Genomic DNA, 57,671 nt, shown 5'->3' on the forward strand with positions numbered 1-57,671 from the left:
CTGCGGCGACAAGGACATACAGCCCCACCACAGACAACGTCAGGTCAGACCCGAAAGGGGATGACAATGTTCCGGCAGCACATGACCTCCAGACAGCATATGCCAAAAGACTTCCCCCCAGCATACGGGGGGAAACCGGCAATGTAAAGCCCCCTGCGTCAGAAAGGCGGCTGCTCAGAGATGGCCGGAGAAATGACGGCGGGACCTACTCCTGCACGGCAGGTTCGCCGCTGTCCGGCAGACTGCCACTGCGGATGAAGCTGTCCACCAGACCGAAGACCAGATCATTGCCACAGAAGCGGCCGCCGGCAATGGCGGCCCGGAATCCGGGCAGGCCGGCCTCGAAACGGTGCAGCAGGTCCGGCGTCAGGGTACGCATGTCGGCCTGCATGCCGTAACCCAGGCGCTCGATGTACAGGGCATTGAAACGCTGTTCCACCATGGCCCTGAGCGGCAGGGTCAGAATGGGCTTGCCCAGATACAGGGCCTCGGTCATGAGGGTATGGCCGCCACCCTGGATGACATAGGCGCAGCCTTCCAGCAGGGCAAGGAATTCCTCCTCGCTCTTTTTCTTGAAAATGACATTGCCCTCGCGGCCCTCGGTGCGGTCATAGCCATAGACATAGCAGGTGCGCCCTGTGGACTGGAGCAGAAAGTCGATGAGACGGCGATGGGTGGAATTGCTCTGATACACCAGCACATGCCCGTCATCGCGCGGTTGCAGGTCCAGGACCCGCTGGCGCAGAATGGGCGGCACCACCCGGGCATGATAGCGCGGCAGCACGGGCGGCTGATAGAAGGACACCACAAGATTGTGCGCCGTGGGACGGAAGAGATAGCGCGGTGTCAGCCCCTGCAGAAAGGTGTCCCACCACATGTCCGGGGGCAGGTGGTGGCGGCAGCAGGTGATGACATGCTGATGATCCAGGGTAAGGCAGGGCAGGCCGGCCCGTTCTGCGGCGCGCGGCACAAAATATTCCAGGTCCGTCATGCAGACGTCGGGCTTGAACTGGTCAATGATGCGCAGCACTTCCCGTATATAGCGCTCCCGGTGCCAGAGCAGCGGCACAGCCCGCCGCACGGTGGCCCCCAGGTCCACCTGATAGTTGCGAAAGACCGTGCCCAGATTGGGAATGCGCCGGACAGGAAATTCCGGCTCCAGCACACGCGGGGCATCATCATTGGCCACAAAGAGAAATTCATGTCTGCCGAGGCGGCGGGCAATGGTCAGCCCGCGCATGGCGTGGCCGTGCCCCGTACCGTGAATGCCATAAAGAATCCGGGCCATAGTTCCTCCTGCATTGCCGCGGCCAGTCCCGCCCCGCAGGCAAACGGCGCCGGCAGACCAGCGGCAGAGCGCCGCTCCGGGCACCGTTCCGGCATGCGGGCAGGCCGCCGCCCGCGCCGGCACAGGGCATGCGCGCTGACCCTAGCAGCGGCATCAGGCGTCGTCAACAGCGGGCGCCACCGTGGCAGACCGTCTGCGCTTCGCCGGGAGGCTTCTTGTCATGCCGGCGGAAAAAGCCTAGAGTTCTTCCTCTTTTCACTCCATCCAGCGAGGCATGCATGGATATTGTGCGGTATGTACATGCGGCAGACCTGCACCTGGATACCCCCTTTCAGGGACTGTCCCGCGAGCTGGTCCGGGAGGGGCAGCTCTCCCGCCTCATGCAGGACGCCACCTTCACCGCTCTGGATCGCCTTTTCCGCCTCTGCGAGGAAGAACGGCCGGACTTTCTGGTGCTGGCAGGCGACATCTACAATCAGGAACAGTACAGCGTCAGGGCGCAGCTTGCCCTGCGCGACGGCTGCGCCCGCCTCCAGGCCTCCGGCATCCGGGTTTTTGTGGCCCACGGCAATCACGACCCCCTGTCCTCGCGCCTGTCCGCCGTGGACTGGCCTGCCAATGTGACCATTTTCGGCCCGGAGCCGGAACATCACCTGCTGGAAAAAAACGGCCTGCCCCTGGCGGTGGTGCATGGCATCAGCCATGCCCGCGACAAGGAAAGCCGCAATCTCGCCCGCCTTTTCCGGCGGGATGCCGGACAGGACTGCTTCCAGCTGGGCGTCCTGCACTGCACACTGGACAATCTGGCCAAGAGCGACCGGTACGCCCCCTGCTCGCTGGAGGATCTGCGCCAGAGCGGCCTGGATGCCTGGGCGCTGGGGCACATCCACCAGCGCACCCTGTGGGAGGAAATGCCCTTTCTGGCCTATGCCGGCAATACGCAGGGCCTGCACATCAGAGAAACCGGACCGCGCGGCTGCCTTCTGGTCACGGCCCGCGCCCAGGACGACGGCTGGCGCTGCTCGGCGCAATTCCATGCCCTGGCCCCGGTACAGTGGGAACAGCTCACCCTGGATGTGGACGGCACCCAACGCCTGGACGAGGTGGACAAACGCCTGGGCAGCCTGCTGGAAACCACGGCCGGCGGGCTGGACCCCGCCTGCGAGGCCCTGCTGGTGCGCGTTGTCCTGACCGGACGAACCCCGCTGGACAGCGAGCTGCGGGACCCCGCCACCCTGACGGACCTGCAGGAACGCATGGGCTATCTGGCCTCTGCCTCGCCGCGGGTCTGGGTCAAGGACCTGCTGCCGGAAACCCGCCCCCTGGCCGATCATGACGAATACCTGCGGCGCGAAGACCTGCTGGGCGAAACCCTGCGCCTGGCCCAGCGTCTGCGGCAGGAGCCGCAGCGACTGCGCGAGGTGGGGCATGCCGCCCTGACGCCCCTTTTCGGACACAACCGCCTGCGCCATGTGCTCAGCCAGCCGGACGAGGCCGAAACCCTCCGGCTGCTGGAGGAAGCCGAGCGCCTGTGCATGGATCTGCTGGAGGAACGCTGATGTTCATACGCGCCTTTCATATGGACGGCTTCGGCATCTTTTCCCATGTGCAGGTCGATGACCTGCCGCCCGGACTGAGCATCTTTCTGGGCGAAAACGAGGCCGGCAAGTCCACCTGCCTGGAATTTCTGCGCACCACCCTGGCGGGCTATCCCGATCCCCGCAGCCGCGAGGCCCGGCGCATTCCGCCTGTCCTGCACGGCGGACGCCCCGGCGGAACCCTTTGCCTGGAGGACCCTGCCCTGGGCACCATCCACCTCACCCGGCGCCCCGGACAGGGGGGCGGCCTGCTGACCCTGGCTGACAACGCGGGCAATCCCCTGGACAGCAGCGTGCTGCAACAGCTGCTGTTCGGCATCAATCGCGATGTCTACCGTAATGTCTTCGGCTTCAGCCTGTATGAACTCCAGACCTTTGACAGCCTTACCGGAGACGGCGTGCGCAATGCCCTTTACGGCGCCAGCTTCGGCACGGGGCTGCGCTCGCCCGTGGAAGCCCTCAAGACGCTGGAAAGCCGCCGGGATGCCCTGTTCAAGCCCAGCGCCAGTAAGCCCCCCCTCAACAGCGAACTGTCCAGCCTGGAAAAGCTGCGCGCCACCCTGCGGGCCGCCCGGGACGAGGCTGCCACCTATGACGAGCTGGCCAGCCGCTGCCGCCAGTGCCGGGCAAACCTGGATGCCCTGCGCCAGCGGCGTACCGCCCTGGAGGACCAGCGCCGGCAGACCCAGCGCCGCCTTGACGTCTGGCAGCAGTGGGACGAATGGCGCAAGACCGGCCAGCGCCTGCGCAGCTTTCCCGTGATCAGCCCCACCTTTCCCGAAGACGGACCGGCGCGTCTGGCCCGTGCGCAGGAGGCGCGGCAGGCCTGTGAACGCAGCCTGGCGGCCCATGAGGAAAAGCGGAACAGCCTCCGCCAGCGCCGCCAGGCCCTTGTGCCCCATGCGGCGCTGCTGGAAGCGCTGCCCGCCCTGCGCTCCCTGGCCGAACGCAAGAGCAGCTACCGGCAGGCGCTGTCCTCCCTGCCCCGCCTGCGGGACGAGCGGACGCGCCTGGCCGCCGATCTTGCCCGCGAGCTGGAACGCCTTGGCCCGCACTGGGACTGTGAGCGCATCCGCCGCACGGACAGGGGCGTCTTTGCCGACAAGAATCTGGAACGCCTGGCCGACGAGCTGCACACAGCCCGCACGGCCCATACCACCGCCCTGGATGCCCTGGACAAGGCCCATGCCGATGTGGACCTCTGGCAGCGCGAGGTGGCCACCGCCGCCGCCACGCTGGAGCAGCTGCCGCAGGACGAGGCCGAACTGGACGAGGCGGAGCGCGACCGTCTGCGCCAGACGCTGGCCCTGCTGGAAGAAGGCCGCCAGCGCCTCCCGGGACGGGAACGGGCCGTGCAGCAGGCCCGCCAGACCTTCACCCGGGCCGAAGAGCGGCTGGGCATGGGCAGCGGCAATGCCCCGCAACGCCTGGACCGCCTGCTGGACCAGCGCGACGAGGCCCTGAAGCTGGCCCGCCACGTGCGGGAGACCCAGCACGCGGCACAGGAAGCCCGGCAGGAAACGGATCAGGTTCTGCACAGCATGCAGACCCTGCAAGGCCGCCTGGACCGGCTGCGCGAGGAAGAACGGGCCATTGCCGGACCCTCCCGCGAAGCCCTGGATGCCCGCGCCGCTGCCCTGCGCTCCCTGCGCTCCCTGACCGCCTCCCTGACCACAGAGCAGGAGCGCCTCCGGGAACTGCGGGACCGCCTGGAGGCGGAAAAGGACCCCGCCCCGGTGAAGAACATGGCCCTCATGATGCTGGGCATCCTGTTCATCCTGCTGGGACTGGGCATGCTGGGCGGGCGCTGGTACTGGGGCCTGGAAAGTCTCCCGCTGCCTCATGGCCTGTCCCTGCCCATGACCCTGTGGTCCGGCTATCTGGTGCTGTTCTGCGGCGTCATGGCCCTGGGCGGGGGTCTGCCCCGCCGCAACGGGCCGGAAGCCCGCCGTCTGCGGCAGGAGCGCCGTCAGCTGGAAAGCCGCTGTCAGGACTGCGACCGGCACGTGGCCGACCTGGAAAAACGCGCCGGACAGCTTTGCCGTGATGCCGGGGTGGACAGCATGGACCCCGATACCCTGGAAACCGTGGAAGTGCTGCTGGAACGCAAGCGCGAACTGTGCTTCACGCGGGAACGCAGCCGCCGGGATGCCGACAGCCTGCGACAGGAGCTGGACCAGCTGCGCAGCCGTTACGAGGCCCTGCACCAGAAGGCGCAGGAACAGGAGCGGGAAGCCCGGCGCGCGCCGCTGCGCTGGCAGGAATGCCTGACCATGCTGGGGGTGCGCCAGGTGCCCACACCGGACAATGCGGAAAACTTCTTTACCCGGGTGGAGGCCGCCCGCACCACCTGGGACATGGTGGAAAATGCCGAGGCGGAACTGGCTGCCCTCAAGGCGGAACTGGCCCATCATGAAGCCCGGCTGCGCGCCATCCCCGCCGTGGCCCGGCGCGCCGGCGACTCGGCCGGTGCCGATGCCCTGCTGGACGCGGGGCGCCAGGCCCTGGATGCCTGCCGGGATGCCGACGCCCTGCGCGAACAGCGCATACGTGCCGCAACCGCCCTGCGCCAGCAGGAAAGCGGGCGGGATCGCGCCCGTCAGCAGCAGGCGCAGGCCGCCTCCCAGCTGGATGCTGCCCGGGAACGACTGGAAAGCGCACAGGCCGGCTGGGCCGCCTGTCTGGAAGGCCTGGGACTGGGCACTGATCTTGATCCGGAAACCGTGCGCAAGGCCCTGCACTGCATGGAGACCTGCCTGTCGCTGGAAAGCCGGCTGGACCGTGCCGACGCCACCCTGCGCCAGACCGGGCAGGATGTGGACGCCCTGCGCCTTCCCCTGCGGGACCTGCTGATCAGCCTGGGACGCCCCCTGCCCGACCAGGACGGCAACGCAGAAGCGGACTGGACGGAAGCCCTGGATGACGCCCTGACGGCGGCAGAAGAGGCTGCTGCCCTGCAGGCGGACTGCCGCCGGCTGGACAGCCTGCTGGCCGAAGAGGACGACGAATGCAGGGCCGCACGGGCGGCGCTGGACGAAGCCCGCCACGACGAACAGGCCCTGCTGGATATGGCCGGAACCCGTGATGCGGACGACTTCCTCCGGATGGCTGCCGTTCTGGAAGAGCGGCGGGCCACCGAGCGCCTGCACCAGAGCTACGGGGAAAATCTGCGCCTGGCCGCCGGGCAGACGCCGCTGGACGACTTTCTGGCCTCCTTTGCACGCGATGACCACGACGAGCAGGCCCGGCACTGCGATGTCCTGTCTGCCGAGCTGGAACGGCTGCAGGAGGAAGAGCAGCAGCTGTCCGCCCAGGTGGCCGATCTTTCCGTGCGCGTGCGGCATCTGGCCTCGGCGGATGACCTGGCCCGCCTGCGCCAGCAGGAAGCCACACAACGGGAAAGCATGCGCCAGCTGGCCATGCAGTGGTCGCGCCTGGCGCTGGCCCGGGAACTGCTGCTGACGGCCAAGCAGACCTTTGAACGGGAACGCCAGCCGCAGGTCATTCGCCTGGCGTCGGAGATTTTCGCTGCCATTACCGGCGGAACCTGGCGCGGCATCACGGCCTCGCTGGACGATACCAGCCTGCGCATCCTGCCCCTGAACGGCGAAGCGCTGCCCCCCGAGGCCCTGAGCCGCGGCACACAGGAACAGGCCTATCTGTCCCTGCGACTGGCCTATATTCTCAATCACGCCGAACGGGCCACGCCCCTGCCCGTCATCATGGATGACGTACTGGTAAACTTTGACCCCCAGCGGGCCAGCCGCACGGCCCAGACCTTTGTGAACCTGACCACCGGACGCCATGGCCGGGCGCATCAGCTGCTCTATTTTACCTGCCACCCGCACATGGCGGACCTGCTGCGCCAGCAGCAGCCCGACTGTGCGCTGTTCCGCGTGGCCGGCGGCAGCATCAGCCGGCAATAAATGCAGACCTCCCTCTAAAAATCCAAAAACTATAGTGATGAAGAGATGGCAAGGCTGAGCATGCCCTCAGCCTTGTTGCTCTGCATTTACCTCACAGCAGCACAAAGCTTTTGCCGTCGATAACTCCGCCATCAATCGCGGCAACGGTCTTCATCGGTTTCCAGAGTAATGGCAATAGCCTTGAGCCAATCTTCTCCCGCAACTTTCTCACGCGTCAATGCCGACGTGATCGTGTTCCGAGTACTGATGTCCCGTGGCGAGGGGAACCGCACGTACAGCGATATCTCCTGAAGATCAGCAGGACACGCGCGATCCATCAGATTATACGTTGCAAGGTCGAGGGATACCCCTCTCACATCAAGTAAACGTCGTACTTCGGCAAGATGCCGACACATTTCCCGGCCGCCCACATCATGAGGCGGGGGAGCTGGCAGATGATGGGCCACACGCCACCTCTGCTGCCGCCAGTGTGGCATATCGCCCGACAACGAAATATCCACGAGGCTGCGCTCCCGGATGGCAAAACGGGCATCCAGAGCCTCAAGACAGGCCAGCACTTCGTCAGCGGCGGATCCCTCAACGCCCTTCATGACAAGCCATAGTCTGACATCCTCCCTGCCCCACGTACGCAGCGTCTCCAAAAACGTCGCCAGAGGCAGCGCATCCGCTGTTTCCGGCCAGTTTACGCGCAGCTGCTTTCGCGATGGATCATATCCAACGGATATTTTTACACCGTCAAAACCAGATCGTACGCCAATACGGAGTTTTTCCAGGGAATTTGCCCCCTCCAGGAAAATGTTCTTGCCTGTCATGGCTGAAAGCCGCCGTATGCGCTCCGCTGTCTGAAATCTGTCCAGCTGCGCCACCGAGGCCTCACCATAACGGATTAACGCCTCTCTGGGATCACGCTGTACGAGCGATTCGGGGCTGCCGCAGCCAGATTCCAGAAAGGCAAGGATGTCGGCTACACGATCATTAGTAATATATTCCCTGGAAATGGACCTCAGACGACTGACCGTTTCCGGTTCTTCACGACGAAATACGTCAGAAAACCAAATCACCATGGGAATGGAAAAGATATCATGGCGTAACTCCTTGCTAGAATCATGGAATGACTCCCAGGTCGGACTTTCACCATGATCACTGACATACACCAAGGCTATCTTTTCATCTTTCGGCAGGCGGGAGACAAGTGTACGCAAAAAACTATCCGTAAAGGCAATACTTTTATCGTAGGCATTGATCTTTGCCTGTTTTTCCCGGCCGACATCTCCCCACAAACTGCCAGAAAGGCCTCCCAAATCCGGCTCAAAGCCGTCAGGATAACGCTTGCTGTAGTCCGTATGACTACCCATTAAATGGCAGATAATGAATCTTCCTGGAGCATTACGGCTATTCACCGCCTGCACAACATGGGACAACAGCGCATCATCCAGTCCCAGATCAGATTCCTTCTCCCCCATGAAGAAGCAATGCTCTGCCTCCTCCGCCAGCGTTGAAATGGTGCTAACATGCAGGCCCCGCCGCTCCTGATTGGATATCCACCACGTATCATAGCCCTTTGCCTGCATACGGTTAATAATAGTGGGGGCATTGCGCATATCTCCTGCGCGATACTGATGCAGCTCGCTCAGCATGAGAGGAACGGTCTGTGCTGTATAGCTGTGCGCAGAAAAAGCTCTCTGGAACAGGATAGCCTCTCCACGATCCACACACTCCTCAAGCCACGGCGTTGTCTGGCGGTAATACCCGTAGGCACTCATGTGTGCCGTTGTCGCCGATTCACCAATTACCAACAGGATGGTCATGTTTCGGGATTCAACTCCTGACTTTCGCTGCAGAACGGGGCGACTTTTAATATATTTTCCCTGAGAAAGACAACTGCGGGCCATTTCCACAATGGCATAAGGTCGGCCATTACCTGACACAAAGACAAACACCGCCATAGAAAGCAGTATAACAGAAAGAAAAGGCGTAAGATAACGAAAACGAGGGAGAATTTGTCCATACTTTTTCCATAACCGTGCCGGGATAAAAAACGGCAAGAGAACAATGAGCAAAAACAGCAACGTATATAATATGCCACGCGTTCCAATATATATATAAAAATTCTCTCGCGCTTCTCTCATATTTGTATAAAATATCCCAGCAAACTGATCTATACCAAACTTTCCATGGAGAGATACATACCCACACAGAAAGCCTGAGCAAACACATACAACAGTAAACAGCGCAACAATTACTACATATACATACAATATATATTTCTTGCTAAAAAATATAGAACAAAACAGAACAATAGATAAGAGTAAAGACTGCACAAGAAGAACAAGTTCAACTGGCGGAGCAACAATACAAATTGTTTCAACAGCATACCATATAATAAACATACTTATAGCAGATGCAAACAACGGTGAAAAACCAGCAACAAAAAATATTATTATCCATACAAGCGTACTTACTAAAACAATCATATATATCTCCATCACAAATTACGCACGCAGAGCCAGCACCATAGGTTGCCGCCTAACGCACGACGTGGGGCACGCCAGCTGAGGGTATTACCGTCGCCCCTCCACGGTAATCAGCTCTTAGCATAAGAATCTACCCCAAAATATTCTGGCAGACAACGGAAAAGCAGCTCTAAAATAATTTTGAAATTCACTTTCATTTTCATTGACACCCGCCTGCATTTTGTCTAGGCTCTGAACCGTCAATTCACCGCAACCACGGAGCATCGCATGTATCCCAGCTCTTCCCACAACGCGCTTGCCATTCGTGAAAGCGCCAACAATCTGCACATCGCCGTTGCCGAAACCTTTGCCATGCCGCAGGCCCGTGCCATTGTGGATCTGCTGCGCAGCCGTCATGCCCGCTGCAACCGTTTCTTCATTGATGTCCGCCAGGTCACCCGCCTGGAAGATGATGCCGTCAGCGCCCTGCGCGACGCACTGCCTGCCAGCCCGGTGGGCATGCAGCGCATTGCCTTCAAGGGCAGCCAGGGATTCCACCTTGCCGTCAACGGCAACAGGGTGCTCATCGTTCCCGAACATGCCAAGCATACATGCACGGGCAATTGCCCCAACTGCACCTGCGGACACAAAAAAGCCCGTGCCCGCTCCCGTAATATGGCCCGGGCAGCCGCCGTGGAGAACCGGGGGGATATCTCCACGACGACTGCCCGCTGATCCGGCATTTTCCCCAGGAAACTGCCTCACCTCTACGTCAGGAACGAAAGGAGAATGGTATGAAACGCATCATGACGCTGGTTCTGGCGGCGGGACTGTTTGTTGCCGCCAACACCGGTGCACAGGCCATTGACTTCAAGGCCTCCGGCGAATGGCTGATGGGCTTCGGCGCCGGCGACGGCAGCCTTATCAAGGATGTGGACAATACGAAAAGCCATACGAATGACACCTTCAGCGCCGCACAGCGTATCCGCCTGCAACTGGATGCCGTGGCCTCTGAAGCCCTGTCCGGCACGGTCTTCTTTGAAATCGGGGACCAGATATGGGGCCAGCAGGAAAGCGGCGGCGCCCTGGGGGCCGATTCCACCAGCACCATCAAGGTCAAGAATGCCTATCTTGACTGGATGGTGCCCCAAACGGACCTGCGCTTCCGCATGGGCCTCCAGGCCATTGCCCTGCCCAACGTGGCCGGCGGTTCCGCCATCATGGATGGCGACGCCGCCGCCGTGGTGGCCAATTACCGGTTCAATGACAATGTGGGCCTGACTGCCCTGTGGATGCGCCCGCTCAACGACAATTACGCCGGCAGACAGCACGGCAGCACGGAAAACTACCGGCAGAACTATCTGGACAATATGGACCTCTTTGCCCTCATGCTGCCCCTGACATTCGACGGCGTGGAGCTGACCCCCTGGGTCATGTACGGCATGCAGGGCAAGAACGCGCGCTTCAACGAACACGGCGTGGAAACGGCCGACGGCGCCCTGAATGTCACCCTGCCCGGCTATTACCCCGCTTTCAGCGATCTCAGCCTGGGCCGTACCGGCAAGGCCTACGGCTCCCTGTTCTGGGCGGGCCTGCCCGTGGCCATCACGGCCTTTGATCCCCTGAATATCGAGCTGGACATCAACTACGGCTATGTGGAAGCCATGGGCCGCTTTGACGTGCTCAAGCGCGGCGTGGACCCGGTGCGGGGCAGCTCCCAACGGCAGGGCTGGCTTGTCAAGGCCCTGGTGGAATACAAGATGGACTGGGGTACGCCCGGCATTTTCGGCTGGTACGCCTCTGGCGATGACGGCAATGTCAAGAACGGCTCCGAACGTCTGCCCTCCGTTGCTGGTTCCGGCAACTTCACCTCCTTCATGGGAGACGGCAACCTGGGCTGGGGCACGGGCTACAATTTCTATGACAACAATCTGACCTATGCCGGCACCTGGGGCATCGGCCTGCAACTTGCCGACATGAGCTTTGTGGAAAATCTCAAGCACACCTTCCGCGTGGCCTACTGGGGCGGCACCAACAGCCCGTCCATGGTCAAGTACATGGATTCCGCCGTGGCCTGGAATGACACCACGGCCGCACAGGACGGTCCCTACCTGACCACCAATGACGGCCTGCTGGAATTCAACCTCGTCAACAGCTACCAGATTTACGAAAATCTGGAAGCCAATCTGGAACTGGGCTATATCGTCAACATGATGGACAAGGATACCTGGGACAAGAGCTATTACAACAGCAACTGGTCCAAGCAGGATGCCTGGAAAGCCCAGCTCATCCTGGCCTATACCTTCTGATACTGCCGCATGCTCCTCTGCGGAGCACCGTCCGGGCGGCGCATGGCCCCATGCCACCGCCCGCCACGCCGGCACCCGGACGGCCGGCGCCGGAACAGCCCCTCTCCTCTCACGGCCGGCATCGCCGTTTCTCCTTCTGCGGCGACAACGGCCAAACAAAGAAACGGGACCCCCGGCGGGGGTCCCGTTTCGTCACGCTGCGCAACGGGCAGACATCAGGCGTCTTCCGTATCGCGCACCACTTCCAGAATATGGGGCAGCTTGCGGATATCCTCGATGAGCTTGTACAGCTGGCTGGCGTCCTTGACTTCCACGGTGACACGCACCTCGGAGCGGCCGTCCACCAGGCTCACGGCATTGAGGGTTCTGATATTGATGTCCTCACCGGCCAGGGTGCGGGTGACATCGGCCAGCACCCCCCGCTCGTTCTGGGCCAGAATGAAGATGCCCGCCTCATAGGGCTTCTGCTGCTCTTCCGCGCCGTCCCAGTGAACGGAAATGAGGCGTTCCGGCTCCATGTTGGCCACGTTGGGGCAGTCGGCGCGATGCACGGTCACGCCCATGCCGCGGCTGATGTAGCCGATGATGGGATCGCCCGGCACGGGATTGCAGCACTTGGCAAAGCGCATGAGCACGCCGTCCACGCCGGAAATGCCCACGCCCTCGCTCTTGCGCTTGGCGGTTTCCTTGCTTTCCTTGATGCTGGGCGTGGCCGGCTGCTCGGACGTGGCGGCATCGGGATGCATGACCGCATAGAGCCTGTTGAGCACCCGGCGCGGCGTGATGTGGGCATAGCCCACGGCAGCGGTCAGCTCATCGGCATTTTCAAAATTCATGTCCTGCGCCACAATGGCCAGGTGCCCGTCCTTGGTGGCCCGGCTGACATTGAGGTTCATCTTGCGGCCTTCCTTTTCCAGCATGTCGCGGCCCAGGGTAATGGCGTGGGCGCGCTCTTCCGTGCGCAGGTAACGCTGGATGCGGGTACGGGCGCGGGCCGTCTTGACCATCTTGAGCCAGTCCCGATTGGGATTGCGCGCCGGATCGGTGATGATTTCCACCGTATCCCCGTTCTTGAGCGGCGTTCCCAGCGGCATAAGACGGCCGTTGATCTTGGCCCCGGCGCAGTGCTGTCCCACCTTGGTGTGAATGAGGAAGGCAAAGTCCAGCGGCGTGGCCCCTTCCGGCAGTTCCTTGACCTGCCCGGCGGGCGTGTAGACATAGACCTCGTCCTTGAACAGGTCCAGCTTGAGGGAGTGCATGAATTCCCGCGAGTCCGCCTCGTCCCCCTGGCGCTCGAAGATTTCCCGCAGCCAGGAGAACTGCTCCAGATCGCGCGGATTGACCCGCCCCTTTTCCTTGTACAGCCAGTGGGCCGCCACGCCGTGCTCGGCCTGCCGGTGCATTTCCTCGGTGCGTATCTGGATTTCGATGCGTTCGCCGTCCGGCCCGATGACCGTGGTGTGCAGGCTCTGGTAGCCGTTGGACTTGGGCATGGAAATATAGTCCTTGAAGCGCCCGTGCACCGGCTTCCACTGCGAATGCACCAGCCCCAGCACGCCGTAGCAGTCCCGGATGTCCTTGACCAGCACGCGGAAGGCCATGATATCGTGCATTTCATCCAGGGTAAGATTCTGGGACTGCATCTTTTTCCAGATGCTATACTTGTGCTTGATGCGGCCGTAGACCTGGCCCTTCACGCCATTGGAGGCCAGGAGGTCCTGGATCAGCCCCACCACCTTTTCGATGATCCGCTTTTCCACCACCTGATGCTTTTCCAGCCAGTGGTCTATCTGATTGTAGATATCCGGCTGAAGGTACTTGAAGCTCAGGTCTTCCAGGTCCCGCTTGAGCAGATACAGGCCCAGACGGTTGGCCAGCGGCGCGTAGATGTCCATGGTTTCCTGAGCGATGCGCCGCTGCTTGTAGGACTTCTGAAAGTCCAGCGTGCGCATATTGTGCAGGCGGTCGGCCAGCTTGACCATGAGCACCCGGATGTCATGGCTCATGGCCAGAATCATCTTGCGGATGTTTTCGGCCTGCGCCTCTTCCTTGTTCTCAAAGCGGATAAGGCTGATCTTGGTCACGCCGTCCACAATGTCGGCCACTTCTTCGCCGAAATTGTCGTCGATTTCCTCGATGGTGGCCTTGGTGTCCTCCACCGTGTCATGCAGCAGGCCCGCGGCCACCGTCGGCTCGTCAAAGCCCATGTCGGCCAGGGTATAGGCCACCGCCAGCGGATGGGAAAGATAGGGTTCTCCCGACAGGCGCGTCTGCCCGGCATGGGCCGTGGCCGCATAGACGTAGGCCCGCTGAATCAGTTCCAGATTGGCGTCGCTGTTGTTGGCCGCAACCTTGTCGAGAATTTCCTGAATACGGATCATGACCGCCTCATGAAGGGTAGGACGTTGTGGCGCCGCAAGGCCGGCAGGCACGGCATGCGCCCGGGGACATTGTTTGACTGTCCGTCAAGAAGCGGTGCTTGTCAACGGCAGGAGCGCGTCACCCCGCGGGGCAAGCCCCCTTCCGTGCCCGCCTGCCGCCCGTAATGCCGTGCCGCCGGGCAAAACCATCGGGGAAGGCACAGAGAACGCCGAAAGAACACGGCCCCGGCCTGCACCGGCAGCGAAACCATGAGACGGCTTTCCGCACGGCTCCCCCCGAAACCGGGGGGATCTGTTCTTGCACGGGAATGTCCGCTGCCTGAGCAGGGCTAGGGCACAAGATGGTAGCGCTGCAGGGCGCGCGGCACCCACCAGTCCTCGAAATTGTACAGAATGCCAGCCAGCGCGGGCCGTATGCCCCGGAAGCGCTTCTGCACCACAGGCAGGGAATAGGGCACATAGAGGAAGCAATAGGGCTGATCGTCGGCAAGCACTTCCTGCACGCGCCAGTAGAGGCGCTTGCGCACCTCCTGATCCGGGGTGGAGCGCGCCTCTTCCAGCAGGCGGTCCAGCTCGGGATTCTTGTAGCGGGTGAAGTTCAGGCCGCCTTCCACGGCCTGCGAGCTGTGCCAGACCTGGTAGATATCCGGGTCCGACGTGATGGTCCAGCCCAGCATGACGGCATCAAAGCGTCCCTTGTTCACGAATTCGCGGATAAAGGCGGCCCACTCCACTGTGCGTATTTCCACCCGTATGCCCACGTCACGCAGCTGACTCTGGATGACCGTGGCCGCAAGGATGCGCTCCTCATTGCCCTGATTGGTCAGGATGGTAAAGGCAAGGGGCCTGCCGTCCCTGTCCACAATGCCGTCGCCGTCCGTATCCGCAAAGCCGGCATCACGCAGCAGCTGCCGTGCCTGGTCCACATGGCGTTCCGGCGCCCTGAGCGTGGGATGATAGGCCCAGGTCCCGGGCTTGTACGGTCCGAAGGCCGGCTCGCCCTCGCCCAGCAGCACGCCCTTCACGATATCGCGCCGGCTGATGGCCAGGGAAATGGCCTGCCGCACCCGCCGGTCGGCAAAGAAGGGATGCTCCATATTGAAGCCCAGAAAGACATAGACTCCGCCCAGGTAGCGGTATTTGTTGAACTGCTCCGTCCATTCCGGGCCGGAAGTCTGGCGCAGATACTGCTGCGGGGAAAGATTCATGACATCCAGCCGGCCGGCGCGCGTTTCCAGAAACATGGTGGCCATGTCCGGGATGATGCGGTAGACCACCTCGTCAATGTGCGGACGCCCCAGAAAATAGGTGGGCGACGCCTCCAGCGTGATGCGGGAACCGGACTCCCAGCTTTTGAGCCGGTACGGGCCGGCACCCACGGGCCGGCGGGCAAAGGACGTGTTGCGGATATTCTGCCCCTCCAGAATGTGCCGGGGCAGAATGGGATTCATCCAGCTGAAGATGCCGCGGGCAAAGAACTGATCGTACTGCACCTCAAAGGTATAGCGGTCAATGACCCGGAAGGAACTGACGCGCAGGAAATCGTCGGCATAGGGGCTGGCCGTGGCCGGATCGCAGACGAGCTTCCAGGTAAAGGCCACGTCCTCGGCCGTCAGTTCCTCGCCGTCCTCCCAGCGAATGCCCTTGCGCAGGGTAAAGCGATAGCGCCGTCCGTCATCCGCCACGCTGTAGCTCTCCGCCGCCCAGGGTTCCGGCTCCAGATTCTTGTTCAGACGCAGGGGCGCCACATAGAGCAGATCCGCCACCTCGTGCGAGGCCGAGTCTGACGTGAGATAAGGAATAAGGTTGGATGCCTCGCCGATGCTGCCGAAAAAGATGCGGTCCCCATCCACGGGCGTTTCCACCGTCTTTCCCGCAGGCTGGTCAGACGCACCGGCTCCCGCCGGCCCACACAGCCCTGCACCGCACAGCAGCAGCACCAGCAGTCCCCGGCAGAGCCACCAGCGCAGGCTCAGGCGGGCGCGTGCCAGCCGTTTTTGATAACCATTGTACATAGCTTCCAATCTTCTGTTGCCTTTATGGTTTGTTTTGGGCTATTGTTGCCAAATGTTGCCCGCTTTTCCCCGATTACACACGGGCTGGAGAATCCATGAGCCGATCCGAACAAGCTGTCATCACGGAGATGTGTGAAACCTTCCTGCATGACGTCGTTCCCGAATACATCCGTGACACCGCCTACCCTATCGTGTCCGAGGGCGGTGTGCAAAAAATAAATATTCAGGAAGGCGAAACCTGGGAAGTGCAGGGCATCATTCAGGGAGAGGACCTGCAGGTCTACACGCCCAGCCTCACCTTTACCATCACCGACCGCAGCACGCGCCATCAGTGCAACTGCTCCGACGCCTTTTCCGGCGTGTGCCGCCACGTGGCGGCCCTGACCATGCGCCTGCTGGAAGAGCTGCGCAAGGAACAGGGGGGATCCTCTCCCCTGCCCGTGCCCGCCTCGGACTGGAAGGAGAGCTTCCGCTCCTTCTTCTCGGCCGATATGGAGCCGGAACCGGGCAAGCACTATCTCATCTTCCGCTTTGAACCGGAACCGGGCCGTCTGCTGGTTTCCTTCTTCCGGGGGCGGCAGAACAAGTCCGGCCTGTCCAGTGTGCACAACGAAGTCACCCTGGAACAGATCATCAACAATCCCAGCTGGTGCGAATTTTCGCCGCAGCTGCCGCTGGTGGCCAAGCAGATCGGCCAGCATCTGGATTACTACGGGCACCGGGTGGAAATCCCCAACGGGCTGACCTCGTGGTTCTTCTGGGCGGTGCGCCGGGAATACTACCTGCTCTGGAAGGATACGGACAAGCCCTGCCGCATCGAAAGCACACCCTTTGCCCTCAAGCTCAAGCCCAATCTGGACGATGCGGGCTTCTGCTTTGACGTGCTGCTCAAGCGCGAGGGCCGCCCCCCCCTGCCCATCGTGAACCGCGATGGCGAGGTGCCGGACGAAACCAGCCCCGAAGCCGCGCCCATCACCTTTCACGGGCAGATGCCGCTCTGGGTCTGCTACCAGCACAATTTCTACCCCGTGCAGACCGGGCTGGCCCCGGCGCTGGTGCGCCGCCTCATCTACGAGCGCCCCGTGGTGCCGCACGAGGAAATTTCCGAATTCCTGGACCGGGTGTGGACGCGCCTGCCGGCCTCGGAACTCTACGAGCCGCAGCAGTTCCTGCGCCAGATGGAGCCGGTCTTCCAGCCTGCCAGCTACAATCCCAAGCTCTTCCTTGACGAGGAAGGCAGCCTGCTCACCCTGGAAATCGACAATATCTACGAAACCAAGCACGGCGAATTTACCCTGAGTGGTCCCAACCCCGACTTCCAGACCGGCAGCTATACCTACGAGGGGCATACCTATCTGGTGCGCCGCCATCAGGAAGAGGAAGCCCAGCTCATGAGCGATCTGGCGGCCATGGACTTTCAGGCCCGCTCCAACCGCCTCTGGTTCCTGGAGCCGGAAGAGGCCATTTCCTTCCTGCTGGACTCCTACCCCAAGCTGGTGGACTATTACCGCGTCTATGGCGAAAAGGCCCTTTCCCGCTACAAGGTGCGCACGGCCAAGAGCACCATCACCGCCGAGGTGGTGAGCAACGAAAAGGAAAAGTGGTTTTCGCTGGACATTTCCGTGGACTACGAGGGCCAGTCCCTGCCCCTGGAAAAGATATGGAAGGCCTGGACGCGCGGCAAGCGCTATGTGCAGCTCAAGGACGGGTCCTATACCAGCCTGCCGCAGGAATGGCTGGAAAAGATTGCCCACAAGCTCACGGCGCTGGGTCTTGACCCCAGCAAACCGCCGCAGACCCGCTTCAAGCAGTTTGAGGCCCCGGTGCTGGACAGCCTGCTGGAAGACCTGCCCGGCGCGCATACGGACTCCTTCTGGAACAGCCTGCGCGAAAAGATACGCTCCTTCCGCGAGGTAAAGGCCGTGCCGGCTCCAGAAAAGTTGCAGGCCACCCTGCGTTCCTACCAGCTGCAAGGTCTGGCCTATCTCAATTTCCTGTCAGAATACGGCTTTGGCGGCATTCTGGCTGACGAAATGGGCCTGGGCAAAACCGTGCAGACCCTGGCCTTCATCGAACACATGGTGGAGCATCACTATCATGGTCCCAACCTCATCGTGGTGCCCACCTCCGTGCTGCCCAACTGGGAACGCGAAGCGGAAAAATTCGTGCCGCACCTGCGGCGTCTGACCATCTACGGCACACGCCGCGAGGGCATGTTCAAGCATATCGCAAACTCGGACCTCATCATCACCACCTATGCCCTGCTGCGCCGGGACCTGGAGGAGATGGAAAAGCACGAATTCAATACCGTCATTCTTGACGAGGCCCAGAACATCAAGAATCCCAATACCATCACGGCCCGCGCCGTGCGGCGCATCAATGCGCGCATGCGGCTCTGCCTGTCCGGCACGCCCATTGAAAACAATCTCTTTGAACTCTGGAGCCTGTTCGAATTCCTCATGCCGGGCTTTCTGGGATCGCAGCACGCCTTCCAGCGCGGCATCGTCAAGCCCATCAAGGACGGCGATGCGGAAACCCTGGAATATCTGCGCACCCGCGTGCGTCCCTTCATTCTGCGCCGCACCAAGGCCGAAGTGGCCAAGGACCTGCCCCCCAAGGTGGAAAGCGTCACCTGCTGCGCCCTGGAAGAGGCCCAGGCCGAACTCTACGCCGCGCTGGCCCGCAAGCTGCGTGCCCAGGTGCTGGCCGACGTGGACGAAAAGGGCCTGGCCAAGAGCCAGATGTCCATTCTGGATGCCCTGCTCAAGCTGCGGCAGATCTGCTGCCACCCGCGCCTGCTCAAGCTGGATATGCCGGGCTTTTCCAACAATCTGCCCTCCGGCAAGTTCGATGCCTTCAAGGACATGATCCAGGAAATCGTGGAAGGCGGGCACAAGGTGCTGGTCTTCTCGCAGTTCGTGCAGATGCTGCACATCATCCGTCAGTGGCTGGAATTCACGCAGCTGCCCTTCTGCTATCTGGACGGCGCCAGCAAGGACCGCTTCGAGCAGGTGGACAGATTCAACAACAGTCCGGACATTCCCATCTTCCTCATCTCCCTCAAGGCCGGCGGCACGGGTCTCAACCTCACCAGCGCCGACTATGTCATCCACTATGACCCGTGGTGGAACCCGGCGGTGGAAAGCCAGGCCACGGACCGTACCCACCGCATCGGCCAGACCCGTCAGGTCTTCTCCTACAAGCTCATCTGCCAGAATACGGTGGAAGAAAAAATCCTCAAATTGCAGGAGGCCAAACGCGGCGTGGCCGAGGCCATCATCCCCGGTCAGGATACCTGGAAATCCCTTACCCGCGAAGACCTGGAAATGCTGTTCGAGGTCTAGGCATTCTGCATTTACTTACCAATAACAATGCGGTAGATAAGGGCAATCCTTATCTACCGCATTGTTATTTTTGGTAGGCAGAAAGTTCTACACCTCTCTTTTCTATCAAGGAATAATATATGGAAATCAATGAATTACATATTGGAACAAAAATATCTGGCGATACTCTTGCCGATATTTTTAAATGTAGTAAACAAGGTGGTATGCGTCGCTCCCTCACAACAAATACTCTTGTTCTTATTTCGAGCAGAATAAAATCACTTTATAAAGATGAATGGCAGGGCGATATACTGCATTATACAGGCATGGGGCAGAAAGGAAATCAAGATATTTCCCGCCAAAATAAAACTCTTGCCGAATCAAATTCTAACGGTGTCACTATTCACCTTTTTGAAATGTTTACGCAGGGCGTTTATACCTATGCTGGTATCATGAAACTTGCTGGCGAGCCATACCGTAGCATACAAAAAGATGTCAGTGGCGCAGATAGGCAAGTCTATATATTTCCTCTAAAACGCCTTTCAACATAGCCTTTCAAAGAAGAAAAATAATAATGTGGCCTGCTTTTCCCCTACCAGGGAATGATGTATTATCGCCTCACCACTTCCCGTATAACGCAGGTTCTTATTTTGTTGCCTTCCTTTTAGGGGGCGACTCCGGTTATATTTCGTCATAATATTAACGGTAACACCATGAAATCCTTTCTCAAACTGCAATCTGTGGAAGAGGTGCTGGCCCATATCCAGCGCTTTTCCCCGCTGTCTGCGGAAACCATTGCCCTTGACCAGGCCCTGGGACGGCACCTTGCCGTCCCCTTCACGGCCCCGCACGACCTGCCCGGCTTTGACCGCTCCACGGTGGACGGTTATGCCGTCAGGGCGCGGGATGTCTTTGGTGCGGGGGAATCCTCTCCGGCTCTGCTGGAATACGCGGGCGACTGCCGCATGGGCGAAGCCTGCTCCCTGGTGCTGGGCGAAGGGCAGGCGGCCCGCATCCTCACGGGCGGCATGCTGCCCGCCGGAGCGGACGCGGTGGTCATGGTGGAATATTCCCGTCAGGCCGGCGGCACCCTGCTGGAACTGACCCGCAGCGTGGCCCCCGGCGAAAATATGCTGCACCATGACGAGGATGCCGCAGCCGGCCAGGTCTGCCTGCCGCAGGGACGCCGGCTGACCCCGCAGGACCTGGGCCTGCTGGCTGCCTTCGGACAGACGCAGGTCACGGTGCATGTGCAGCCCCGCATAGCCATTCTCTCCACGGGGGATGAAATCGTTCCCTTTGACACGACGCCGGCCCCGGGCCAGATACGCGATGTCAATGCCCACAGCATCGCGGCCCTGTGCCGCGCCTGCGGCGCCTGCGTCACGCTGGCCGGTCTGGTGGGCGATGATGCCCCCGCCCTGCGCTGCACCGTGGGGACGCTCATGGCCAGCCATCATGCGGTGGTCATTTCCGGCGGTTCCTCGGCCGGCATGCGGGATCATACGGTGGAGGTCTTCACCAGCCAGCCCGACAGCGAACTGCTCTGCCACGGGGTGGCACTCAGCCCCGGCAAGCCCTTCATTCTGGCCCGATCCGGCAACGTGGCACTCATGGGTCTGCCCGGACATACCGGCAGCGCGCTTATTTGCGCCCGCGTCTTCCTGCGGCCCCTGCTGGCCCGCCTGCAGGGCCGGACGGCACCGGCGCAGGCCGCTCCCGGCGTGCTGGCCCGCCTGGGGCGCCCCCTGGCCTCGGCCCAGGGCAGGCGCGACTACATTCGCGTGCGGCTGGAGGCCCTGCCGGAGGAAGAGCAGTCCCCCGTACCGGGCCTGCCACCCCTGCGCTGGCGGGCCATGCCCCTTGCTGTCCCGTCGGGCTGCATCTCCGGCCTGACCCGGGCACAGGGCCTGGTGGTCTGCCCGGAAAACCGCGAAGGTCTGTATGCGGATGAAATTGTTTCCGTGGAGCTGCTGGACGACAGCCTGTAGTCCCGCCGGCCACGCCCTTTTTCCCTTGTTTCAGCCCAACTGCCATTATGGAAAAAAAACGTACCGCCTATCTTACCCTCATGGATCCCGATGACGCGCTCCGGCGCTGGTTTGCTGCCATGGACGCCTGCGCCGCTCCCCGGAGCGAGGAAGAGGTTGCCCTGACGGCGGCCCTGCACCGCGTCACTTCCCGTCCTGTGGCTGCCCGGCGCTCCTCGCCAGCCTTTCACGGAGCCGCCATGGACGGCATTGCCGTTCGGGCGGAAGACACCTTCAGCGCCTGCCCCCAGCGTCCCCTCACGCTGGAACTGGGAAGCACGGCCCACTGGATCAATACCGGCCATCCCCTGCCGCCGCACTGCAATGCGGTCATCATGGTGGAGCACGTGGTAACGGAAGCCGACGGCCGGCACGTGACCATCGAAAAGGCGGCCTTTCCCTGGCAGCATGTGCGCAAGCTGGGGGAAGACATGGTAGCCACGGAAATCATCCTGCCGCCGGGAACGCGCATCGGCGCCTATGAACTGGGCGCGCTGGCCGCAGGCGGCGTGCTGCGCGTGCCGGTGTTCACCCGCCCCCGGGTGGCCATCATTCCCAGCGGCTCGGAAATCGTGCCCCTTGCCCAGGCCAGGGACGAGGACCTCCAGGCCGGCCGCTGCCTGCCGGAATTCAATTCCCTCATCTTTTCCGCCATGATTGCCGAAGCGGGAGGAACGGCCGACGTGCGGCCCATTGTGCCCGACGATCCGCAGGCCATTGCGGCCGCCATTCACGCAGCCCTGGACGACGGGGCTGACCTGGTGCTGCTCAATGCCGGCTCGTCCGCCGGCAGCCGGGACTTCACGGCGCAGGTCATCCAGCAGGAAGGCACCCTGCTGGTGCACGGCATTTCCGTCATGCCGGGCAAGCCCACGGTGCTGGGCATGGTGCGCAGCCGGCCTGTCATCGGCGCTCCCGGTTATCCTGTTTCGGCCACCATTGCCGTGGAAAGCTTCGTGCTGCCTCTGCTGGCCCGCTGGCAGCAGCATGCGCCGGACTGCCGGGAACGGGCACAGGCCATCCCCTGTCATGCCCTGCCCTCCCGGCCGGGCATGGAGGAACGCATCCGCGTGAAGCTGGGCGATGTGGACGGAACCCTGGTGGCCGTGCCCCTGCCCAGGGGGGCCGGCACCGTCACCAGCCTGAGCCGGGCCGACGGCATCATCACCATTCCCCGCGCCTGCGAAGGCATCGATGCCGGCAGCCCTGTGGAGGTGGAACTGCTGCGCCCCCGCCACACCCTGGCCCAGGGCCTGCTGGCCATCGGCAGCCATGACAATACCCTGGACCTCATTGACAGCTTTCTGCGCAAGGATCATGCCGCCTGCCGCCTGACCTCCGCCCATGTGGGATCACTGGGCGGCCTTCAGGCACTGGCGCGGCATCAGTGCCACCTGGCGGGCTGTCATCTGCTTGACAGCCAGAGCGGCGTCTACAACCGCCAGGCCATTGCCCAAACCCTGGACGAGGCTGTTTTCCTTGTACATCTTGTGGACCGCGAACAGGGGCTTATGCTGCCGCCCGGCAATCCCCGCGGCCTGACGGGCATTGCCGATCTGGCCCGTGAGGACATCCGCTTCATCAACCGCCAGCGCGGCAGCGGCACCCGCGTGCTGCTGGACTACCTGCTGCGGCAGCAAGGCATAGCGCCCGCACGCCTCAACGGCTACCGGGACGAGGAATATACGCACATGAATGTGGCCGCCGCCGTGCTTTCCGGCCGGGCGGATGCGGGGCTGGGCGTGCGTTCTGCCGCCGTGGCCCTGGGGCTGGATTTTCTGCCCGTGGGGGTGGAGGAATACGATCTGGTCATTCCGCAACGCCTGCGCCAGGACGAACGCATTCTGGCCCTGCTGGAGGTCATCCGCTCGGCGGAGTTCCGGGCTGCGGTGGATGCCCTCGGCGGCTACGGCGCGGCACATACCGGCGAGGTGATCTGGGAATATGCCGGCTCCCGGCCGGAAGGGGCCGAAGAGCGGCCGGACGCACCGTCCGCCCCGGCGGCAGCAGCGCGGGAACAGCATAGCGCGGACCGCTGACGAAGACGGGGGAACGACAGACGCCGTGCGGTCCTGGCTGACCGGCGGCCCCTGTGCCTCGTGCCTGTTGCCCGCACGCCTTGTGCACAGGCAGGCACCGGTGATCGCGCGGTCATGCGGGCCGCGACTGTCCTTCCGGCAACGCCGCCCGGGGCACTTCGGCAGCTGCCCTACCAGTCAAAGGCTTCCAGTTCGGGCAGGGCGGCATCAAGATGATACAGGCGTCCGCAGCCCGGCGTGGCCCGGCCCAGCAGAATGGCAAGACACTGCCCCACCATGAGGCTGGCCGTCCCGGCCACGGAAAGCACGCTGACCCCGGCGGCACGAGCGGCCTCCTGCTCCCGGCGACTCTGCCCCTGCGGATAGAGACGGCGCAGCCCCGGCGCAGCCGTGGCCTGTGTGTCCGTTTCCTGTGCGCCCTGTGCCTGCGCTCCGCCGGGCACATGCCGGAACACAAAACCCTCATGCCGCAGCACGCCGCCATGCACAAAGGGCACGCCGGCCCGCAGGGCAGCCTCCTCCAGCAGGATTTTGTCCGTGATGTTGTCCAGACAGTCCAGCACCACGTCCGTCCCGTGCAGCAGTCCGGGCAGATTGTCCGCATTCACCGCCAGCACATGGGCCGCAACGTCCACATGGCCGGCCATGCCCTGTACGGCACGGGCCGCCACCTGCGCCTTGGGGCGTCCCAGGGTGCTTTCGGTGCAGAATGCCTGCCGGTTGAGATTGCTTTCCTCGAAGCTGTCCGGATCGCACAGCACAAGCGCACCCACGCCCAGCCGCACCAGCAGGGACGCGGCATGCCCCCCCAGCCCGCCACAGCCGGCCAGAAAAACACGTGCCATAAGCAGGCGGCGCATTGCATCCGCGTCAAAAAGACCGTAATTTCGTTTGAAGCGTTCCGGCCATACATGGCAGGACAGCAGCTCGGCCATGGCCTGGCGCAGGGGCAGCCGCCGTGCCCGCGCCCAGGCCTCCGTCGCCACGCGGGGCACAAAAAGCGGCGCATGGGCCTGCGGCCTGTCTTCCGGCAGGACAGATGCCGGCACATGGGCCAGCAGCACGGAACGCAGGTCTGCCCAGGACAGGGCAGGGATGGAAGTCATCATGGTCAACGGACGCCTAACCTCCCCCGACTGCAGGGAAGAGAGCGAGCCGGTCCCCGTCGCGTAAGGTACGGTCCGCTCCGTACTGACGTCCGTTGACCATGATGATTTTGATCTCTTCCGGCGGCAGGCCGAGACGGCGGACCATGCCGGCCACGCTCTCCCCTTCCGGAACCTCCATGCGCAGACCGGATTCCGGGTCATAGCCCGGCACGCAGTCCCGCAGGGTGGTGCTCAACTTTACCAGAATGTGCATATGTGCTTCCTTTGCGGCCAGTGGCCGCGCCTGTACGAAGACATGCAGCATAACGGTCCCGGACAGGGGATTCAAGCGGCACTCGCCGCACGGAAAAGAAAAAGGGGGGAACCGCCTCCGCCGGTGCGGGACGGTTCCCGGGAAGCGTTACTTCTTGTCGATCCAGTTGAAGACGGTCTTCAACTCGTCGTTGGTGATGTCAAAGGTGGTATTGTGCGGCGCCACCGGCTCGTCGGTGAAGAAGTCCGGCAAGTGGTCCGCCGCTTCCGAGATGCCCGCACGGCGGTTGAAGTCGATTTCCGTGGACAGAATGCGCTGCCCCAGGGTCACCACATCATCGCCGGTGAGCTGCCAGCCGAACTTGGCATTGAGCATGTCCACCACGGCAGGCAGGGCATCCGGCACGTCCAGGATGGCAAAGGCCGTGAACAGGCACAGGCCCACGGAGTCCACGGAGGCCGTGGCAATCTGCAGATTGCGGGACAGTTCGATCTGGCCTTCCTTCTTCAGCGGATCCACATGTCCGCCGCAGTTGAGGATATTGGCCGTCACGGCATAGCCGGCGGTATGGTCGGCGCCCATGGGGGTGGTGGCATAGGTCACGCCCACGCCCTTGACCGCGCGCGGATCATAGGCGGGCAGGCTCTGTCCCTTGACGCAGGGCACGCGGCGCACGCCGTAGACACGGCCGGTGGTCGCCGTGCCGCAGCCCAGCACGCGGCCCAGCGGCGTGCCTTCGCTGATGCCTTCCACGGCCTTGAGGGCCGCATCCGCATCACCGTAGGGAATGGCGCCGCCGGCCATGGCCACGCCCACGGCCACGCCCACGTCAATGGTGTCCACGCCAAAGTCGTCGCACATGTAGTCAAAGCGGGAAATCTTGTCCAGATCGCTGATGCCGCTGTGCGGACCAAAGCACCACAGGGTTTCGTATTCCGGCCACTTGCTCTGGAACTTGCCCTTCTTGTCCGGCAGAATACCGCTGCAACGGATGACGCAGCCGCTCATGCAGCCGTGCGCCACGGCGCCTTCGCCGCCGCGTTCCTTGGTAATACGATTGAGGGTTTCGCCGGAGACGGCCTCATGCCCTTCAAACTGGCCCACGGTGAAGTTGGCCGTGGGCAGGCCGCCCGCCTCGTGCAGGATGTTCACCAGCACGGCGGTACCGTATTCGGCAAGGCCCTTGCCCGTGATGGGATGGCCGGCCAGCGCCTTGGCAAAGCGCTTGGAGGCATCACGGAAAGCCGCCTCGTCCACCAGCGGATGATTCTTGCCGCCTTCGGGATTCACGATGATGGCCTTGAGGCCCTTGGACCCCATGACCGCGCCCACACCACCGCGGCCGGCATGACGCATGGGGCGAAGCTCGCGGTCCGTGCAGGCAATGCTGGCTGCCGTCAGGCGGAATTCCCCGGCGCGGCCGATGGTGATATAGCTGCATTCCTTGCCATAGGTTTCCACCAGCTTGCCCACGGCGTCAAAATTGTTCAGCCCCGTCACCGTGGACGGCACCAGACGGGCGGCATTGTGGCTCACTTCCAGCTGCCACCACTCGCCTTCCTTGGCCATGCCTTCCACAATGATGGCCAGAATGCCCAGGCGGGCCAGATGGCCGCCGGGCTGGCCGCCGGCATTGGATTCCTTGATGCCGCCGGTGAGCGGGCTTTTGCAGCCCACGGAAATGCGGTTGCTGTTAGGGCTGTTGGTGGCGCCCAGCAGACCGGGCGCAAACACCAGCTTGTTATGCGGACCGAGGGGCGAACAGGTGGGTTCCACCTCGCGGGCCACAATGGTGGAGGTCAGCGCACGCCCGCCCAGGCCGGCGTATTCCTGAGGAATATCCTCGAAAACACACGTCCCGGCAGCCATGTTGACACGCAGAAAACGAAACATTTCGCATCCTCCTTCCCGGTCCATGCGCCGGGATTTACGTCTTGGTACGGCTTCAGCCTAGGGCGGTGCCGGCAGCAGGCCAAGCCCCCGGAAAAATCATCACGCTTTTTCTGTGCCGGACCAGACAAAGGACAAAAGCAGGACTTTTTCCGGCACGCGACTCCCTGCTGCCGGTATCGTCCGCCTTTCCGGCAGAAAAATCACGCTTTCATGAAAAATGCGGCGTCTGCGGAAAAATGCTTTTTTTATCATGATGAAATAGCAGGAAATAAAAAATCACGATATTGTGCGCTGTCATGCTTGTTCCTGTTCCCCGGCCTGCACGGCCGGCGCGTCGTTTCCCCTGCCGCTGGCCGGCGGCAGGCCGGAACAGGGGGAAGGAAACGCCCCCTGCTCCACAATCTGCGCATACAGGGCGGGATCGGTATTGCCCTCGGTATTGACAAGCAGGACCAGGGCCTGCTCGTCCAGGCCCATGCGGTGCCGGGCCGCCTCCAGCTCAGGGCAGCACATGAGATGCAGCAGGGCGCCCAGCGGCGCCGCCCCGGACTCGCCGGCAATGATGGCGCGGTCCGTGCCCAGCGGACGGGCCAGAGCCCGCATGCCCTCGGCCGCCACATAATCGGGGCAGGCCATGAAAAAGCGGGCAAAATCACGCAGCAGCGGCCAGGTAATGGGGCATGGCTCGCCGCAGTTCAGGCCGGCCATGATGGTCGGACCAGGCTGCGCCACGGCATGGGGCAGGCCGTCGTCCCACAGCAGGGAATCGTGGATGCAGGCCACGGAGGCCGGTTCCACAATGACAAACTGCGGCGGCCTGTGGGCATAGTGGTCCAGCAGACAGCCCAGCACGCCCCCCGCCATGGCGCCCACGCCGGCCTGCAAAAAGACGTGGCTCGGCGGCCGGCCCGTCTGGGCAGCCATCTGCCGGACAGCCTCCACGGCCAGGGTGGTATAGCCCTGCACGATCCAGGCCGGAATCTGCTCATAGCCCGGCCAGGAGGTATCCTGCACCAGCAGGCCGCCCCGCTCCCGGGCCATGCGGGCCGCAAGGCGCACGGTGTCGTCATAGGAAAGGTCCGTGATGGTCACGCTGGCCCGGCCCGCCTCCCGTATGGCCCGGGCGCGCACCTCCGCCGAACCGGCGGGCATGTAGACCTCGGCCGCACAGCCCAGCATGGCCGCTGCCCAGGCCACTCCCCGGCCATGGTTGCCATCCGTGGCCGTCACAAAAACCGTCCCCTCCAGCTGCCGGGCATGGCAGGGGCGCCGCAGGTCGGCAGGCGTGGTCCTGGCCGGATCCAGCCCCAGCCGCTGGCAGACAGCGCGAAAAACGGCATAGCAGCTGCCCAGCCCCTTAAAGGCCCCCAGCCCGAAGCGCGAGGACTCGTCCTTGATGCAGATACCGCCCAGCCCCAGCGCGCGGGACAGCCCGGGCAGGGAAACCAGCGGCGTGGGGGCATGGCCCGGCATGCCGGCGTGCACGGCCTGAACGCCTTCCAGCGCCGGCTGCCGCAGAAAGTCGGGCACCGGTCCCCGGCGCACGGCATGGTTTTCAAGAATGTGCAGCGGACCTTGCTGAAGACAGCTGATACGGGACGACATGGCAACTCCTTGCGCGGCTGGTGGAATGCCCACAACGGCCGGCGGCCGGAGGGCACAGACAGAGCGCCGCAGGCGGACCAGTCCGACGGAAAACGTCCGGCTGGCGCGGCACAACGGCGGACGGAGCATAGCGCAAAGCCCCGGGACGGAAAAGAGCGCCCGCCCTTCCCCGCCGGGCTGACGGCTGCCGGGACTGCCGGCCGGTTCCGCTGCGAAACCGCGCTGCCGGCGCTGTCGTTTTCGCGTGTTCCCCCGCGCCGGGTGCGGTATGCGCTGCCGCGCACCGTTGGGGCCTTCCCGTCCCCGGCAGCGCGTCAGAGAAGGGTGCAGCCTGGTGGCTTCTGCACGGGCACATGCCGTTCCGTCTTTTACCTGCGGCCACCGTGGACAGTTCTCCGTTTTTGGGGGATACTGCGGACACAGCACTGCATGCTGCCAAGGAGCCATGCCATGAACATCCTGAACATCCTCTGTTCCCTCCTGCTTGCCCTGCCCCTGCTCTTCTCTCCCTGTCTGACGCTGGCAGCCGCCCCCCAGAAGGCCCCGGCCGCCGCAACGGAAGCGTCCGCACCGGCTCAGGACCGGGCCGCACCGGGGCATCAGGTGAGCCAGGGACTTCGGGGCAATCCCCGCAGCAAAATCTTCCACAATGCCTCCTGCCGCTATTACAACAGCAAGGGCAGCAGCCGGACCTTTTCCGGCGCGGACGAGGCCAGAGCCGCCGGCTTCCGTCCCTGCAAGGTCTGCGGCGGCTAGGGGTGTTGTTGCACTGTTCCCTGCTACGGACTGCAACACCCGCCCGGAAACACAGGCCAGACGCCGCAACGCCTTGACAAGATGCACCGCGGCAGGCATGTTTTACAGAAAACGGCTATTCAACCGCACGACCAGCTGGCCGCACGACACAAGGAGACCGTCATGAGTGCAGCATACCCGCAGGAAATGCAGACCCTTCTCCAGAACTGGACGGTGGACCCCATCGGCGCCCGTCCCCGCTTTGAGCAGTTTGCCGCCTTTCTGGCGCAGCGGGATGGCGTGACCCTGTCCTTCAAGTCCCGCCCGGGCATCAGCTATTCCCTGCGCGCCCGTCATGCGGCCCAGAAGGAACGCGAACTCTTTGTCCTGGTGGATGTGGTGGATGACGACCCGGAAAACCGCTGGCTGTCCGTCTGCTTCTACGCGGACATGGTTACGGACCCCGACAATATCGGCGACTTTGTGCCCAAGGGCCTCATGGGTGCCGATGCCTGCTGCCTGACCCTGGACGAGGACGACGAAAACATGGCCCAGTACATTCTGGCCCGCCTCACGGAGGCGGCTGACGCGGCGGCAAGGGGCTAGCGTGCCCGCAGGCGTCGGTATTGCCATTGACTTTGAAACGGCCGGCCGGGCAGCGCATTCGGCCTGCGCCGTGGGCATGGCACGTCTGGAAAACGGCCAGGTGACGGACCACTTCTATGCGCTCATCCGTCCGCCGTCCGCGCGCGTGCTGTTCAGCGACATTCACGGCCTCACCTGGCCCATGCTGAAGGATGCACCGCCCTTTGCCCAGCTCTGGCCGCGCATGGAGGAATTCCTGCACGGGGCGCAGTGGTTTGTGGCGCACAATGCCTCCTTTGACCACCGCGTGTTGCAGGCCAGCTGCCGGGCGAGCGGCATTCCCGAGCCGCGCCAGCCCTTTTACTGCACCCTCAAGGGCGCCCGGCGCAGCCTGCCCCTGCCATCGCGCACGCTGTCCTGCGTCTGTGCCTATTTCGGCATTCCCCTGAACCATCATCATGCCGGTTCCGATGCCGAGGCCTGCGCCCGTGTTTTCCTGCGCCTTCAGGCTCTGGGAGTGAGCGATGCCCAGATGCGCCTCTGACGCCCCCCTCCGGGCAGCCACTGACAACCTGTCAGGCCCCGTACCGCTGCTGCCCGACCTGCGCCTGCGGCGCATCCGCGTCCGGCGCGAGCGCTTTCTGCCCCTGCTTCTGCTGGCGGACGAAAGCGAGGCCATGATTGCCCGCTATCTGGACCGCTGCCAGCTGTACGGCCTGTTCTACCAGAAGCGACAGCCCGTCAGTCTGGCAGCCATCACGGATGAAAGCGCGGCCTTTGCCCCGGGCACCGAAGGCGCCCGCCTGGCGCCCTTTCTGGCCGGCAAGGCGGTCTGCGAATGTCGGAATCTGGTCACGGCTCCGGCCTTTCGGGGGCATGGGTTTGCCCGGCAGCTGCTCATGCGCCTGTGCGGCATCTATGACCGCAGCCACGACGCCATGCTGGTGGGCACGGGCGATACCCCGGCCATGCAACACTTTTACCGCAAGTGCGGTTTCCGTCCGGCCTTTGTGCGGCGCGGCTTTTTTCGGGACAATTACCCGCAGCCCATTGTGGAGGACGGCTGCCTGCTGGAAGACATGATCTGCTTCTGCCGCCTGATACGGCCACAGGCCGCCCGTTCCTGAGTCTGATCCGCTCCCTGCCACGGCTTCGCGCCCGGGCCGTCACGGCGGGTCCGTCCGCCGGCTTGTGGCTTCCGGACAGTGCTGACGCCCTGCCGCCTGTGCCGGCCAGGGCCGGACGGCACTCCCGGCAGGCCGGATCAGGCCCGGGCCTTGTTACGGGTACGCTCCTCAAAGCGCTGCTTCTGGACCACTACCCGCTCATGCTGCCCCTCGCCGATGAGACCGCCCTCGTCATAGGCCGCCACGCGAAAGGTCAGCCCCCTGCCGTTTTCGGAAATATGGGTCAGCTCGCTCTCGAAACAGACGGTCATGCCGCAGGGCGTGGCCGACACATGCGAAACATCCACGCGGGTGCCCACGGTGGTCATGCCTTCCGGCAGGAAGGGCTGCACGGAAGCCACGGCGGTGGCCTCCATGCCGGCAATCATCATGGCCGTGGCATAGACCGTCACCAGACCGCTGCCCAGCCGGCAGGCCAGCATGTCTTCGGTAACGGTGATCTGCCGCTGCCCCGTCAGGCCCGTATGCAGGGAATCAGTCATCCGTTTTTCTCCTTGCGGCAGGGCTGCTGCCGCTTTCCGGCACCGCTACGCCAGGCGCACGGTCCGGGCTGTGGTTGGGGCTGGGGCGATCATCGTTGCGGTCCGGGCTGCCGTCCGCCGCGGTTGTCACCCCCGCTGTCTGATGCAGGCGCAGCCACAGTTCCCGTATGCCCGATTTTTTGCTGGACGAGGTGATGCTGGGCCGGATGCCCAGAATATCCGCCCACTCGGCAGCCCTGGCCGACCGCTCGCGCTGGGTGCACTTGTCGGCCTTGGTCAGCACGGGCAGGATATCCAACCCGCATTCCCGCGCAAAGTGCGACAGCTCCAGGTCCAGCTTCTGCGGGGTGAGGCGGCTGTCCAGCAGCAGGGCCAGTGCCCGGAGATGCCGGCAGGAGGACAGGTATTTTTCCAGCAGCGCGGCCCAGCTGCGCCGCTCCGCATGGCTGGCGCGGGCATAGCCGTAGCCGGGCAGGTCCACCAGATAATAGTCCTGCGGCTGCACATGATAGAAATTGATGGAGCGCGTCTTGCCTGGCGTGGCGCTGACCTTGGCCAAGTTTTTCTGACCGGCCAGGGCGTTGACCAGGGAAGACTTGCCCACATTGGACCGGCCGGCCAGGGCAATCTGCGGTTTTTCCACGCTCAGGAGCTGTCCCAGCGTGTAGACGGTGTGCTCAAGCACAAGGGTGGGCATGATGCGACGTCCTCCGGGTTCAAACTTGACAGGGCGCAGCCCTTGATTCAAGATAACAAATTCATTTACCATTGTAGCCTGTGGCAGCACGTTTGGCAAATCCCTTCCCTGCCGCTGCCTGATGACGCAAGAGGAGTCTTTCATGTATTCCACCACCGATTTCCGTAAAGGTCTCAAGATCGAAGTCGAGGGCATTCCCTACGAAATCGTCGACTTCCAGCACTTCAAGCCCGGCAAGGGCGGCGCCATGGTCCGCACCAAGCTGCGGAACATCCTCACCGGCCGCATCCAGGACATCACCTTCCGTTCCGGCGAAAAGGTGGGCAAGCCCGACATGGAAACCCGCGACATGCAGTTCCTGTACCGTCAGGACGACGAGCTGGTCTTCATGGACATGACCACCTACGAACAGCTGGAAATGGCCACCACCATCACCGACGGCAAGGAAGGCTTCCTCAAGGACGGCCAGACCTGCCGCGTGCTGCTCTACAAGGGCAAGCCGCTGGATATCGACATTCCCCTGAGCCTCGTGCTGGAAGTGACCGATACCGAACCCGGCGCCAAGGGCGACACCGTGAGCAATGTGACCAAGCCCGCCACCCTGGAAACCGGCATCGTGGTGCAGGTGCCCATCTTTGTGAATACGGGCGACCGCATCAAGGTGGATACCCGCAGCCGGGAATACCTGGGGCGCGAATAAGACACCGCATCTGCCATGGCCAAGGAAATGCCTCGCAAATTCGGCCGCGAACTCTTCGGGCTTTTTCTGCTGTTCTGGGCGTTGCTGCTCCTGCTCAGCATCGTCACCTTTGACGCCAACGACCCCAGCCTCAACCACGTGGTGAGCCGGGGCGGCGAGGTGCAGAACAGCGCCGGACTGTTCGGCGCCTATGCGGCAGGACTGCTCAATGATGTTTTCGGCATCGGGGCATTTCTCTGGCCGGCTCTCTTTGCCGCCCTGGGGGCGGCCTATGTCTCGCCGGTCTATGCGCTGCACTGGTGGCGCTGGTGCGGCACCTTTCTGCTCACCGTTGTCCTGCTGGTGGCGGGATCCGCCCTGGATATTTCCCTGGGCGACATCCGCGGCGGCGGCATGGTGGGCAATTCGCTCTACAGCAATACCAGCCTGTATCTCAGCCCCGTGGGATCGGCCCTGCTCTGGCTGTTTGTGCTGCTCATCGGCTTACAGCTGTGCTTTGACATTTCCTGGTTCTCGCTGGCATCCCTGGTGACCCAGAATCTCAGCAGCCGCCTCCGGCAGCATGCTTCCTCCGCCGCACCGTCCGCCGGCACCCGCGAGGCCGCGGCGGCCAAGGCTCCCGGTGCCGGACGATCGCTGTTGCAGACCCTGCGCTCCCTGCGTGACAAGAGCCGCAGCACGGCGCAAGGCTCCTTCTGGAGCCGGCTGCGCGACAAGCTGGGCAATATCCGCCCCGTCACGGATGACGCCATGCCGGAAGTCTATGACGAGACCGCCAGCCGCAGCTCCCGCAAGCCCCGCAGCCGCACGGAAAAACGGGCGCCGCACCATGATGATCCCTCGCGTGATGATCTGTTCATGCCTGCGGATGACACGGCCCCGCCCGTTGCCCCCGAAGTATCCGCCCTTCCGCCCGACGTCCCCCTGGACCCTGACGCTCCCGCCCCGGCTGCCGACACCGCCACGCCGCAGGCCGATCCCCTGCCCGGCGTTGCTGTGACCGCCGCACCTCGCGAAGGTGAGGTGCTTGATGTCACTGCGCAGGAGGTTCCGCCCCCCGCGCCCCGGCCGGCAGCCTCCCCGGCAGCCTCATCAGGCGGTCCCGGCCTGGCCCGGACCGTCACCCGCAAGGTCATGGGTGCACTGGGCCGCAAGGCGCCCATTCCCCTGCCCGGTCTGGACCTGCTCGTTCCGCCGGAACCTGCCACTGACCGCCATCAGGACATTCCCGCCAGGGCCAAGGCCCTCATGGACTGCCTGCATGATTTCGACATTCAGGCGGAGCTGGTGCGCGTGACCCCCGGCCCGGTAGTGACCATGTACGAGGTGCGGCCGGCGCCCGGCATCCGCGTGAGCCGCATTGCCAATCTGAGCGGGGACATTGCCCTGTCGCTCAAGGCCATTGCCGTGCGCATCCAGGCGCCCATTCCGGGGCAGGACACGGTGGGCATCGAAATTCCCAATGCCGAGCGTGAAATCGTCAACTTCCGCGAGCTGGTGGCCAGTGATGCCTTCCGCAAGGGCTGCGGCCCGCTGACCATGGTGCTGGGCAAGGACATTGCCGGCAAGCCCGTGCTGGCCGACCTGACCAAGATGCCCCATCTGCTGGTGGCCGGCGCCACGGGCGCGGGCAAGAGCGTCTGCCTCAACAGTCTGCTGGTGAGCCTGCTCTACCGCATCCAGCCCGAGGACATGAAGCTGCTGCTGGTGGACCCCAAGCGCGTGGAACTGTCGGTATATGAGGGCGAGCCGCACCTTGTGCATCCCATTGTCAAGGAAATTGCCGATGCCAAGAATGCCCTGGACTGGGCAGTGCACGAAATGGACCGCCGCTTTGACGCCATGGCCCGCCTGGGGGTGCGCAATATTGCGGGCTACAATCAGAAGCTGGCCTCCTACGGCAGCGACCTGCCCCCGGACCTGGGGGATCTGGAACCCATCCCCTATCTGGTCATTGTCATTGACGAAATGGCGGACCTCATTCTTACCTGCGGCCGCGATGTGGAAACCAGCATCGTCCGTCTGGCCCAGCTTGCCCGTGCGGCGGGCATTCACATGATTTTTGCCACCCAGCGTCCCAGCGTCAACGTGGTGACCGGCCTCATCAAGGCCAACTTCCTCTGCCGCATCGCCTTTCAGGTCAGCGGCTCCCATGATTCGCGCACCATTCTTGATCAGGTGGGGGCGGAACATCTGCTGGGCAAGGGCGACATGCTCTTCAAGTCCGGCGGCGCCCGCCTGCAACGCCTGCATGCGCCCTATATCAGCGATGAGGAAGTGCACCGCGTGGTGGAATACTGGAAGCGCCATCAGCGCCCCTCCTACAAGGTGGACTTTGCCACCTGGGGGCTGGAAGCGGCCAATACCGGCAACGGCCGCGGCGGAACGGGGGGCGGCAATGCCGCCAATGACCCCCTGTATGCCAGCGTACAGGCCTTTGTGCTGGAACAGGGCAAGGCCTCCATTTCGCTGGTGCAGCGCCGCTTCAACATCGGTTTCAACCGGGCCGCGCGCATTGTGGAACAGCTGGAGCAGGACGGCATCCTGCCCCCGGCCTCGGGCAGCAAGCCGCGAACCGTGGTCAAGTAGGTTTTTCCCGGCAGGGCAGCCGTCCCGGTCTGCCCCCCTTTCTTCAGGAGAACAGCATGCGCAGGTTTCTTCCCCTTCTCATTCTGGCCCTTGTCCTCGGCAGCGTTCACAGCGCCCTGGCCGCCCCTTCGGCTCTTGTCAACGGCATCAAGGAACGCTACAGGACGCTGGAAAGTTTCTCCGCATCCTTTGAGCAGAAGCTCCTGCACAAGGAAAGCGGCAATACCGAAACGCGCACAGGTACGCTGCGCTTCAAGAAGCCGCTGCTCATCCGCTGGGAAACCACCAGCCCCAGCCCCGAACTTCTGGTGGTGACGGAAAAGGAAATCTGGGACTATCTGCCCGACGAGGAAGTGGCCTACCGCTACTCTCCCGATCTGGTGCAGGACTCGCGCAGCATCATTCAGGTGCTCACCGGCCAGTCTGCCCTGGACCGCGACTTTGACATCACGGAAGAGGGCACGGAAAACGGCCTGCGCAAGCTGCACCTCTACCCCAAGGAACCGTCCACGCAGATGGTGGAAGCCTTCCTCTGGGTGGACAGCAGCCACCTCATCCTGCGCGCCGACATCATCGATTTCTACGGCAACCACAATGATGTGACCTTTTCGGCATTCAAGTCCAATGCGGGCATGCCGGCCAGCACCTTCCGCTTCACGCCGCCGGATGGCGTGGATGTGGAAGACCGCCTGAAGAGCGGCCAGCCGGAAGGCGGCCTGTTCAACTGACGCCTGCCCGGCCCGCGTACCGCTTTGCCGTCACGGCCTGTCCTGCGGAGGACCTGCCCGCCTGTGTGTCCGACGCACGCGTGCGGCAGTCCTTCCCGTGCCGGCCGCCTGACGCCGTTTCCGGTACGGGGCGGTCGTCGTCTTCCCAAGCCCTGCGAGGTTGTCGTGCAGCTTCCCTTTGCCCACTGCTTCTTTGATCTGGATGGCACCCTGACGGATTCGGCGCCGGGGATTCTCAATGGCGTGGAAAAGGCGCTGGGGCATTTTGGCCTGCATCCGCCGCGCCAGAGTCTGCATTTCTTCATCGGCCCGCCGCTGCTGGAATCCTTTGCCACCTATTTCCCCGGCGAGCCGGACAAGGCCCGGACCGCCCTGCGCATCTACCGCCAGTATTACGCCCAGCAGGGCATGTACGAAAACCGCGTGTATGACGGCATTGCCGACCTGCTGCGCGACCTGCGCCAGGCCGGTATTGCTGTGCACCTGGCCACGGCCAAGCCGGAAACCTTTGCCCGCACCATTGTGGCCCACTTCGGCCTGGCCCCCCTGCTGGACGTGCAGGCCGGTGCGGAGCTGGACGGCCCGCGCCACGACAAGACCGACGTTCTGCGCTATGCCGTGGCCCTTGCCGGCGTGACGGACCTGCGCCGCTGCCTCATGATCGGCGACCGGCATCACGATGTGGACGGCGCCCATGCCGTGGGCATGGCCTGTGCCGGCGTGCTCTACGGCTACGGCAGCCGGCAGGAGCTGGAAGCGGCCGGCGCCGATTACCTGTGCGAGGATATTCCGGCCCTGCGCCGCCTGCTGCTGCCGGCATCGGCCGGATGCTGAACCACGCGCACCGGCAGGAGCCGCCGCGCTGCTGTTCCACCCGTTCCCCCAACCGGATACCCCCATCCGCATCCATCCGGAGCCGCACCATGAAGCCACGTTTTTCCCGCCTGCTGTCTGCCGTTGTGCTGCTGTTCTGCATGGTTCTGCCGGCTGGCACCTGTGCCGGGCAGAGCTGGGAAGAAAACCGCAACAACCTGGAAAAGGCCGTTTCCGGCATGCTGGACGCGGTGGGCAGAGGGCTTGAAAGTCTGGGCAGCGAAATCCAGCAGGGCGTGAACAGCATGCAGAAAAAACTGGATGACCGCGATGACACCCGCTGCATCAGCCGGCGGCAGGAGCTGGAAAGCCTTGTGCGGGTCAGTGTCCTGACGGTGGAACAGCCCGCTGACGGCCAGGTGCGCATCATGGTGGGCATCCACAACGACGGCGACCGTGCCGTGCGCCTTGTCGATCTTGCCGCGGCCCAGAATGTCATGCTCATTGATGCTGCCGGCTTTGCCCATGATCCCGTCATTGCCGACAGTTTCCCCCGTCAGCTGGATGTGCCCCCCAGGGCGGCACGCAAGCTCTGTCTTGAGTTTGCCCGTGTGGACAGAGCGCCGGAGCGTCTGCGCCTTTATGGTGCGGACGTTCCCCTGCCGGCCGCACCTGCCGTGCACACCCTGTAGGGCCGCTCCCGCCGGTATTCTGCCGGACTGCGGGAAACTGCCGGACAGGCACATGCCTTGCCAGAACGGCCGCGCCTGCGTACAACAGAGCACGGCCGCTTCCGTCAGCGGAACGGCGGCGGCCCCTGCCTTTCGTCCTCGCAACCGCTTCCTGTCAAGGAGCCTTTCATGGGTTTTGTCAATTCCAGTTGCAGTTTCACGCGCTTCCGGGTGCTGGACCCGGTGACCGACGACCAGTGGCAGAGCATACCGGACAAGCTCCGCCAGTATGCCTTTCAGGATATCGACGAGCTGCCGGAAATGCAGGCCCACGGCTGGGTCTGCTTTGAAGACATGCTGGACAGCACCTGGCGCACGGCCCCGCCCCAGAAGGGGGCCTATCTGATCTTTTCCCTGCGTCTGGACACGCGGCGCATCCCTGCCGGCGTCATCAAGAAGCACCTGGCCCTGGCCCTGCGGGACGAAAAGGAACGCATGGAGGCCCAGGGCAAGAAATTCATCTCCCGTGAACGCCGGAAAGAGCTGAAGGAACAGGTGCTGCTCCGCCTGCGCCAGCGCTTCCTGCCGGTGCCGGCCGAATTCAATGTGCTCTGGAATACGGTCAGCAACGAGGTCTGGTTTGCCTCCACCCAGGGCAGGATGATCGACCTGTTCATGGAATTTTTCCTCCAGAGCTTTGACCTGCACCTGGAACAGCTCACCCCCTACAGCCTGGCCGAACGCCTGCTGAATGAGGCAGACATGAGCCGGCTTGACCGGCTGGAACCCACGGAATTTGCCGCAGGCAGCTAGCCCCGGGCAATCCCCTTTCCGCTTTCTGCCGCCCCGCCTGCCGCCCCGCCCGTCGCCGCGGTACAGGCGGCCCCCGTCACCCCTATGCGGCAGCCCGCCGCAGGAGACAGATAGATGACAACCCTACACGGTGATTCCACCGACAGCATTCTTGGCAAGGAATTTCTGACCTGGCTCTGGTATCAGAGCGACGTGGCGCCCGGCGCCTTCACCGATGCCCAGGGCGCCCCCTTTGCCGTGAGCATGGAACAGCGCATCGTGGTGCAGGGCGGTGAAGGCGATGCCCAGGAAACCGCCTCCGTTTCCGGCGCGCTCTCGCCCCTGCGCGAAGCCCGCTTCGGCCTGGGCACGGGCAAGAAGGTCTCGCGCGCGCTGGTGCGCCTGGAAAAGGACGACATGGCCTTTCAGGTCAGCCTGCGGGCCGAGGACTTCAGCCTGAGCAGCCTCAAGACGCCCAAGCTGGAAAAAAGCGGGGATGATGACGATCCCGATGCCCTGCTGCTGGAAAAGATCTATCTTATGGAAGTGTGCACCGGGCTTCTGGACAGTCTGTATCAGCGCTTCCTCTCCCTGCGCCTCTCGCCCGACTGGGCGCGCGAGGTAGGCGACATGCGGCAGTGGATGACCCGCACCGAATAGCGCCATGCAGCCTGCCACCATGTCTTCCCCCGCTTCCCCGCCCCGCCGGCATCTGCTGCTGCGCCTCGGGCGCAAGCTGCTCTGGATGACGCTGGTGCTCTGGGGCATCACGGTCATCAGCTTTGTGGTCATCCATCTGGCCCCCGGCTCGCCCACGGACATGGAAACCACGCTCAATCCCCTGGTGGGCGAGGCGGCCCGTCAGCGTCTCGAGGCCCTGTACGGTCTGGACAAGCCCCTCTACGTGCAGTACTGGGACTGGCTTTCCCGTCTGGTGCAGCTGGACTTCGGCAACTCCATGTCTGCCGATGCGCGCCCTGTGCTGGAAAAAATTCTGGAACGCCTGCCCCTCACCGTGGGCATGAACGTCATCTCGCTGCTGCTTACCCTGCTGCTGGCCATTCCCCTGGGCATCCTGTCGGCCCTGCGCCAGAATTCCCTGCTGGACAGGGGGGTGACCATTCTGGTCTTTCTGGGCTTTGCCATGCCTTCCTTCTGGCTGGCGCTGCTGCTCATGCTGCTTTTCGGCATCGAGCTGCAATGGCTGCCCCTGTCGGGCCTGACCTCCATGGACTATGCCAGCCTTTCCGCCTGGGGCAAGTTCTGCGATCTGGCCAGCCATCTGGCCCTGCCCATTCTTGTCTATACCATCGGCGGGCTGGCGGGCATGTCCCGCTACATGCGGGCCTGCATGCTGGAAGTGCTGCGGCAGGACTATATCCTCACAGCCCGGGCCAAGGGCCTTGCCCCGCATACGGTCATTCTGCGGCATGCCCTGCGCAATGCCCTGCTGCCGGTCATCACCCTGCTGGGCCTTTCCGTCCCCGGCCTCATCGGCGGCAGCGTCATCATCGAGTCCATCTTTGCCCTGCCTGGTCTGGGGCAGCTCTTCTATGCCGCGGTCATGGCCCGGGATTACACCATGATCATGGGTAATCTGGTGCTGGGCGCCGTGCTTACCCTGGCAGGCAATGTGCTGGCTGACCTCTGCTACGGCCTGGCCGACCCCCGCATCCGCACCGCACAGGAGAACCATTCATGATGCCGCGTTGTGTGCGCCGCTGTCTGGGGCGGCATCTCATGCTTGTGCTGGGCCTGGGCATTGTGCTCACCATGTCGCTGGCTGCCCTGCTGGCGCCTGTCATTGCGCCCTATGACCCCAATGAACTGCATCTGGACGCCATCCTCATGCCGCCGTCCTCGCAGTTCTGGCTGGGCACGGACCGCCTGGGCCGGGATGTGTTCTCGCGCCTGCTCTACGGCGGGCAGGTTTCCCTGTGGGTGGGCTTTGTGGCCGTGGGCATCTCCCTGACCATCGGCACGGTGCTGGGTCTCGTCAGCGGTTATTTTCGTGGCTGGGTGGATGAGGTCATCATGCGCGGCGTGGACATCATGCTCTGCTTTCCGTCCTTCTTTCTCATTCTGGCGGTCATTGCCTTTCTGGAACCCAGCCTGACCAATATCATGATCGTCATCGGCCTGACCTCGTGGATGGGCGTGGCCCGGCTGGTGCGCGCCGAAACCCTGAGCCTGCGCGAACGGGAATTCGTGGCAGCGGCCCGCCTGGCCGGCTGCTCCACCCGGCGCATGCTCTTCGGGCATATTCTGCCCAATGCCATGGCCCCCATTCTCATTTCCGGCACGCTGGGCGTGGCCGGGGCCATTCTGGTGGAATCGGGCCTGAGCTTTCTGGGGCTGGGCGTGCAGCCCCCCGTGGCCAGCTGGGGCAATATGCTCCTGGATGGCAAGACCGTGCTGGAATACGCCCCCTGGCTCTCGCTCTATCCCGGCCTGGCCATTCTTGTTACCGTGCTGGGCTACAACCTGCTGGGCGAAAGCCTGCGCGATGTGCTGGACCCGCGCCTCAGGCAGTAGGAGACGCTATGCTGGAACATCTGAGAATACGCAATCTGGCCCTCATTGAGGACATGGAGCTGGACTTTGCGCCGGGCATGAATGTGCTCACCGGCGAAACCGGCGCCGGCAAAAGCTTCATCCTCAAGGCACTGGGCTTTCTGCTGGGGGACAAGCTCTCGGCCGACATGGTGCGCCCGGGGGCCAAGCGCGCCCAGGTGGAGGCCCTGTTCATTCTGGACGACGAGGAGCTGGTCATCCACCGCGAACTGCTGGCGGAAACAGGACGAAGCCGCCTCACCGTCAATGACAGTCTGCGCTCGCAGAACAGCGTCAGGGGGCTGCGCGAGCGTCTGCTGGTCCATACCAGCCAGCACGGGCAGCAACAGCTGCTGCAACCGGCCTTTCAGGCCCGCCTCATGGACAGCGCACTGGAGGATACCAGTCTGCTTACCCGCCGGGATGATCTGCTGGCCCGCCTGCGCGAGGTGGCTGCCCGGCGCGACTTTCTGCTGGACAAGCAGCGTACCCTGGCGGACAAGCGCGATGTGCTGGAAATGCAGCAGCAGGAAATTGACCGCGTGGCTCCCGAAGAAGGCGAGGAGGAACGCCTTCAGGAACAGAGCGATGCCATCCGCCAGGCCGAACAGGCCCGTGAACAGTATGATCAGGCCCTGGCCATGCTCTACGGCGATGAGGACGCGGGCCTCATGGACATGCTGGGCCGTTTCGAGGGCCTCATGCACCGCATGGCCCGCCAGAACGATGATCTGCAGGCCGATGCCGAATCGGTTTCCGCCCTGCGGCATCAGCTTGCGCACCTGAGCAACATGCTGCGCCGCCCCCCTGTTGCCGACGACCTTCCCGACCGGGACAGCGTGGAAAAGCGCCTGTACGAACTGGCCCAGCTCAAGCGGCGCCTGCGCCGCAACATGGACGAAATCCTGGCCCTGCGCCAGGACATCGAGGAAAATCTTTCCTTTCTGGATGCCTGCGCCCTGGACATTGCCGCCCTGAACAAGGAAGAAGCCGGCCTTGCCGAGGAACTGCGCCACGTCCTGGCCGAACTGCGCCCCCTGCGCCGGGCCACGGCGGAAACCTTTGCCCGCCGGCTGGAAGCGGAGCTGCGCGAGCTGGGCTTTTCCGAACAGGTCCAAGTTCTCCCCGAACTGACACCCGCCGAAGTGTGGACCGGCATCGAGGATGACCGCGTGCGCATCCTCTGGGCGCCCAACCCCGGACAGGCCCCCCAGCCGCTGGACAAGATTGCCTCCGGCGGCGAGCTGTCCCGCTTTCTGCTGGCGCTGGTCAGCGTGCAGCCCACGGCCGAAAGCGCCACCTATATCTTTGACGAGGTGGACGCCGGGGTGGGCGGCCTGACCCTCAACAAGCTGGCTGACAAGCTGGATGAACTGGCCCGGCAGCGACAGATGCTGCTCATTACCCACTGGCCGCAACTGGCGGCACGCGCCCGCCGCCACTTTCAGATCAGCAAGCAGATTCATGACGGCAACACCTTTACCACCTGCCTGCCGCTGGAAGGTTCCGCCCGCCACGCCGAGCTGGCCCGCATGGCCGGTGGCGGCCAGCAGGGCGAGGCCGTGGCCAGCAGCCTGGAAGCAGCCTCCCACCCATGAGGCGGACCGCCCCGCCGGGCCGCAGGCCGTTCTGCCGCGGGATGTCTCTCCCCTTTCGGCGGCCGGGCACGGCCCCCGGTGCCGCCCCCCTTGCCAGACGCGCTGAAATGGCGTAGAAAGAAGTCCCTTTTCCCTTGGGGGCGCACTGGTTTCGACGGGGATGTGGAAGCCGGAGTTGCAGGTCGAGGCGCCGCTGGCCTCGTAAAAAGCGGCAACAAAGTAATTGCCAACAACGATTACGAATACGCCTACGCTGCCTAGTCGGCGTGGCTCCTGACCGCATAGACGGTCACGTCAGACGGACCGATGCCTGATACGTCCGGCTGGCGACACTGCATCAGGCTGGCGACGTCCGGTGCCTGCCGGGGATTGTCGCGAGGAGGTTACCGGCGGGCTGGTTCTGCCGCGCCCGGTCAGGGGCCACCGGCAGAGCGAGAACTGTTCCTGACCTAAACCTGTAGACGCTTCGCGTGGAATATTCTCGGACGGGGGTTCGACTCCCCCCGCCTCCACCAGACGGCCACGCCACACGGCCCGCACGGCATTGTCCCTGCGGGCCGTGTTTTTTTGTAGGAAAAAGCCCCCCGCACGGCGGAGGGCCAGCCCTCTAGCCCTGGTCAGGCAGGTCAGCTTCCGGCATGTGCCCGCCGCCGTGCTGCCGCAAAATGCGCATGGCCTCGTCACGGGTCAGCACATGCCCCCGGCAGCGCGGGTGTTGCAGGCGGTTTTCGGGGCAGTAGCCCAGCTGCACGCAACTGGGGCCGGCCTGACGGAAAAGGTCCGGTGCGGCCTCGCGGCACAGCCGCAGCATCTGCGTGGCCAGATGACGTATTTCATGCTGGGCATTGCGGCAGCAGCGTATGGCAAACCAGTCCAGCAGGGCATGGGCGTTCATGCCGATGATGGCCTTGAATTCGGTGGCCTGCGGCTTGAGATAGCGCAGGTCCTCTTCCGGCAGGCCGGCTTCCAGCCCGGCGTCATACCACTGACGGGAAAGCTCGGCCAGGTCGCGCCCGCTGAGGCGGGTCTCATGCCCGTCAGGCAGGGTCACGCTGGCGCTGAAATCGCGCACGCGCTGCGGATAGACCACGGAAAAGCGCCGCTTTCCTCCCAGCTCCGCCCGGCCGGACTTGATGAGGTAAGAGGCCATGCGCTTGCGCACAAGCTGCGTCTCCGTCACACGGGAATAGCCCTCCACGCCAAACAGAAAAAAATCGAATTCCAGCGCCGCCCGGTGCCCGCTGGCCAGAATGTTCTCCACTATCTGCCGGGAATAGGGGGACGCCACGATGTCTTCCAGGCTGCGCTCGCTGCGCACAAAGCGCGCGGCCACATCCGTATATATCCTGCCGCCGCCGGCCAGCAGCAAAACCTTGCCCTTGCCCGTAAATTTTTCCTCCAGCATCGCTACCCTCCGAAAGCTGGCATGGTAGGCAAAAAGCCCCGGAAGCTCAATGGCCGGCACGGCCCTTTTCCTGCCTTGTCTTGACGACAGGGGGCAAAAAGGGCAATGGTCCCAAGAGACTATATTATTCTGAGTTCAAGGAGAAGAACGCATGAGCACTGCCACCCCCTGTGCCGCTCCCGACAGCGAAGGCTTTTTCGGCCCCTACGGCGGCCGCTTCGTTCCGGAAGAACTGCAACCCCGCCTGGAAGAAGTGAGCCGCGCCTTTGACGAGGCCATGAAAGACCCGTCCTTTCTGAAGGAGCTGGACTATCTGCTGGCCCACTTTGCCGGACGCCCCACCCCTGTTTTCCACTGTGCCAACCTCAGCAAGCGCCTGGGGGGCGCGCAGATATGGCTCAAGCGTGAAGACCTGAATCACCTCGGCGCCCACAAGGTCAACAATACCCTGGGCCAGTGCCTGCTGGCCAAGCGCATGGGCAAGACCCGCGTCATCGCCGAAACCGGCGCCGGTCAGCACGGCGTGGGAACGGCCGCCGCCGCTGCCCTGCTGGGGCTTGAGTGCACCATCTGCATGGGCGAGGTGGACATCCGCCGCCAGCACCTCAATGTCACCCGCATGGAAATGCTGGGGGCCACCGTGCGTGCCGCCACCAGCGGACAGCGCACCCTCAAGGAAGCCGTGGACGAGGCCCTGGAAGAGTGGATCCGCGATCCCGACATGTTCTATGTGCTGGGTTCCGCCGTGGGGCCGCATCCCTATCCCTACATGGTGCGTCAGTTCCAGTCCGTCATCGGCCGCGAAGCCCGCGCCCAGATGCTGGAAAACACGGGCCGCCTGCCGGATGCCTGCCTGGCCTGCGTGGGCGGCGGCTCCAATGCCGTGGGCATCTTCTCCGGCTTTGTGGCCGACAGCAGCGTGCGCCTCATCGGTGTGGAGCCTGGTGGCATCGGCAATGGCTACGGTGAAAATGCCGCTTCCCTCTGCCAGGGAGAACCGGGCGTGCTGCACGGCTTCCGCTCCTACATGCTCAAGGATGCCGACGGCAATGCCGGGGCTGTCTACTCCATTTCCGCCGGACTGGACTATCCCTCCGTGGGGCCGGAACTGGCCATGTGGAAGGATTCCGGCCGGGCGTCCTTTGTCAGCATCAACGACGAGGAAGCCCTGCAGGCGTTCTTTGATCTCTCCCGCCACGAAGGCATTCTGCCCGCGCTGGAATCGGCCCATGCCGTGGCCTATGCCATCAAGATGGCGCCGCAGATGCCCGCCGACAATATCCTTCTGGTCAACCTGTCCGGCCGTGGCGACAAGGACGTGCAGCAGGTGGAAGAACTGGTCAAGACCGGCCGTTTCACCCCCAGAAACAACTGAGCATCCCGACCGTAACAAGCCCCCTTCCGCCGGAAAGGGGCTTTTTTGCTGGCAGTCAAATTTTTTTGACCAAAAGCCTTGCCTTTTACAGTTCAAAAAATTATATTGGCTTCAACGACATCCCGTCGTTACCAAATTTCCGAGAGGGGAATTGTTATGAAAAAGATTGCTACGCTTCTTATGGCGGCTGCCATGCTCGTCGCTGGCATGGGCAATGCGCAGGCCATTGACTTCAAGGTCAAAGGCCAGTGGATCATGAGCTTTGAATACGGCCAGAACGGCAACTTCACCGGCGGCAACGGCCGCACCGGTTACAACACCAGCGAAGACGAATTCGAAGCCGAACAGCGTCTGCGCCTGCAGTTGGACGCCGTGGCTTCCGAATCCCTGTCCGGTACCGTGTTCTTTGAACTGGGCGACCAGCGCTGGGGCCAGGCCAAGAACGGCGGCGCCCTGGGTGCTGACGGCAACAACGTTGTGGAAGTGAAGCGTGCCTACCTCGACTGGCTGGTGCCCAACACCGACCTCAAGATCCGCATGGGTATCCAGGGTATCGCCCTGCCCAGCTTCACCACCCAGAGCCAGGTCTTCAATGACGACGTGGCCGGCATCACCGCCTCCTACACCTTCAATGAAAACGTGGCCCTGACCGCCTTCTGGGCGCGTCCCATAAACGACAACTTCGGCGGCTATGACAAGCCCGGCGTGAACAACTACCGCGCCAACTACATGGACAATGTGGACATGTTCGGCCTGGTGCTGCCCCTGAAGTTTGATGGCGTCAAGGTGACCCCCTGGGCCATGTATGCAGCCATTGGTCCCAATGCCCTGCGTGGCAATGATACTGCCGATGGCGACTTTACCAATAACTACTTCAAGCAGGCCTGGGGCACCTCTGCTACGCACTTCCAGCGCGGCATGGTGGCTGCTGGGCCTGGCATCAAGGGTGAAAAGCTGACCTCCTACGGCAATGCCATCTGGGCCGGCCTCACCGCCGACATCGTGGCCTTTGATCCCTTCCGCGTGGCCTTTGACTTCAACTACGGCTCCGTGGCCTACGACGACAGCTCCGCCAACCGCTCCGGCTGGCTGGCTTCGCTGCTTGCCGAATACAAGCTGGACTGGGGTATCATCGGCCTGCACGGCTGGTACTCCTCCGGTGACGACGACGATACCGGCAACGGTTCCGAACGCATGCCCTACGTCAGCCTGAACAACACCAACACCTCCTTCTCCAACTTTGCCTTCAACGGTGACCCCTACCTGGGCCGCGAAGGCGTGGTGGGTTACGGCATCGTGGGCACCTGGGGCGTGGGCGCCTATGTGCGTGACTTCAGCTTTGTGGAAAATCTGAAGCACACCTTCCGGGTGAACCTCTTCGGCGGTACCAACAGCACCGACATGGCCAGCGTTGTGGGAAGGCCCAATTTCGGCGGCTTGGGCACTGACGCCATGTACCTGACCACCAACGATACGGCCATGGAATTCACCCTCATCAACGATTACCAGATCTACGAGAACATGGACATCCGCCTTACCGCCAGCTACATCGCCCTGTGGCTGGACAAGAGCGACGACGTGTGGGGTAATGCCAAACTCAACGGCCGCGACCCCGATTCTCGCGATGCCTGGGACATCAGCCTGGCCTACATCTACAGCTTCTAATGTGACGCGCCGCACGGCGTGACACATCTCTTCACAAAGCCCGCTTCGGCGGGCTTTGTGCGTTTTCGTTCCCGGGCAGACTTGCGGGGAGGGGCCGGCCCGTCTATAGTCCGGCCATGCAACGCCCCGACCCCGCCACCATTCCGCTGACCCCCGGCGTCTACCTGTACAAAGACGCGCGGGGGCGCGTCATCTATGTGGGCAAGGCCCGTATCCTGCGACGCCGCGTGCTGTCCTATTTCCGGCCCGACGGCCTGCCTGCCAAGACCCGCGCCATGCTGGCCCATGCCGTTTCCCTGGACTTTCTCAGCACCACCACGGAAAAGGAAGCCCTGCTGCTGGAAGCCGGCCTTATCAAGAAGCACCGCCCGCACTACAATATTGTTCTGCGGGACGACAAACAGTACGTGCTCTTTCGCCTGGACATCCGTCAGCCCTTCCCCCGGCTGGAGGTGGTGCGCACGGCCCGGCGTGACGGCGCCCGCTACTTCGGCCCCTTCACCTCTGCCCTGGCTGCCCGGGAAACCTGGAAACTGCTGCACCGGGCCTTTGCCCTGCGCCGCTGCTCGGACCGGGCCATGAAAAACCGGGTACGGCCCTGCCTGTATCATCACATGGGGCAGTGCCCGGCCCCCTGCATGGGGCTGGTGGATTCGCGGCAGTATCAGGAAGCCGTCCATCGCGTCTGCGAGCTGCTGGAAGGGCGCTCCGCCCCGCTGCTCACGCAGCTGCGGCAGGAAATGGAAGAGGCATCCCAGGCCCTGGACTTTGAACGGGCCGCTGTCTTGCGCGACCAGCTGCGGGCCGTGGAACGCACGGTGGAACGACAGGCCGCCGTCCTGCCCGGCGGGGGAGACATGGATGCCATCGGCCTGTTTGCGGCTGACAGGGGACTGGCGCTGGCCGTGGTTTTTGTGCGGGGTGGTGCCGTTACCGACGGCCGGGCCTTCTACTGGAGCGGTCTGTGCTTCGAGGATGCGCCGGAACTGCTGCGCTCCTTTGTGCATCAGTATTATGAACGCCTCGTGCCGCCCCCCCGCATACTGCTGCCCTGGCTGCCCCCGGATGAGGATGCCGACACGGATGCCCCAGCGTCCCCTGCCGGCTCCGCCGGTCCTGGCGGCGCAGGCCCGTATGCGGAACGCTTCCTGCTGGAAAATCTACTGTCCGAACGGCGCGGCAGTCCGGTCCGTCTGGTGGCGCCGCAACATGCCCGGGACAATCAGCTGGTGGACATGGCCCAGGCCAATGCCCGCGAAGAAGCCCGCCGGCGCGAACACGGCGGCGAGGAGGATATCCTCGTGCGTGTGGGCCGCGCCCTGCGTCTGCCCGAAGCGCCGCGCCGCATCGAATGCGTGGACGTTTCGCATACCGGCGGGCGGCAGACCCGCGTGGGCCTGGTGGTCTTTGAGGACGGCCGCCCCTGCCCGCCGGCCTATCGTACCTATGCCATGCCCGACGGGGGCGACGATTACGGCACCCTGCATGCCTGGCTGGGGCGACGCCTGGAAAGCGGCCCGCCCTGGCCGGATCTGCTGCTGGTGGATGGGGGCAGAGGGCAGGTGGCTGCCGTGCAGCGTGCCCTGGAAGAAGCCGGACAGGCGCAGCTCTTTGCCCTGGCCGGCATTGCCAAGGCCCGTGATGAGGAAGGGCATGCCGACCGCCGGGCCGGCAATGTGGCGGACCGTATTTTCCTGCCCGGGCGCAGCAATCCCCTGCCCCTGCGCGAAGGCTGCCCGGAGCTGCTCTTTTTACAGCACGTGCGAGACACCACGCATAATTTTGCCATCGGGCGGCACCGCAGAGCACGGGGCAAGGCCGCTCTGTCCGGCGAACTCATGCGCCTGCCGGGCATTGGTCCGGCTACAGCCCGCCTGCTGTGGGAACACTTTGCCACCCTGGAAGCCATGCGTGCCGCCACCGAAAAGGAGCTGTGCGCCCTGCCCGGCATCGGACCGGCCCGGGCACGCCTGTTGCGGGAAAAGCTCAGGGGATTGTGATCAATGGTGATAGGGCACCTTGCGAAGAATGCACTCCGCCCGGTAGAGCTGTTCCAGCAGGAGCACGCGAGCCAGTTCATGCGGCAGGGTCATGGGGCCAAGACAGAGCGTTCTGCGGGCCACGGCCCGCACGGCAGCATCCAGACCAAATGGTCCGCCCACAAGAAAGCAGGGGCGTCCCGTGGCATCCAGGTCCAGCTTGCGCAAAAGGTCCGCAAATTCCCGCGAGGTCAGGGCACTGCCCCGCTCGTCCATGACAATGGGTACATCCTGCGGGGTCAGGGCCTCCAGCAAACGCCGCCCTTCCTGGCTGTTGCGTTGCGCCGTGTCCAGGCCGGCATCGCCATCGCGCACTTCCGTCACGTCCAGCGGACGCCAGCGGCCGATGCGCCGGCTGTAATGCGCTGCCGCCTCCTTCCAGAAGGATGTCCGCAGTTTTCCCACACATACAATTCGTAAGGGTTTGCCTGCCATGTGTTCCTCCCCTCTCTCCGCTGTCTCCCGCCCCATGGCCTGCCGACGCACCGACGATGCGGCCGCGGCTGCTGCCGGTCTTGCCGCCGGCGGTGTCTGGGCCTTTCCTACCGAAACCTTCTATGGCCTTGGCTGCCGCATTATGGATGCCGCTGCCGTGCAGCGGGTGTATCAGCTCAAGCATCGTCCCGTCCAGCGCCCTCTGCCGGTGCTGGCAGGCAGTATGGATCAGCTGGCTGCCGTTGTACGGCTTGACGAGGCACCCGCCCTGCTACGGGAACGCTTCTGGCCCGGTTCCCTCACCATCCTGCTGCCTGTCCTGCCGCAATGTCGTGCCGCCCTGCCGCCGCAGGTCTGCGGTCCGGACGGCAAGATGGCCGTCCGCCTTACTCCCCATCCCGCAGCCGCACGGCTGGCCTGTCTGGCCGGCATGCCCCTCACCTGCAGCAGCGCCAACCTCAGCGGGCAGCCCGCGGCCCGCACGGCTGACGAACTGGCGCCGGCCCTGCTGCAGCATCTTGACGCCGCCCACGACGGCATCCTTGTCTGCGGTCCTCTGCCACAGGGGGGGCTGCCCTCCACCATTGTGGAACCCCTGGGCCAGCGGCGTCTGCGTCTGCTGCGCAGCGGCGCCGTTGCCCCGCAGCAGCTCGCCGCCGCCGGCTTCACCCTGGAGGATGCCCCGGACAGGCCCTGACGCCGGGTCAAGAAAAACCGCCCCTCTCCCCCCTGCCGTCCTTGCAGGGCGTTCAAGGCTGACGTACCATCATGCCCACGAGGTCATCATGAACAAAACGGTCATCTGCCCTGTCTGCAAGCAGTCCTATGACGTCTATGCCAATCCTGTCCCCACGGTGGACGTGATCATCCACGACCCGCAACGCGGTGTGGTCATCATCCGGCGCGCCCATGAGCCGCTGGGCTTTGCCCTGCCCGGCGGCTTTGTGGACGAGGGCGAACAGGTGGAAACAGCAGCCCGCCGCGAAATGCGCGAGGAAACCTCGCTGGATGTGGAGCTGACCGGTCTGCTGGGCGTCTATTCCGATCCCCGCCGCGATCCGCGCAAGCATACCATGAGCACGGTTTTCGTGGGGCGCGCACGCAATCCCCAGGCCCTGAAAGCCGGCGACGATGCCGCCGGTGCCGCCTGGTATCCTCTGGATGCCCTGCCCGCGCCGCTCTGCTTTGACCACGGCCTCATGCTGGCCCATTTTCGGGAAGTTCTGGCCGGACGCCGCTCCCTGGCGCCCGTACAGGCCGAGACATCACCACAAGGAAGCTGCTGATGGCATACGCTTCACTGGCGGCCTGCGTAGCCGATCTGGAACGGCACGGACAGCTCCGGCGCATTGATGTGGAAGTGGACGCCAGGCTGGAACTGGCCGCCATACAGCGCCGGGCCTTTGCCGCCGGCGCGCCGGCCCTGCTCTTCACCCGGGTGAAGGGGTCCCGTTTTCCCATGCTGGCCAATCTCTTCGGCACGCGGGAACGCCTGCACTACATTTTTCGCCATACCCTGCGGGCCGTGGAAGGCGTGCTGGCCGCCAAGGCCGATCCCACGGAGGCCCTGCGCCATCCCCTGCGCTCCCTCAGGCTGCTGCCGGCCCTGAGCCATATGCAGCCGCGCCTGCGCCACAAGGGTGATGTGCCTGTGCTGCACTGCCGCTGCGACCTGGCCCACCTGCCGCAGCTGGTGGGCTGGCCCGGCGACGGCGGCCCGTTCATCACCCTGCCGCTGGTCTATACCGAACACCCGGACCGGCCGGGGCTGGATGCCTCCAATCTGGGCATGTACCGCATCCAGCTGGCCGGCAATGACTATGCCCCGGACGAGGTGGGCCTGCACTATCAGATACACCGCGGCATCGGCGTTCACCATGCCGCTGCCCTGGAAAAGGGGCAGGCGCTGCCGGTGCATGTCTTTGTGGGCGGCCCGCCCGCCTTTACCATTGCCGCCGTCATGCCGCTGCCGGAAGGTCTTTCCGAACTGCGCTTCGCCGGTCTGCTGGGCGGCCGCCGCGCCGACATGGTGCGCGTTTCCGGCCTGCCGCTGCCGGTCCTGGCCGAGGCGGACTTCTGCCTCAGCGGCTACGTGCTGCCGCAGTGCAAGCCCGAGGGTCCCTTCGGGGACCACGTGGGCTACTACAGCCTGAAGCATGACTTTCCCGTGCTCCGGGTCACGGCCGTGCACCACCGCCGGGATGCCATCTGGCCCTTCACGGCCGTGGGGCGCCCGCCGCAGGAGGATACGGTCTTCGGCGACTTCATCCACGAGCTGACGGGCGCACTGGTGCCGCAGGTGTTTGAAGGCGTGCGCGAGGTGCATGCCGTGGACGCCGCCGGCGTGCATCCGCTGCTGCTGGCCCTGGGCAGCGAACGCTATACGCCCTACGAGGCGCACCGGCGCCCGCGCGAGCTGCTCACCGCGGCTCTGCACCTGCTGGGCACCACGCAGACGGCCCTGGCCAAGTATGTTCTGCTGGCCGCGCACGAGGATGCGCCGGGACTGTCGGCACGCCATGTTCCGGCCTTTTTCCGGCACATTCTGGAGCGCACGGACTTCAGCAGAGACCTGCACTTCATTACCCAGACCAGCGCGGACACCCTGGACTATACGGGGCTGGGGCTGCACGAAGGCTCCCGCCTCATCTGGGTTGCCGCCGGCGAAGCCCGGCGACAGCTGCATACCGGAGCGGATGTGCCGGGCGGCCTGCCGCCGCTGCCTGAAGGCTTTGGCGATCCGCACATGGCCGGGCCGGGCCTGCTGGTTCTGCGCGGCCCTGCCCATACCCTGGGGCGCAACGAAACCGATCCCCGCATGGAAGCCCTGGCGCAGGCGCTGGCCCACTGGCCGGAACGCGAACACTGCCCGCTGGTAACCGTCTGCGACGATGCCGCCTTCTGTGCCGCCACCTTTGACAACTGGCTCTGGGTCACCTTTACCCGTTCCGACCCGGCCACGGATACGTATGGTGCCAACGGGCACACTCATGCCCGGCACTGGAGCTGCCAGGCCCCCCTGCTGCTGGATGCCCGCCGCAAGCCCTTTCACGCGCCGCCGCTGGAAGAGGACCCCGACGTCATCCGCCGTGTGGAAGCCCTGGCCGGTCCGGGCAGCCCCCTGCACGGACTCCTTGGTTGATTCTTCTTTCTGACGAGGTTTACCCATGAAGATTGCCATGCTGCAATGCAATGTCGTTACCGGCGATGTGGCCGGCAATGTGGAGCGCATCATAGCCGCTGCCCGCCATGCCGCCGAACACGGAGCCGACCTGTGCGTCACCCCGGAACTGGCCCTGTGCGGCGCGGCACCGGGCAGCTACCTGCGCACGGAAGACTTTGCCCAGGGCTGCCGCACCGGTCTGGACCGCCTGGCCGAGGCCCTGCACGACGGCCCGCCCCTGCTGGTGGGCGCGCCGGTGCCCAGCACCTATGACCCCCGGCTGCTGTCCAATGCCGCCGTGCTGGTGAACAAGGGCCAGTGGCAGACCATCTCGCGCAAGATATACCAGAATCTTGGGCAGGAAGAAGAAATGCGCTACTTTGACCGGGGCGTTACCTGCGGCATTGTCTCCGTGAGCGGCTGGCGCATCGGCGTCGTCGTATGCGAAAATTCCGTCACCGAGGATGGCGCCTTCTGGAAAATCCAGTATGCCAGCGGCCACAATCCGCTTATGGAGCTGATACAGCGCGGCGTGGATGCCATTGTGCATCTGGCGGCCGCGCCCTTCAGCATCGGCTCCCAGGGCATGGGGGAACGTCTGCTCTCCCACGTGGCCGCGCGGCACCACGTGCATCTGTTTTCCGTCAATCTGGTGGGCGGATACGATCACAGCATCTTCAGCGGACAGAGCCTTGCCTTTGACCCCACAGGCCAGCTGCTGGCCCGGGGCAAGGCCTTTGACGAGGATACCCTGGTGGTGGACGTGGCCGCCCCGGATGAAAGCCTCATCGCGCCCCTGACGTCCTGCATCGAGGAATCCATCTGGCGTGCCCTGACCCTGGGCGTGCGGGACTTTGTGCACAAATGCGGTGCGGAGCGCGTCATTGTGGGCCTGTCCGGCGGCATGGATTCTGCGCTGGTATGCAGCGTGGCCGTGGAAGCCCTGGGAGCGGACAATGTGTTTGGCGTGCTCATGCCCTCGCCCTACAGCAGCGAAGGCTCCCTGCGGGATGCCGGAGCGCTGGCCGACAATCTGGGCGTTGCCACGGTTACCCTGCCCATCGAACCGCTCATGCAGGCCTATGCCGCTGCCCTGGCCCCGGGCCTGGACCGCTTTCCGGCCTATGACGGCGAAATGACCTTTGAAAACGTGCAGGCCCGCATCCGCGGCAGCCTGCTCACCACCCTGGCCAACCGTGCGCGCGCCCTGGTGCTCAATACGGGCAACAAAAGCGAATGCGCCGTGGGCTACTGCACGCTCTATGGCGATTCCGTGGGGGCGCTGGCCGTCATTGCCGATCTGACCAAGACCGAAGTCTATGCCGTGGGCCGCTGGTACAATCGCTTCCGCGGGCAAGATGTCATCCCCCAGGCCATTTTTGACAAGGCCCCTTCGGCGGAGCTGCACCCCGGCCAGAAGGACGCGGACAGCCTGCCGCCCTACGATGTGCTGGACCCTGTGCTGGAGCGCCTGCTGGCCAGCTCCACCGTTGGCGACCGTTCCGCTGCCGCGCATGCCGACCTGGACGAAACTGCACGCGACATACGCAACCGCCTGTTCCGGGCGGAATTCAAGCGCCGTCAGGAACCGCCGGCCCTGTACGTGAGCCGCGTGCCCTTTGGCGAGGCCTGGTCCGTGCCTGTGGCCGGCCGCTACCGCATGCCCAGCTAGGTCCCGGGCATAGGCCTGCCGTCCGCAGCCGTGCAGCAGACGGCAGGCTGTGCTTCCTTTCCCGAGGGGCGGCGCTTTTCGCTTGAAGGGCCGCCGCTCCTGCGCTACTATCGACCGCCGTTCCCCTGTGACGGGAGCAATACTTATCTGGAGGATGTTGACATGGCTGAAGCACCGGAGAAAAACCTCGCACTGGACATTGTTCGCATCACCGAAGCCGCCGCGCTGGCGTCGGCCCGCTGGCTGGGGCGCGGGGACAAGGAAGCGGGCGACGGCGCCGCCGTGGATGCCATGCGCAACAGCTTTTCCACCCTGCATGTGGACGGCATCGTGGTTATCGGCGAGGGGGAAAAGGACAATGCCCCCATGCTGTATAATGGCGAACAGGTGGGTATAGGCGACGGCCCCCGCCTGGACGTGGCCGTGGACCCCGTGGAAGGGACCAGCCTGCTGGCCTACGGGCGGCCCAATGCCATTTCCACCGTGGCCGTAGCGCCGCGCGGCAGCATGTTCAACCCCGGCCCCAGCTTCTACATGCAGAAGCTGGTGGTGCCCGGTGAAGCCCAGAACGTGGTGGACCTGGATGCCCCGGTGGCAGTCAACCTGGCAAATGTGGCCCGCGCTCTGGACAAGAAGGTGCAGGACCTGGTGGTCTTTGTACTGGACAAGCCCCGCCACAAGCAGCTCATTGCCGACATCCGCGCCGCCGGAGCGCGCATACAGCTGCACAGCGACGGCGACGTGGCCGGCGCCCTCATGGCCGTGGATCCGCGCAATGAGGTGGACATCATGATGGGCACCGGCGGCACGCCGGAAGGCGTGCTGGCGGCCTGCGCCATCAAGGGCATGGGCGGACAGATTCTGGCCCGGCTTGATCCGCAGTCCTATGTGGAAAAGGAAGCCATCACCAATGCCGGCATCGATATCCGCGAAGTTCTGACAGTCAACGAACTGGTCAAAAGCGACGACTGCTTCTTTGCGGCCACGGGCATTTCCGGCGGGGATTTCCTGCGCGGGGTGTGCTACAGCTCGCGCCACGCCGTTACCCACTCGCTGGTGCTGCGCGGCAAGACCGGAACGCTGCGCTACGTGGAATCCTACCACAACCTTGACCGCCTGACCAAGATCAGCGCCGTGCCCTATTAGGGCAGGCGTTTTTGCGGCCCGCCGCCGGCCCGGCTGCCGGGGCGGGCCATTCCCCTTTCCAAGGAACGCACATGAAGAACTCTCCCCGCCGCCTGTGCGGCGCTGTGCTGTGTGCCCTGCTGCTGGGCAGCGGCCTTTGCCTGCCTGTGCAGGCCGAAGCAGCATCCTCCACGGTGCTGACGGTCTATGACAAACAGGGCGATGTAACCGAAAAGGAACTGCTCACATTTCTTGATCTGCTGCCGCAGTTCCGCCGCTGGGCACATGCCAGCCAGGAAGAGGCCCACCCCGTGCTGCGCCGGGGCAAGGCGGACTTTCTGTACTCCGACCGTGCGGCCCAGTGGGTGACCGACCACGGCTGGGACCCCCGGCGCTTCTTCTGCGTCATGGGACGCATGGCCGCCGCCCTGGTTCTGGTTGAAGAAGGCGGCAACGAGATGGCCCGTCCCAAGGACATGCCCCCGGTGAGCAAGGCCGAACTGGAACTGGCCCGCAAGCATCTGGGCAGCATTCTCAAGGCCAGCCTGGATACATCCTCCGACCAGCGCTAGGGCCGCGCCACAGGGGCATGGCACCCGGCCGAGTGGCGCACCCGACCACCAGACGGAACGCCAGTCTGTCCCACATCATGGTCATACAACAGGGCCTGTCCCCCCAGGGGGCAGGCTCCTTTTGCACAAACAGCCTGACGCCGGGCAGCACGCGCCACCGGAATACCCGCAGCCCTCTTTCCACAAAGGAGACCAGCATGAAAAAGTGCATGGATGCCGACAATCTGCACCGCCGCATGAAGAAGCTCATGGGGCAGTTGCAGGCCATTGACCAGATGATTGACAAAGACGTTCCCTGCGAGGACATCCTCATGCAGATCAATGCCGTCAAGGGTGCCCTGCACAAGGTGGGACAGATCGTGTTGGAAGGACATCTCCAGCACTGTGTGCGCGATGGCATCGAGCATGGCGATGCCGAGGCCACCATTGCGTCCTTTGCCCGTGCCATCGAGCACTTTTCCCGCCACAGCTGAGTGACGTCCCTCCTCCCTCTTCTTGACTACCTATACCCCTATAGGTATATTCCCCCTGCACACTGCCATGCCCATGGCTCCACATCATCAGGGAGGAAGGTATGCTTGCCGCATTGCGCCAATGGATGAAGGAAGACCCCCGACAAGCCCTGTCGCTGGGCCTGTCTGCCGCTGGTCTGCTGTTGAGTTTTCTGGACTGGTATCCCCGGCCCCTGGATCCGGCCTGGCTGGCCGTTGTGCTCTGCGGCCTGCCCATTCTCCGCGACGGTGCGGTGGGCCTGTTTACCCGCTTTGACATCCGGGCCGATGTGCTGGTGTCCATGGCGCTTCTGGCCTCGGTGGCCATTGGGGAAATCTTTGCCGCCGGAGAGGTGGCCTTCATCATGCAGTTGGGTGCCCTGCTGGAAGAACGCACCGTGGCCCGGGCGCGCGCCGGCATAGAACGCCTGGTGCGCCTGACGCCCCGCACGGCCCGGCGCCTTCAGGACAGCACCGAAACCATCATCCCCGCCGAACAGGTGGCCGTGGATGACCTGCTGCGCGTGCTGCCGGGCGAGACCATTCCCGTGGACGGAATCATTGTCAGCGGGCAGACCGCCATTGACCAGTCGCTCATGACCGGAGAATCCGTGCCCGTGGACAAAGGCCCCGGCGACACGGTGTCCAGCGGCACGGTCAATCAGTTCGGCGCCTTTGACATGCGCGCCGTCAAGGTGGGCGAAGACAGCGCCCTGCAACGCATGATCCGCCTTGTACAATCCGCTGATGCGGGCAAGGCCCGCATTGTACGCCTGGCTGACCGCTGGGCTACCTGGATTGTGGTGACAGCCCTTGTGGCGGCGGCAGGCACCTGGGTGGTGAGCGGCGAAATCTTGCGCGCCGTCACCATTCTTGTGGTCTTCTGCCCCTGCGCCCTGGTGCTGGCCACGCCCACGGCAATCATGGCCGCCATCGGCAATGCCACCCGCCACGGCGTGCTGGTCAAGGAGGGCGATGCCCTGGAACGGCTGGCCCGCGTCAAGGCCGTGGCCTTTGACAAGACCGGCACCCTGACCTTCGGCACCCCGGAAGTCAGCCATGTGGAAAGCTGCCGGACAGGGCTGGATGCTGCCGCGCTGCTGCGTCTCACGGCGGCGGCCGAGCGGCGCTCGGAGCACCCGCTGGGCAAGGCCATTGTGCGGCATGCCCATGCCACGCAGGGCGCCTGCCGGGAGGCGGAAACCTTTCAGATGCTGCCGGGCCGGGGCGTCAGCGCCGGGGTGAACGGCCATAGCGTGCTGGCCGGCAATGCCGCCCTGCTGACGGAACATGGCATCCCCCTGCCGGACGAGGCTGCCAGCAGGGCAGAGCAGGCCCTGGCCCAGGGGCAGACCCTGGTCTACGTGGCGCTGGACG

General features: G+C 63.8%; 45 protein-coding genes and 1 other RNA gene (1 of these 46 cut by a window edge). 34 read left to right on the forward strand and 12 right to left on the reverse strand.

Annotated features, from left to right (window positions below):
* Nucleotides 1-205: 205 nt before the first annotated feature.
* Nucleotides 206-1,288 carry a glycosyltransferase family protein gene (locus Q0J57_RS06020; RefSeq protein ID WP_297218283.1) on the reverse strand — a complete coding sequence of 361 codons (1,083 nt, stop codon included), beginning with the start codon at nt 1,286-1,288 and terminating at the stop codon, nt 206-208.
* A gap of 278 nt (nt 1,289-1,566) precedes the next feature.
* Between Q0J57_RS06020 and Q0J57_RS06025 the strand changes: the two genes are divergently transcribed.
* Together Q0J57_RS06025 and Q0J57_RS06030 are read left to right on the forward strand one after the other, a co-directional pair.
* On the forward strand, nt 1,567-2,847 hold the full coding sequence (locus Q0J57_RS06025; RefSeq protein WP_297218285.1) for a DNA repair exonuclease: 1,281 nt from the start codon (nt 1,567-1,569) through the stop codon (nt 2,845-2,847).
* The gene (locus Q0J57_RS06030) at nt 2,847-6,812 is read left to right on the forward strand and encodes an AAA family ATPase (RefSeq protein ID WP_297218287.1); all 3,966 of its coding nucleotides are present in this window, start codon (nt 2,847-2,849) and stop codon (nt 6,810-6,812) included. Before Q0J57_RS06025 ends, Q0J57_RS06030 begins: the two co-directional genes overlap by 1 nt.
* Before the next feature lie 131 nt (nt 6,813-6,943).
* Here Q0J57_RS06030 and Q0J57_RS06035 read toward each other — a convergent pair whose 3' ends face one another.
* Complete coding sequence (locus tag Q0J57_RS06035) at nt 6,944-9,286, reverse strand: phosphoethanolamine transferase (protein WP_297218289.1); 2,343 nt, start codon at nt 9,284-9,286, stop codon at nt 6,944-6,946.
* A gap of 267 nt (nt 9,287-9,553) precedes the next feature.
* Between Q0J57_RS06035 and Q0J57_RS06040 the strand changes: the two genes are divergently transcribed.
* Nucleotides 9,554-10,000: a squalene cyclase gene (locus Q0J57_RS06040; protein ID WP_297218291.1), complete on the forward strand. Its 447-nt coding sequence runs from the start codon at nt 9,554-9,556 to the stop codon at nt 9,998-10,000.
* Between the two features lie 59 nt (nt 10,001-10,059).
* Complete coding sequence (locus Q0J57_RS06045) at nt 10,060-11,574, forward strand: outer membrane homotrimeric porin (protein ID WP_297218293.1); 1,515 nt, start codon at nt 10,060-10,062, stop codon at nt 11,572-11,574.
* 215 nt (nt 11,575-11,789) lie between these two features.
* Here Q0J57_RS06045 and Q0J57_RS06050 read toward each other — a convergent pair whose 3' ends face one another.
* Nucleotides 11,790-13,955, reverse strand: a complete 2,166-nt coding sequence (locus tag Q0J57_RS06050; protein ID WP_297218295.1) for a bifunctional (p)ppGpp synthetase/guanosine-3',5'-bis(diphosphate) 3'-pyrophosphohydrolase — start codon at nt 13,953-13,955, stop codon at nt 11,790-11,792.
* Between the two features lie 329 nt (nt 13,956-14,284).
* Nucleotides 14,285-15,970 (reverse strand): peptide-binding protein, encoded by a 1,686-nt coding sequence (locus Q0J57_RS06055; RefSeq protein ID WP_297218297.1) that lies wholly within the window; start codon nt 15,968-15,970, stop codon nt 14,285-14,287.
* 95 nt (nt 15,971-16,065) lie between these two features.
* On the opposite strand from Q0J57_RS06055, the gene Q0J57_RS06060 reads away from it, so the two are divergent.
* The 4 genes from Q0J57_RS06060 (at nt 16,066) to Q0J57_RS06075 (ending at nt 23,362) form a co-directional block, all read left to right on the forward strand.
* Nucleotides 16,066-19,314 (forward strand): DEAD/DEAH box helicase, encoded by a 3,249-nt coding sequence (locus tag Q0J57_RS06060; RefSeq protein WP_297218299.1) that lies wholly within the window; start codon nt 16,066-16,068, stop codon nt 19,312-19,314.
* A 119-nt stretch (nt 19,315-19,433) separates the two neighbouring features.
* Nucleotides 19,434-19,844, forward strand: coding sequence for a hypothetical protein (locus Q0J57_RS06065; protein WP_297218301.1), 411 nt, complete (start codon nt 19,434-19,436; stop codon nt 19,842-19,844).
* 162 nt (nt 19,845-20,006) lie between these two features.
* Nucleotides 20,007-21,284, forward strand: a complete 1,278-nt coding sequence (gene glp / locus Q0J57_RS06070; protein WP_297218303.1) for a gephyrin-like molybdotransferase Glp — start codon at nt 20,007-20,009, stop codon at nt 21,282-21,284.
* 47 nt (nt 21,285-21,331) lie between these two features.
* On the forward strand, nt 21,332-23,362 hold the full coding sequence (locus Q0J57_RS06075) for a molybdopterin biosynthesis protein (protein WP_297218305.1): 2,031 nt from the start codon (nt 21,332-21,334) through the stop codon (nt 23,360-23,362).
* Between the two features lie 170 nt (nt 23,363-23,532).
* Here the strand turns inward: Q0J57_RS06075 and Q0J57_RS06080 are convergent, their stop codons facing one another.
* The 4 genes from Q0J57_RS06080 to Q0J57_RS06095 form a co-directional block, all read right to left on the reverse strand.
* Entirely contained in the window at nt 23,533-24,471 is a 939-nt protein-coding gene (locus Q0J57_RS06080) for a ThiF family adenylyltransferase (protein WP_297218307.1), read from the reverse strand.
* A 13-nt stretch (nt 24,472-24,484) separates the two neighbouring features.
* Nucleotides 24,485-24,724, reverse strand: a complete 240-nt coding sequence (locus Q0J57_RS06085; protein ID WP_297218309.1) for a MoaD/ThiS family protein — start codon at nt 24,722-24,724, stop codon at nt 24,485-24,487.
* A 147-nt stretch (nt 24,725-24,871) separates the two neighbouring features.
* Nucleotides 24,872-26,617: an aldehyde ferredoxin oxidoreductase C-terminal domain-containing protein gene (locus tag Q0J57_RS06090; RefSeq protein WP_297218311.1), complete on the reverse strand. Its 1,746-nt coding sequence runs from the start codon at nt 26,615-26,617 to the stop codon at nt 24,872-24,874.
* Nucleotides 26,618-26,911: 294 nt separating this feature from the next.
* Nucleotides 26,912-28,222, reverse strand: a complete 1,311-nt coding sequence (locus tag Q0J57_RS06095) for a diaminopropionate ammonia-lyase (RefSeq protein WP_297218312.1) — start codon at nt 28,220-28,222, stop codon at nt 26,912-26,914.
* 450 nt (nt 28,223-28,672) lie between these two features.
* Between Q0J57_RS06095 and Q0J57_RS06100 the strand changes: the two genes are divergently transcribed.
* From Q0J57_RS06100 to Q0J57_RS06115, 4 genes are all read left to right on the forward strand, one after another.
* Nucleotides 28,673-28,978 (forward strand): Ada metal-binding domain-containing protein, encoded by a 306-nt coding sequence (locus tag Q0J57_RS06100; RefSeq protein WP_297218314.1) that lies wholly within the window; start codon nt 28,673-28,675, stop codon nt 28,976-28,978.
* A gap of 162 nt (nt 28,979-29,140) precedes the next feature.
* Entirely contained in the window at nt 29,141-29,563 is a 423-nt protein-coding gene (locus Q0J57_RS06105; protein WP_297218316.1) for a hypothetical protein, read from the forward strand.
* A gap of 1 nt (nt 29,564) precedes the next feature.
* Nucleotides 29,565-30,086, forward strand: coding sequence for a 3'-5' exonuclease (locus tag Q0J57_RS06110; RefSeq protein ID WP_297218318.1), 522 nt, complete (start codon nt 29,565-29,567; stop codon nt 30,084-30,086).
* Nucleotides 30,067-30,669, forward strand: coding sequence for a GNAT family N-acetyltransferase (locus Q0J57_RS06115; RefSeq protein WP_297218320.1), 603 nt, complete (start codon nt 30,067-30,069; stop codon nt 30,667-30,669). The genes Q0J57_RS06110 and Q0J57_RS06115 overlap by 20 nt, the downstream gene beginning before the upstream one ends.
* 137 nt (nt 30,670-30,806) lie before the next feature.
* Here the strand turns inward: Q0J57_RS06115 and Q0J57_RS06120 are convergent, their stop codons facing one another.
* Entirely contained in the window at nt 30,807-31,211 is a 405-nt protein-coding gene (locus tag Q0J57_RS06120) for a thioesterase family protein (protein ID WP_297218322.1), read from the reverse strand.
* Nucleotides 31,204-31,911 (reverse strand): ribosome biogenesis GTP-binding protein YihA/YsxC, encoded by a 708-nt coding sequence (gene yihA / locus Q0J57_RS06125; RefSeq protein ID WP_297218480.1) that lies wholly within the window; start codon nt 31,909-31,911, stop codon nt 31,204-31,206. The genes Q0J57_RS06120 and yihA overlap by 8 nt, the downstream gene beginning before the upstream one ends.
* A 139-nt stretch (nt 31,912-32,050) precedes the next feature.
* Between yihA and efp the strand changes: the two genes are divergently transcribed.
* The 11 genes from efp (at nt 32,051) to ssrA (ending at nt 42,867) form a co-directional block, all read left to right on the forward strand.
* Entirely contained in the window at nt 32,051-32,608 is a 558-nt protein-coding gene (gene efp, locus Q0J57_RS06130; RefSeq protein WP_297218324.1) for an elongation factor P, read from the forward strand.
* A 15-nt stretch (nt 32,609-32,623) separates the two neighbouring features.
* Nucleotides 32,624-35,197 (forward strand): DNA translocase FtsK, encoded by a 2,574-nt coding sequence (locus Q0J57_RS06135; protein WP_297218326.1) that lies wholly within the window; start codon nt 32,624-32,626, stop codon nt 35,195-35,197.
* A gap of 56 nt (nt 35,198-35,253) precedes the next feature.
* Nucleotides 35,254-35,925 (forward strand): outer-membrane lipoprotein carrier protein LolA, encoded by a 672-nt coding sequence (locus Q0J57_RS06140; protein WP_297218327.1) that lies wholly within the window; start codon nt 35,254-35,256, stop codon nt 35,923-35,925.
* Nucleotides 35,926-36,090: 165 nt separating this feature from the next.
* Nucleotides 36,091-36,759: an HAD hydrolase-like protein gene (locus Q0J57_RS06145; protein WP_297218329.1), complete on the forward strand. Its 669-nt coding sequence runs from the start codon at nt 36,091-36,093 to the stop codon at nt 36,757-36,759.
* 89 nt (nt 36,760-36,848) lie between these two features.
* Entirely contained in the window at nt 36,849-37,430 is a 582-nt protein-coding gene (locus Q0J57_RS06150; protein WP_297218331.1) for a hypothetical protein, read from the forward strand.
* Between the two features lie 168 nt (nt 37,431-37,598).
* A complete protein-coding gene (gene rdgC, locus Q0J57_RS06155; protein ID WP_297218333.1) occupies nt 37,599-38,222 on the forward strand; it encodes a recombination-associated protein RdgC in 624 nt (207 codons plus the stop codon).
* Nucleotides 38,223-38,336: 114 nt separating this feature from the next.
* Nucleotides 38,337-38,861 (forward strand): hypothetical protein, encoded by a 525-nt coding sequence (locus Q0J57_RS06160; RefSeq protein ID WP_297218335.1) that lies wholly within the window; start codon nt 38,337-38,339, stop codon nt 38,859-38,861.
* A gap of 19 nt (nt 38,862-38,880) precedes the next feature.
* The gene (locus Q0J57_RS06165; protein ID WP_297218337.1) at nt 38,881-39,903 is read left to right on the forward strand and encodes an ABC transporter permease; all 1,023 of its coding nucleotides are present in this window, start codon (nt 38,881-38,883) and stop codon (nt 39,901-39,903) included.
* Nucleotides 39,900-40,736 carry an ABC transporter permease gene (locus Q0J57_RS06170; protein ID WP_297218339.1) on the forward strand — a complete coding sequence of 279 codons (837 nt, stop codon included), beginning with the start codon at nt 39,900-39,902 and terminating at the stop codon, nt 40,734-40,736. The genes Q0J57_RS06165 and Q0J57_RS06170 overlap by 4 nt, the downstream gene beginning before the upstream one ends.
* A gap of 8 nt (nt 40,737-40,744) precedes the next feature.
* Entirely contained in the window at nt 40,745-42,352 is a 1,608-nt protein-coding gene (locus tag Q0J57_RS06175) for an AAA family ATPase (protein ID WP_297218341.1), read from the forward strand.
* Nucleotides 42,353-42,488: 136 nt separating this feature from the next.
* Nucleotides 42,489-42,867, forward strand: a transfer-messenger RNA (tmRNA) gene (gene ssrA / locus Q0J57_RS06180).
* A 92-nt stretch (nt 42,868-42,959) separates the two neighbouring features.
* Here the strand turns inward: ssrA and thyX are convergent.
* Complete coding sequence (thyX, locus tag Q0J57_RS06185) at nt 42,960-43,757, reverse strand: FAD-dependent thymidylate synthase (protein ID WP_297218343.1); 798 nt, start codon at nt 43,755-43,757, stop codon at nt 42,960-42,962.
* A gap of 151 nt (nt 43,758-43,908) precedes the next feature.
* Here thyX and trpB point away from each other — a divergent pair, with 151 nt between their 5' ends.
* From trpB to uvrC, 3 genes are all read left to right on the forward strand, one after another.
* Nucleotides 43,909-45,132, forward strand: coding sequence for a tryptophan synthase subunit beta (gene trpB, locus Q0J57_RS06190; RefSeq protein WP_297218346.1), 1,224 nt, complete (start codon nt 43,909-43,911; stop codon nt 45,130-45,132).
* Between the two features lie 156 nt (nt 45,133-45,288).
* Entirely contained in the window at nt 45,289-46,797 is a 1,509-nt protein-coding gene (locus Q0J57_RS06195) for an outer membrane homotrimeric porin (RefSeq protein WP_297218348.1), read from the forward strand.
* Nucleotides 46,798-46,913: 116 nt separating this feature from the next.
* Nucleotides 46,914-48,797: an excinuclease ABC subunit UvrC gene (gene uvrC, locus Q0J57_RS06200; RefSeq protein WP_297218350.1), complete on the forward strand. Its 1,884-nt coding sequence runs from the start codon at nt 46,914-46,916 to the stop codon at nt 48,795-48,797.
* On the opposite strand, the gene Q0J57_RS06205 is transcribed toward uvrC, so the two are convergent.
* The gene (locus tag Q0J57_RS06205; protein ID WP_297218352.1) at nt 48,798-49,271 is read right to left on the reverse strand and encodes a 23S rRNA (pseudouridine(1915)-N(3))-methyltransferase RlmH; all 474 of its coding nucleotides are present in this window, start codon (nt 49,269-49,271) and stop codon (nt 48,798-48,800) included.
* Between Q0J57_RS06205 and Q0J57_RS06210 the strand changes: the two genes are divergently transcribed.
* The 8 genes from Q0J57_RS06210 to Q0J57_RS06245 form a co-directional block, all read left to right on the forward strand.
* Nucleotides 49,270-49,968, forward strand: coding sequence for an L-threonylcarbamoyladenylate synthase (locus tag Q0J57_RS06210; protein ID WP_297218355.1), 699 nt, complete (start codon nt 49,270-49,272; stop codon nt 49,966-49,968). The two genes, Q0J57_RS06205 and Q0J57_RS06210, sit on opposite strands and share 2 nt — an antisense overlap.
* Before the next feature lie 88 nt (nt 49,969-50,056).
* Complete coding sequence (locus Q0J57_RS06215; RefSeq protein WP_297218357.1) at nt 50,057-50,557, forward strand: NUDIX hydrolase; 501 nt, start codon at nt 50,057-50,059, stop codon at nt 50,555-50,557.
* Nucleotides 50,557-52,413 carry a UbiD family decarboxylase gene (locus tag Q0J57_RS06220; protein ID WP_297218359.1) on the forward strand — a complete coding sequence of 619 codons (1,857 nt, stop codon included), beginning with the start codon at nt 50,557-50,559 and terminating at the stop codon, nt 52,411-52,413. Before Q0J57_RS06215 ends, Q0J57_RS06220 begins: the two co-directional genes overlap by 1 nt.
* Before the next feature lie 25 nt (nt 52,414-52,438).
* Nucleotides 52,439-54,106 (forward strand): NAD+ synthase, encoded by a 1,668-nt coding sequence (locus tag Q0J57_RS06225; RefSeq protein ID WP_297218362.1) that lies wholly within the window; start codon nt 52,439-52,441, stop codon nt 54,104-54,106.
* Between the two features lie 162 nt (nt 54,107-54,268).
* Complete coding sequence (gene glpX / locus Q0J57_RS06230) at nt 54,269-55,252, forward strand: class II fructose-bisphosphatase (RefSeq protein ID WP_297218364.1); 984 nt, start codon at nt 54,269-54,271, stop codon at nt 55,250-55,252.
* A 71-nt stretch (nt 55,253-55,323) separates the two neighbouring features.
* Complete coding sequence (locus tag Q0J57_RS06235; RefSeq protein ID WP_297218366.1) at nt 55,324-55,803, forward strand: serine/threonine protein phosphatase; 480 nt, start codon at nt 55,324-55,326, stop codon at nt 55,801-55,803.
* 197 nt (nt 55,804-56,000) lie between these two features.
* Entirely contained in the window at nt 56,001-56,276 is a 276-nt protein-coding gene (locus tag Q0J57_RS06240; protein ID WP_297218368.1) for a metal-sensing transcriptional repressor, read from the forward strand.
* A gap of 101 nt (nt 56,277-56,377) precedes the next feature.
* A protein-coding gene (locus Q0J57_RS06245; RefSeq protein WP_297218370.1) for a cation-translocating P-type ATPase crosses the window boundary here: on the forward strand, nt 56,378-57,671 show its 5' portion. It continues 599 nt past the right edge of the window; 1,294 of the gene's 1,893 nt are visible here — the first part of the coding sequence; its start codon is at nt 56,378-56,380; its stop codon lies off the right edge, out of view.

This window comes from uncultured Desulfovibrio sp. (genome assembly GCF_944324505.1).
Lineage (GTDB): Bacteria > Desulfobacterota > Desulfovibrionia > Desulfovibrionales > Desulfovibrionaceae > Desulfovibrio.

Bases quoted from the DNA above. Each gene is read 5' to 3' on its own strand.
- Q0J57_RS06020 (WP_297218283.1), bottom strand. From the start codon at position 1,288: ATGGCCCGGATTCTTTATGGCATTCACGGTACGGGGCACGGCCACGCC.
- Q0J57_RS06025 (WP_297218285.1), top strand. From the start codon at position 1,567: ATGGATATTGTGCGGTATGTACATGCGGCAGACCTGCACCTGGATACC.
- Q0J57_RS06030 (WP_297218287.1), top strand. From the start codon at position 2,847: ATGTTCATACGCGCCTTTCATATGGACGGCTTCGGCATCTTTTCCCAT.
- Q0J57_RS06035 (WP_297218289.1), bottom strand. From the start codon at position 9,286: ATGATTGTTTTAGTAAGTACGCTTGTATGGATAATAATATTTTTTGTT.
- Q0J57_RS06040 (WP_297218291.1), top strand. From the start codon at position 9,554: ATGTATCCCAGCTCTTCCCACAACGCGCTTGCCATTCGTGAAAGCGCC.
- Q0J57_RS06045 (WP_297218293.1), top strand. From the start codon at position 10,060: ATGAAACGCATCATGACGCTGGTTCTGGCGGCGGGACTGTTTGTTGCC.
- Q0J57_RS06050 (WP_297218295.1), bottom strand. From the start codon at position 13,955: ATGATCCGTATTCAGGAAATTCTCGACAAGGTTGCGGCCAACAACAGC.
- Q0J57_RS06055 (WP_297218297.1), bottom strand. From the start codon at position 15,970: ATGTACAATGGTTATCAAAAACGGCTGGCACGCGCCCGCCTGAGCCTG.
- Q0J57_RS06060 (WP_297218299.1), top strand. From the start codon at position 16,066: ATGAGCCGATCCGAACAAGCTGTCATCACGGAGATGTGTGAAACCTTC.
- Q0J57_RS06065 (WP_297218301.1), top strand. From the start codon at position 19,434: ATGGAAATCAATGAATTACATATTGGAACAAAAATATCTGGCGATACT.
- glp (WP_297218303.1), top strand. From the start codon at position 20,007: ATGAAATCCTTTCTCAAACTGCAATCTGTGGAAGAGGTGCTGGCCCAT.
- Q0J57_RS06075 (WP_297218305.1), top strand. From the start codon at position 21,332: ATGGAAAAAAAACGTACCGCCTATCTTACCCTCATGGATCCCGATGAC.
- Q0J57_RS06080 (WP_297218307.1), bottom strand. From the start codon at position 24,471: ATGATGACTTCCATCCCTGCCCTGTCCTGGGCAGACCTGCGTTCCGTG.
- Q0J57_RS06085 (WP_297218309.1), bottom strand. From the start codon at position 24,724: ATGCACATTCTGGTAAAGTTGAGCACCACCCTGCGGGACTGCGTGCCG.
- Q0J57_RS06090 (WP_297218311.1), bottom strand. From the start codon at position 26,617: ATGTTTCGTTTTCTGCGTGTCAACATGGCTGCCGGGACGTGTGTTTTC.
- Q0J57_RS06095 (WP_297218312.1), bottom strand. From the start codon at position 28,222: ATGTCGTCCCGTATCAGCTGTCTTCAGCAAGGTCCGCTGCACATTCTT.
- Q0J57_RS06100 (WP_297218314.1), top strand. From the start codon at position 28,673: ATGAACATCCTGAACATCCTCTGTTCCCTCCTGCTTGCCCTGCCCCTG.
- Q0J57_RS06105 (WP_297218316.1), top strand. From the start codon at position 29,141: ATGAGTGCAGCATACCCGCAGGAAATGCAGACCCTTCTCCAGAACTGG.
- Q0J57_RS06115 (WP_297218320.1), top strand. From the start codon at position 30,067: ATGCCCAGATGCGCCTCTGACGCCCCCCTCCGGGCAGCCACTGACAAC.
- Q0J57_RS06120 (WP_297218322.1), bottom strand. From the start codon at position 31,211: ATGACTGATTCCCTGCATACGGGCCTGACGGGGCAGCGGCAGATCACC.
- efp (WP_297218324.1), top strand. From the start codon at position 32,051: ATGTATTCCACCACCGATTTCCGTAAAGGTCTCAAGATCGAAGTCGAG.
- Q0J57_RS06135 (WP_297218326.1), top strand. From the start codon at position 32,624: ATGGCCAAGGAAATGCCTCGCAAATTCGGCCGCGAACTCTTCGGGCTT.
- Q0J57_RS06140 (WP_297218327.1), top strand. From the start codon at position 35,254: ATGCGCAGGTTTCTTCCCCTTCTCATTCTGGCCCTTGTCCTCGGCAGC.
- Q0J57_RS06150 (WP_297218331.1), top strand. From the start codon at position 36,849: ATGAAGCCACGTTTTTCCCGCCTGCTGTCTGCCGTTGTGCTGCTGTTC.
- rdgC (WP_297218333.1), top strand. From the start codon at position 37,599: ATGGGTTTTGTCAATTCCAGTTGCAGTTTCACGCGCTTCCGGGTGCTG.
- Q0J57_RS06160 (WP_297218335.1), top strand. From the start codon at position 38,337: ATGACAACCCTACACGGTGATTCCACCGACAGCATTCTTGGCAAGGAA.
- Q0J57_RS06165 (WP_297218337.1), top strand. From the start codon at position 38,881: ATGTCTTCCCCCGCTTCCCCGCCCCGCCGGCATCTGCTGCTGCGCCTC.
- Q0J57_RS06170 (WP_297218339.1), top strand. From the start codon at position 39,900: ATGATGCCGCGTTGTGTGCGCCGCTGTCTGGGGCGGCATCTCATGCTT.
- Q0J57_RS06175 (WP_297218341.1), top strand. From the start codon at position 40,745: ATGCTGGAACATCTGAGAATACGCAATCTGGCCCTCATTGAGGACATG.
- thyX (WP_297218343.1), bottom strand. From the start codon at position 43,757: ATGCTGGAGGAAAAATTTACGGGCAAGGGCAAGGTTTTGCTGCTGGCC.
- trpB (WP_297218346.1), top strand. From the start codon at position 43,909: ATGAGCACTGCCACCCCCTGTGCCGCTCCCGACAGCGAAGGCTTTTTC.
- Q0J57_RS06195 (WP_297218348.1), top strand. From the start codon at position 45,289: ATGAAAAAGATTGCTACGCTTCTTATGGCGGCTGCCATGCTCGTCGCT.
- uvrC (WP_297218350.1), top strand. From the start codon at position 46,914: ATGCAACGCCCCGACCCCGCCACCATTCCGCTGACCCCCGGCGTCTAC.
- Q0J57_RS06210 (WP_297218355.1), top strand. From the start codon at position 49,270: ATGTGTTCCTCCCCTCTCTCCGCTGTCTCCCGCCCCATGGCCTGCCGA.
- Q0J57_RS06205 (WP_297218352.1), bottom strand. From the start codon at position 49,271: ATGGCAGGCAAACCCTTACGAATTGTATGTGTGGGAAAACTGCGGACA.
- Q0J57_RS06215 (WP_297218357.1), top strand. From the start codon at position 50,057: ATGAACAAAACGGTCATCTGCCCTGTCTGCAAGCAGTCCTATGACGTC.
- Q0J57_RS06220 (WP_297218359.1), top strand. From the start codon at position 50,557: ATGGCATACGCTTCACTGGCGGCCTGCGTAGCCGATCTGGAACGGCAC.
- Q0J57_RS06225 (WP_297218362.1), top strand. From the start codon at position 52,439: ATGAAGATTGCCATGCTGCAATGCAATGTCGTTACCGGCGATGTGGCC.
- glpX (WP_297218364.1), top strand. From the start codon at position 54,269: ATGGCTGAAGCACCGGAGAAAAACCTCGCACTGGACATTGTTCGCATC.
- Q0J57_RS06235 (WP_297218366.1), top strand. From the start codon at position 55,324: ATGAAGAACTCTCCCCGCCGCCTGTGCGGCGCTGTGCTGTGTGCCCTG.
- Q0J57_RS06240 (WP_297218368.1), top strand. From the start codon at position 56,001: ATGAAAAAGTGCATGGATGCCGACAATCTGCACCGCCGCATGAAGAAG.